This is a genomic window from Stenotrophomonas sp. DR822, from assembly GCF_019793815.1.
In the GTDB taxonomy this organism is placed as follows: Bacteria; Pseudomonadota; Gammaproteobacteria; order Xanthomonadales; family Xanthomonadaceae; genus Stenotrophomonas; species Stenotrophomonas indicatrix.
In genome coordinates, this window is sequence record NZ_CP081826.1 from 1,821,964 (window position 1) to 1,878,377 (window position 56,414).

Consider the following 56,414-nt stretch of genomic DNA (forward strand, 5'->3'; position numbering starts at 1 on the left):
AGGCCGACCAGCTTGCCGTTGGCATCGAGCACCGGCGAACCGGAGTTGCCGCCGGTGATGTCCAGGTTGGACAGGAAGTTCACCGGTACCGAACCGATCCGCTTGTCTTCCAGTCCGCCGTAACGCTTGGCCTTGACCGCATCGAGCAGGGCCTTCGGCGAGTCGAACGGATCCTCACCGGTTTCCTTCGCCACCACACCTTCCAGGGTGGTGAACGGGGTGTACTTCACGCCGTCCTTGCCATAGCCCATCACGTTGCCGAAGGTGATGCGCAGCGACAGGTTGGCATCGGGATAGACGAACTCGCCCTGGCTCTTCTTGTAGTCGGCCACGGCCTGCAGGTAGAGCGGACGAGCGGTCAGCGATTCGCCCTCGCGGATCTTCTTCTGCTCTTCCTGCTTCAGCAGCGCCGGCATGACGGCCACCGCGTACTGGATGGCCGGATCATTGCTGGCTTCAAACGCAGCGCGATCGGCCTTGAACCACTTCAGGCGGGTGTCCAGGCTGCCCAGTCCGGTGCCGCCCAGCTTGGTCACCAGCGACTTCACCGCAGTGGCATCGCTGCCGGCCAACCACGTGTTCAGCACTTCGTTGTCGCGCTGCGCGGCCGGCAGGGCCACGTACTGGTCCAGCCAGTAGGTCTGCAGCTGCTGGTCCATCTTCGCCACGTAGCGGCGATCCATCTGCTTCAGGCTGCCCTCGATGGTGGTCAGGTCGCGATCCTGGTAACCCGCTTCGCGCTCGGCGTCGGGCTTGCTGCGCTCGATCGACAGGCGGTACAGGGTGATGGCCGCGCCCACCGCGGAGGTGTTGTTGAACTGGCCGACGAACAGGTCGCGCTCGCGCGTGGATTTGCTGGTATCCAGGTGCTGCAGCAGCTGCGCGTGTGCAGCCAGCGCCGGCTTGCCGGCAGCGCCCTGCTTCTTCAGCCAGGCCAGCACCGCCGCTTCTTCGGCCTGCTTCTGGCCGGCGGCATCGATGCGCTTGAAGCCTTCCAGCTGACCCAGGTAGTTCTTGGCCACGTTGTTCATGCTGGCCGCGGTGGCGGCGTACTTCACCTTGACGTCGGCGTCGGCCTTGCCGGCGTCGGCGATCATCTTCAGCACCGCGTTGTAGTGGCGGGCGATGGTCGGGTAGGTGAAGCTGGCGGTCTCGTTGAACTCACCGGCCAGCGCGTAGCGGTTGGTGCGGCCCGGGTAGCCGGCCACCATCACGAAGTCGTCGGCGCCCAGCGGCGTATCGGCGAACTTCAGGAAGTGCTTGGGCTGGTAGGGCACGTTGTCGGCCGAGAACGCCGCCGGCTTGCCGTCCTTGCCGACGTAGGCACGGTAGAACGAGAAGTCACCGGTGTGGCGCGGCCACATCCAGTTGTCGACGTCACCGCCGAACTTGCCGACGCTGCCCGGAGGTGCATAGACCAGGCGCACGTCCTTGATTTCCAGGTTGCGGAACAGACGGTAGGTGTTGCCGCCGGAGAAGGAATACAGGCGGCAGCGGAAGCCGGCATCGGCTTCACACGCGGCGACCTGGGCCTTGTCGAAAGCGTCCAGCGCACGGCTGCGGGCCAGCGGGTCCTTGCCGGCGCCGGCGATGGCCGCCTTGGCCTGGGCGGTGACGTCGGTGATCTGGTCGAGCACGAACACGCGGGCGTTCGGGCCGGCACTCAGTTCATCGCTGAGCTTGGGCGCGTTGAAGCCGTCCTTGATCAGGTTCTTCTGTGCGGTCGAGTTCAGCTGGATCGCACCGTAGGCACAGTGGTGGTTGGTGACCACCAGGCCCTGCGGGGAGACGAAGCTGGCGGTGCAGCCGCCCAGCGCGACCACCGCGCCCATCGGGTCACCTGTCAGGTTGGCCAGCTGTTCCGGGGACAGCTTGAGGCCGGCCTTCTGCAGCGGGCCGGCGATTTCCGGCAGCTGCTGCGGCACCCACATGCCTTCAGCGGCATGGGCGACCTGGACCAGCCCAAGGCTGGCGACGACGGAGAATGCAAGCAGGTTCGAGCGCATGGAGCGGCCCCTGGTAGTGGAACCCTCGATTGTAGCCCGCCGCCCTGCCCCGGCCCGAACCCCGGAAGTCATGGGCCCCGGCCCGCCGGGCATGGCCCGGCGCTACCCGCGCGATCTGCCGGTAGCGCCGGGCCATGCCCGGCGAGCGCAGCGGCGCTGTTCGAAACGCCCGCCTGCGCACAGCATTCGTTGCACCGCTGCGCCCGCAGCGCAGCATGGGAAATCCGCGTGGCGCCCTATAATCCGCGCTTTCCCCCTGATGAGTTCCACCCGATGGCGCAGCAAACGATGAAGGCCCTGGTCAAGCGCGAAGCGGCCAAGGGCATCTGGATGGAAGAGGTTCCGGTGCCGACCCCGGGCCCCAACCAGGTCCTGATCAAGCTGGAAAAGACCGCGATCTGCGGCACCGACCTGCACATCTACCTGTGGGACGAATGGAGCCAGCGCACGATCAAGCCGGGCCTGACCATCGGCCATGAGTTCGTCGGCCGCATCGCGCAGATCGGCCCGGGCGTGACCGGCTACGAGATCGGCCAGCGCGTGTCGGCCGAAGGCCACATCGTCTGCGGCCACTGCCGCAACTGCCGCGGCGGTCGTCCGCACCTGTGCCCGAACACCGTCGGTATCGGCGTCAACGTCAACGGCGCGTTCGCCGAATACATGGTGATGCCGGCCAGCAACCTGTGGCCGATCCCCGACCAGATCCCTTCCGAGCTGGCCGCCTTCTTCGACCCGTACGGCAATGCCGCGCACTGCGCGCTGGAATTCAACGTCATCGGCGAAGACGTGCTGATCACTGGCGCCGGCCCGATCGGCATCATCGCGGCGGGCATCTGCAAACACATCGGTGCACGCAACGTGGTGGTGACCGACGTCAACGACTTCCGCCTGAAGCTGGCCGCCGACATGGGCGCCACCCGCGTGGTCAACGTCGCCAACACGTCGCTGAAGGACGTGATGAAGGAACTGCACATGGAGGGCTTCGACGTGGGCCTGGAAATGAGCGGCAACCCGCGCGCGTTCAACGACATGCTCGACTGCATGTACCACGGCGGCAAGATCGCCATGCTCGGCATCATGCCCAAGGGCGCCGGCTGCGACTGGGACAAGATCATCTTCAAGGGCCTGACCGTGCAGGGCATCTACGGCCGCAAGATGTACGAGACCTGGTACAAGATGACCCAGCTGGTGCTGTCCGGCTTCCCGCTCGGCAAGGTGATGACCCACCAGCTGCCGATCGACGACTTCCAGAAGGGCTTCGACCTGATGGAAGAAGGCAAGGCCGGCAAGGTGGTTCTCAGCTGGAATTGACCCTTCGGGTCAATTCCCCCGCAGGCTTCCTTATCCCCGCGCCGTCGGCGCGCCCCCTTGAACAACAAGGGGGCTCTCCCCCAGTTGGGATCAAGAACGCTGCGGAATCGAAAAAGGCGCCCATTGGGCGCCTTTTTCGTGAAGCGTGCCAGGCAAGCCAGACACCTACCGTAACGCCTGCGGCGTTACTTGCCTACGGCCACGCTCAGCATCACCCGGCTGTGGGCCAGCTTGCCGGAGTTGTCGCGGCCATTGCCATCGGTGCCGTAGTAGCCCAGGCCGACATTGAACAGGCCGAACTGGCGGGCGACGCCGACGTTCCAGTCGGTGTAGTCCTTGGCGATACCGTCCTCGAAGGTGCTGCGGCCGACGTTGGCGTTGAGCGTGAAGTCCTTCGGCAGGCCCCAGCTGCCACCCAGGCCGAAGTACCAGCCGTCGGTGCTGCTGTTCCACACATCGTTGCTGTAGGCCACCGTCAGCTTGTAGGTGTCGTCCAGCGTGGTGGTGGTGATCAGCTCGTTGTAGTTCTGGTGGCTGGCCTTGAGGTAGGTGTAGCGATTCAACAGCACGTCGAAGTTGACGCGCTCGGTCACGTCCACGCCGTAGCCGATCAGGTAGTCGACCTCGGTCTTCGGATCGCCCGGACCGAAGTCCACGCCCGAGCCCCAGACGCCGGCATACAGGCCCACCGGGCTGGTGTAGGTGAAGCCGGCCTGCAGGGTCGGATCCTCATCGGTCTGCGACACACCACGGAACAGGTAGTCCGAGACGGCGGTGACGTTCCAGCTGTACGGAGATTCGTTGTCCTGGGCGCTGGCGGCGAACGGCGCGAGGGTCAGGGCGGCGGCAATGGCGAGGCAGGCACGGGCGTGCTTCATGAGCGTCTCCGGTGGGGGCGGTGGCGTGGAAGGCGGGATCTGCAGCGGGCGCAGCAACCGGAGCCAGACGGGCCCGGTTCACGAATTTTTAACCCGTTTGCTATTGCGATGCAACATGTGCCGGCCATGGCGGCGCCCCATCCGGGCCGGTCCGCTGCGGTCGATGCCCGGTAGAATCAGCGGTTTCCCGTGCTGAGCCGTGCCCACGCCATGACCGACTCCTCCGCCCTGACCCGCCACTATGCTGAGGAACTGGACGCCATCCGCGCCCAGGGCCTGTTCAAGTCCGAGCGGATCATCACCAGCCCCCAGTCCGCCGAGATCACTCTGGAAGACGGCCGCAAGGTGCTGAACTTCTGTGCCAACAACTACCTCGGCCTGGCCGACCATCCCGACCTGATCCAGGCCGCGAAGGACGCGCTGGACAGCCACGGTTTCGGCATGGCATCGGTGCGCTTCATCTGCGGCACCCAGGACCTGCACAAGCAGCTGGAGAAGCAGATCGCCGACTTCTTCGGCAAGCAGGACACCATCCTGTACGCGGCCTGCTTCGACGCCAACGGCGGCCTGTTCGAACCGCTGCTGGGCGAGAACGACGCGATCATTTCCGACGCACTGAACCATGCCTCGATCATCGACGGCGTGCGCCTGTGCAAGGCCAAGCGCTTCCGCTACGCCAACTGCGACATGGCCGATCTGGAAGCGCAGCTGCAGGCCGCCGATGCGGCCGGCTGCAAGACCAAGCTGATCACCACCGACGGCGTGTTCTCGATGGACGGCTTCATCGCCCCGCTGGACGAGATCACCGCGCTGGCAAAGAAGTACAACGCGCTGGTGCACATCGACGAATGCCATGCCACCGGCTTCCTCGGCGCGACGGGCCGCGGCTCGGCCGAGGTCAAGGGCGTGCTGGAGAAGATCGACATCATCACCGGCACCCTGGGCAAGGCCATGGGCGGTGCACTGGGTGGCTTCACCTGCGCCAGCGCCGAAGTGATCGAGCTGCTGCGCCAGCGCTCGCGCCCGTACCTGTTCTCCAATTCGCTGCCGCCGCACGTGGTCGCCGCCGGCATCAAGGCGTTCGAGATGCTGGCCGCGGCCGATGACCTGCGCAGCATCCTGGCCGCCAACACCACCTACTTCCGCGAGAAGATGACCGCTGCCGGCTTCGACGTGAAGCCCGGCGTGCACCCGATCAGCCCGGTGATGCTGTACGACGCACCGCTGGCGCAGAAGTTCGCCGAGCGCCTGCTGGAAGAAGGCATCTATGCGATCGGTTTCTTCTTCCCGGTGGTGCCCAAGGGCCAGGCGCGCATCCGCACCCAGATCAGCGCCGCGCACACTCGCGAACACCTGGACCGGGCGATCGATGCGTTCACCCGCATCGGCGTCGAGCTGGGCGTGATCAAGGGCTGATCACCCACGGGTAGCGCCGGGCCATGCCCGGCGGTTTCCCGATAGCCGCGCCACGCGCCCGCCGGGCACGGCCCGGCGCTACCCATCAGGACGTGCCGACCAAGGTCGGCACCTGCCAGGCCTTATTTTTTCTTTTTCTTCTTGTCCTTGGGTTCGTCCTTGCTGGCGACCACCACCGGCTTGGCGGCAGCGTCCTGGCCGTTGCCCTTGGCAACGCGGATGCCATTGGCTTTCATCCAGGCATCGAACTGGTCGGCGGTCATCTTCTGGTCGCCGTTGCTCATCATGAAGCGATAGCTGCCGCGGCCATCCAGCTCCGGGGTCTTTACTTCAACCACCGGGGTTTCGGCCGGGCGATCGGCCTTGGCCGTCTTCTTGTGGCCGCCGCAGGCCGTCAACAGCACGATCGGCAACAACAGGCTGGCGCAGCGCAGGGTTTGCTTGAGGGTCGGGTGATACATGGCAGGCTCCGTTCTGGACATTCGACAACCAGGCGCCCCCTACGCCTGGAACGGTGGCCGGCAAGCGCCGGCGGTGGGCATCACTCAGCCCGGTGCAGCGGCCCCCAGCCGCTGCTGGTCGCTGACCTCCAGCGCCCGCCACTGGCCCTTGCCGAGATCGCCGAGCGTGAGCTCGCCGATCGCAACGCGGACCAGGCGCAGCACCTGCAGGTCGAAGGCCGCCAGCAGGCGACGGATATGGCGGTTGCGGCCCTCGTCAAGGACCACCTCCAACCAGGCGGTCTTGTCGCCGCTGCGCAGCACGCGCACGGCCAGGGCAAGCAGGAACTCGCCCTCGTCTTCGACACCGGCGCGCAGCGCGGCCAGGGTGTCCTCGTCGGGCAGGCGATCGACCTGCACGTGGTAGGTCTTGTGCGGGCCGGTCTGCGGATCAGTCAGGCGCGCAGCCCACTGCGGATCATTGCTGAACAGCAACAGGCCTTCACTGGCCTTGTCCAGGCGACCGACCGGCGCGATCCACGGCAGGCCGGCGCCATCGAAGCAGCGGTATACGGTGTCGCGGCCACGCTCGTCCTGCACGGTGGTGACCACCCCGCGCGGCTTGTTGAGCATCAGGTACAGACGTTGCGGTGCGCCCATCGGCTGGCCGTCGACCTCGATCGGCGGCGCCGGGCTGGCAATCGGGAATTCAGGATCACGGACGATGCGCCCGGCGACACGAACACGGCCATCGGCGATCCAGCGCGCGGCCTCGCTGCGCGAACACACGCCGGCCTTGGACAGCACGCGCGCCAGGCCATGGCGCACGCCAGCGGAAACCGCAGGGGGATTCGCACGCCCACGCGCAGCGTGGGAGCGGGCAGCGGGGGCAGCAGGTGGGCGGCGCGTACGCAAGCCTCTGCTCCCCGCCGCGCTTACTTCTTGTCGACCGGCTTGGTCTCAGCCGGTACTTCGGCTGCGGCCGGGGTAGCTGCCGGAACCGGACGTGCCTTGACCACGCGTACACCGCGGGCCTTCATCCAGGCGTCGAACTCTTCGGCGGTCATGCGCTTGCCGTTCTGGCTCATGTCGAAGCGCCACGGCGTGTTGTCGAACTCGGTCTGCGGCTTGTACGCGGCCGGATCATTGGGCTTCACCGCCGGCGCGCTCGGAATCGCCTTGGCGATGTTCTGGCAGCCGTCGATGCGCAACCGCTGCAGCACCTGGTCCAGCGACTGCGACGGATCGTAGCTGCTGCCCAGCACGCCGCTGGCCATGCCCAGCTGGCTGCTGCGGATGTACAGCTCATCGGCCACCGGGGCGACGGCCGTGGCCGGCAACGGCAGCGGCGAGGCGCTGGTGTTGACCGAGCAATCAACCGCAGCGTGAGCAGCAGGAACCAGGGCCAGCGCCAGAACGGCAGCCGATGCAGAGCGCAGCATGAGGGCATCCACGAAAGGAAGTGACGCGGCGAGTTTAGCAATGCCGCGTCATCTTTCAAGCGCCACTTTCAATGAATACGGCAACTCATTGGTTTCATAAGCAAATTGCCGACGAACGGTCGCATTTCCAGCGCTGATTCATCCATGCCACACGCACAAACAACAAGACCCGGCCGAAGCCGGGTCCTGCTCTGTCTTACTGGCAGAGCGTCAGAACTTAGTTCTGGACGTTCAGCTCGGTACGACGGTTCTTGGCGCGACCTTCCGGATTGTCCGAACCATCCGGGTTGGTGTTCGGCGCAATCGGACGGCTCTCGCCGTAGCCGATCGGACCGGCCAGACGGCCAGCGTCGACGCCGTTCTTGGTCAGGTAGTTGTACACCGCGGTAGCACGACGCTCCGACAGCTTCTGGTTGTAAGCGTCGGTACCCTTCGAGTCGGTGTGACCGGCAACTTCAACGCGCAGATCCGGGTAACGCTTCAGGATCTCGGTGGCTTCGCTCAGGATGGCCACAGCGTCCGGACGCAGGTTCGACTTGTCGAAGTCGAAGTTCACGCCCTTCAGGTCGATCGAGACCGGCACCGGGCAACCGTCCGGACCGATGGTCTGACCCGGCTGCGAGTTCGGGCACTTGTCGTCGCAGTTGTTGACGCCGTCACCGTCGTCATCCAGGTCGGCGCAGCTCGGGGCAACCGGAGCCGGAGCCGGAGCAGCAGCCACCGGGGCCGGGCCCAGCGGGATCACGACGCCGACCGAAGCCAGCACGTCGCCGAACCAGCTTTCGTCGCGCGCGGCGATGCTCTGGTCGTCGAAGTCAGCGCGGTAGGCCACTTCGGCGCGGACAGCAACGCGCTTGTCGAAGGTGGTCTGCAGGCCGACGCCGAGCTTGGCAGCCAGGTTGCCGTCCTTGCGATCACGCGGACCGTTGGTGTCCAGAGCCGGGTACTCTTCTTCCGACTTCTGGTAGCCCAGGCCGCCCACGATGTAGGGGTTCCAGCCGCGGCCTTCCTTGATGAAGTGGCGACGCAGATCGAACGACACGCCGTACTGCGACCAGTTCTGATCCTGGTTGGCGTCGAAGTTCGGGTTCTGGTAGTTCAGCTCACCATCCAGCGACCAGTTCGGGCTGATGAACTTGCCCAGACCCAGGGTCACGAACGGAGCGTCGTTGGTCAGGCGGTCGTTGTCCTGGAAGTTGAAGCCGGCCGAACCGGTCAGGTACCAGCGGTCATCGAACTCCTGCGCCGACGCAGCCTGGGCGAATGCCAGACCGCCCAGCAGCGCGGCAGTAAGGATCTTCTTGTTCATTGAGTACAGCTCCTATTTCGGGGGTATGAAACCGGTAGAGGCATGGGCCAGCACTACTGCGTCGATGTTCAGACAGCCGATTCAGCACGCCACCGCCGCGAACATTATGCTCAGGCGGGTGAAGGTCATGTTAACAGTCCCGTAACATGTGAAGCGCCGCGCACGACCGGCCACCGGTCCGACGTTGAAACCCTATACAGGATGATGAAAATCCGCAAGACCCACGCACCACAAGGGTTTGGAAGGGTTTAACGGCCAGATGCGTCAGATTTGGCGCGGGTTATCCCAAAGCGGTTCAGCGCGCGCCCATCGAGGTGAGGAACCTTATGATGCAGACAGGAACCGAGCTGGAGCTGCAATGAAAGCCGTCGCCCTGTGCCGTGACTCCGCCCCTGCTCTGCGCGATCTGGTGTTGCCACCGCCGCAGCCGCCGCGTGGTCGTGATCTGCTGATCCGTGTCGAAGCACTTTCCGTCAATCCCGTCGACGGGAAACTGCGTGCAGCCACGCCGGCCGCGTCGCTGGATACCCCGCGCATTCTCGGCTGGGACGCGGCAGGGGTGGTCGAAGCGATGGGCGAGGAAGCCAGCCTGTTCGCCTCCGGTGACGAGGTCTACTACGCAGGAGATGTCACCCGCCCTGGCTGCAATGCGCAGTATCAGCTGGTGGATGAGCGGCTGGTGGCACGCAAACCGACCACCCTCGATTTCGCCGAAGCGGCCGCGCTGCCGCTGACCACCCTCACTGCCTGGGAACTGCTGTTCCAGCGCATGCCCCTGCAGCTTGATGATCGCCGCCACGCCGGCCAGCGCCTGCTGGTGATCGGTGGTGCCGGCGGCGTCGGCTCGATGGCGATCCAGCTGGCCCACCATGCGGGGTTTGAGGTCATTGCCACCGCCTCGCGGGAAACCTCGATCGACTGGTGCCGGCGGATGGGCGCCCAGCATGTCATCGACCATCGCCAGCCCCTGTTGCCGCAGCTGCAGGCGCTTGGCGTCGACGAAGTGCAGGTGGCACTCAACCTGGCCGACACCGATCACTACTGGGACGAACTGGGCCAGCTGCTGGCGCCACAGGGACATGTAGGCCTGATCGTGGAACCCCGCGGCCCGCTGCGCATCGGCGATCCCTACAAGGCCAAGTGCATCGGCATCCATTGGGAATTCATGTTCGCCCGCGCGCGCTTTGCCACCGCCGACCGCATTGAGCAGCACCGCATCCTCAACCGCGCCGCCAGCATGATCGACGCGGGCCAGTTGCGCGGCACGCTGAGCGAAGTGCTGGGCCCGATCAATGCGGCCAACCTGGATGCCGCGCATCAGCGTCTGGCCGGCGGCCGCACCATCGGCAAGCTGGCGCTTGCCGGCTGGGACGACTGATTCACCATCCACAGCCTGTCGCAGTGGATTGGCCGACATCTGTATCTATTGAGCGGGCTATTTCGGGGATAGGGTGGCAACAGATTTCCCTCTCCCCGAGCCTGTCATGCCCACCGCCCTGCCCTTGCGCCTGCTGCAACTGATCATCGGCCTGTTCCTCTACGGCTTCGGCGCCTCGCTGATGATCCGCGCCGCCATCGGTGTCGCGCCGTGGGACGTGCTGTCGCAGGGCATCGCTGCGCAGACGCCGTTGTCGTTCGGCCTGGCCACCAACGTGATCGGCGCGCTGGTGCTGCTGCTGTGGTGGCCGCTGCGGCAGAAGCCCGGCGTCGGCACTGTGCTCAATGTGATGCTGATCGGCCCCTCGGCCCAGTTCGGGTTGTGGCTGCTGCCGCCGGCGGTCGGCCTGGGCTGGCAGGTGGCGATGTTCTGCGCCGGCATGCTGCTGGTGGCGCTGGCCACCGGCCTGTACATCGGCGCCAGGCTGGGCCCTGGCCCGCGCGATGGCCTGATGACCGGACTGCACGCGCGCACCGGCTGGCCGATCTGGAAGGTGCGCAGCCTGATTGAAGGCAGCGTGCTGCTGCTGGGGTGGTGGCTGGGCGGCAATGTCGGCGTCGGCACGCTCGCCTTCGCGTTGCTGATCGGGCCGTTGTGCGGGGTCACGCTTGGCTGGTTCGGGATCGGCCGAAGCCCGGCGGGTAGCGCCGGGCCACGCCCGGCGAGCGCGCAGCGCGGCCAGGGGTGATCGCGTCGCCGGGCATGGCACGGCGCTACCGAGCGAGGCAGCCCTTGCCCCGGGCGCCGTTTCGCGGCACCCTTCGCGCTTCCGTACGCAAGCGTATCGACATGTCGCCAGCCAACGAAAGCGCCTTCCCCCACCTGTTCGCCCCGCTGGACCTGGGCTTCACCCAGCTGCGCAACCGCGTGCTGATGGGCTCGATGCACACCGGCCTGGAGGACCGCGCGCGCGACTTCCCCCGCCTGGCCGCCTACTTCGCCGAGCGCGCCGAAGGTGGCGTTGGCCTGATCGTCACCGGCGGCTTCGCACCCAACGTGGTCGGCTGGCTCAAGCCGTTCGGCGGCAAGCTGTCCTGGCCTTGGGAAGTGCGCCCGCATCGGCAGTTGACCGCCGCCGCGCACCAGCACGGCGCGAAGATCTGCCTGCAGCTGCTGCATGCCGGGCGCTACGCCTATCACCCGCTGTCGGTGGCGCCGTCGAAGCTGAAGGCGCCGATCAATCCGTTCACCCCGCGCGCCTTGTCGGCCAGCGGCGTCGAGCGGCACATCGCCGACTATGCACGCAGCGCGAAGCTGGCCCGCGACGCCGGCTACGACGGCGTGGAAGTGATGGGCTCGGAGGGTTACCTCATCAACGAGTTCATCGCCCCGCGCACCAACAAGCGCAACGATCGCTGGGGCGGTGATGCCGCACACCGCATGCGCTTCGCGGTGGAGATCGTGCGCCGCATCCGCGAGGCCTGCGGCCCGGATTTCATCATCATCTACCGCCTGTCGCTGGTGGATCTGGTCGATGACGGCAGCAACTGGGAAGAGATCGTGCAGCAGGCGCAGGCGATCGAGGCGGCCGGCGCCACGATCATCAATTCCGGTATCGGCTGGCACGAAGCGCGCATTCCGACCATCGCCACCTCGGTGCCGCGGGCTGCCTTCGCCGGGGTCACCGCCAAGCTCAAGCCGCATGTAAAGGTGCCGCTGGTGGCGACCAACCGCATCAACATGCCCGACGTCGCCGAGCGCATCCTCGCCGATGGCGGCGCCGACATGGTGTCGCTGGCCCGTCCGCTGCTGGCCGACCCGCAGTGGCCGAACAAGGCCCGCACCGGCCGTGCCGAGGCCATCAACACCTGCATCGCCTGCAACCAGGCCTGCCTGGACCATGTGTTCGAAAACAAACTGGCAAGTTGCCTGGTCAACCCGCGTGCCGCCCACGAGACCGAGCTGGTCTACACCCCGACCACCGCACCGAAGCGGGTGGCCGTGGTCGGCGCCGGCCCGGCCGGCCTGGCCTGCGCTACGGTCGCTGCCGAACGCGGCCACCAGGTCACCCTGTTCGACGCCAGCGAGGAGATCGGTGGCCAGTTCAACGTGGCCAAGCGCATTCCCGGCAAGGAAGAGTTCCACGAGACCCTGCGCTACTTCCGCCACAAGCTGGGCGAGACCGGCGTGCAGCTGCGCCTGGGCACCCGTGCCGACGCGGCCAGCTTGGCCGGCTTCGACGAGGTCGTACTGGCCACCGGCATCGTGCCGCGCAAGGTCGACTTCCCCGGTGCCGACCACGCCAAGGTGGTCAACTACCTGGACGTGCTGCTGGGCCGGGTCGAGGTGGGTGCCAGCGCCGCCATCATCGGCGCCGGTGGCATCGGCTTCGATGTCGGCGAGTTCCTTGCCCATGACGGCCCCTCGCCATCGCTGGACCCGCAACGCTGGATGGCCGAATGGGGCGTGGATGCCACCTTCGAGGCCCGCGGTGCACTGGCCCGCCCGGCCGTGGAGGCGTCGCCGCGCAGGCTGTGGCTGCTGCAGCGCAGTGCCGGCAAGCCCGGTGCACGCCTGGGCAAGACCACCGGCTGGATCCACCGCGCCACGCTGAAGGCCAAGGGCGTGCGCATGCTGGGTGGTGTCGAGTACCTGGGCGTGGACGATGCGGGCCTGCGCATCCGCGTGGACGGCAGCGAACAGCTGCTGCCGGTCGACCACGTGGTGATCTGTGCCGGCCAGGAACCGCAGCGCGCGCTGCAGGCCGAACTGCAGGCCGCGGGCGTCACCGCACACCTGATCGGTGGTGCAGACGTGGCCGCCGAACTCGATGCAAAACGTGCGATCGATCAGGGCAGCCGGCTCGCCGCCGCGCTCTGATGAACACCTGAATGGGGGCCGGAATGTGATTTCCGTCACCGGCCCCCAAGCTGAATGTCAAGCCGGACGATTCAGGATGCGTTCGGCAACACCCCCCTACCTTGCGCCGACTTTCTGCTCACCAGCCAGTTTCCGGTGAGCCGGTGCGGACCCCGCCGATCGATCCACGATCGTGTTCTTGGGGCCGCCCACGGGGCAGCCCCGATGGCCGCCTCCCCATGACGCCAAGTCGTACCCCGCCTCCAGCAGCCTGCGCTGCCGGAACCGCCAGGTGCGTCCCACACGGAGCAAGGAGTTATATGAAACTGGCCTGGATTCTCTGGCTGTCGCAGTTGCTGCCGCAGCCGGCCGCTGATTCATTGTGTTTGAGCACCACCGTTTACCTGGAAGCCCGCGACCAGACCCTGCGTGGCCAGCAGGCCGTGGCCGAGGTCGCCCTGCGTCGCCTCGACAGTGGCCTGTGGGGCGACTCGATGTGCCAGGTGGTGACCGCGCGCAAGCAGTTCGCCCCCACCATCGTCTCCCCCGGCACCCAGCTGGGCAACGATGCGGCCTGGAGTGAAGCGATGGACGTGGCCTTCGACGCCGAGCGCAACTGGGCACTGCCGGCCGGCGAGCGCCGCGAGATCGTGCCTGGCGCCAGCCACTTCGCTGCGCTGGCCATTGCCAGCCCGAACTGGCGCAACGCCTACCAGGTGGCCACCATCGGCGATCACACCTTCTACAAGGTGCAGAACCTCAAGCCCCGGCAGTCGTAACGATCCGTTGCCGGTGGCAGCGTTGCCGCGTGCCGCTGGGCTCTGGGATAGTGGCGGTTTCCCGCCACACCCCGCCTGGAGTTCCCCATGAAGCTGTACAGCAAGCCCGGTGCCTGTTCCACCGCCGACCACATCGCCCTGCAGTGGACCGGCCAGCCGTTCGAGGTCGAACTGCTGAACAAGGACACCCTGAAGGGTCCGGAATTCCTCAAGATCAATCCGGCCGGCGCGGTGCCGGCGATCGTCGATGGCGACTTCGTGCTGGTGCAGAACGCGGCGATCATGGGCTACATCGCCGACAGCTACCCGCAGGCCGGTCTCGGCGGCGATGGCAGCCCGCGCCAGCGCGCTGAAGCTGCCCGCTGGCTGGCCTTCGTAAACTCCGACGTGCACCCGGCGTTCTCGCCGCTGTTCGCGCCGGGCAAGTTCATCGCCGATGAAGGCCAGTACGACGCGATCCGCGCTGCCGCGCACAAGCGCCTGCGCGCCCTGTTCGAGACCGCCGACAGGCAGCTGGCCGACAAGCCGTGGCTGGCCGGCTTCCGCAGCTTCGCCGATCCCTACTTCTACATCACCCTGCGCTGGGCGGCCGGCGCCAAGGTCGACCTGTCGGGCCTGGACAACCTGGCCGCCTACAAGGCGCGGATGGACGCCGATCCGGGCGTGCAGGCGGTGCTGAAGGCCGAAGGCCTGGCCTGATGGAACCGGGGTCGGATCCGTCTGCGCAGCAGGCGGCTCCGACCCCATTGGTGCCATCGGCGCGGTCAGCCGATTTCGCGGATCACTTCGCCCTTCGCATCGCGCAGGAACGTCGGCACCACTTCAACCTGCAACGTACGCGACACCGGGTAGGTCCCGCGTTGCGGCCGCACGTCATGCCAGGCCTGCAACGCCGCCTCATCCAGTGTCCAGCGCACGTTGTCGCTCTCGACCGCGGCCGTGCCATCGGTGGCCGGCATGAACTCCCATTGCCGTTCGCGGCTGACCAGCGTCAGCGCCTTGCCGTGGCGCAGGCGCAGTGGCAGCAGCTCGCCCACACTGCCGACCTGCCCGGCCCCCAGCACCAGCGTGGTGATACCCGCCGCCTGCCGCCAGTCCAGCGTCTCGACGAACAACATGCCGGTACTGGACCCCTCACGCTCGCTGCCGGCCTGCACCCGCGCGGCCAGCGCCGGATCATCCAGCAGATTGCCGCGATGCAGGTCGGTGATCCACAGCGGCATCGCTTCCTCAAGCGCCTGTAGTACACCGCGCGTGGACCAGCGCTTGATCGCGTCCATTTCCTCGTCGGCCAGCCCCACCACCTGCAGGAACTGCAAATGTCCATTGGCGGTATCGCGCGGCGGCAACTGCGGATCGGCAACGAACGCCAGATGGCAAAGACGGGTGTCGGTCTCCAGCGCGATCGGGCCATTGGCGTTGAGGTGGTGGCCATCCTCGAACACATTGCCGCTGCTGAACACATAGCGCGCCAGATTCTGCAGCAGGTTCATCGGCCACGCAGGCGGCGTGCTGCCTGCATCCTCCCCCTTGTCCGCAGCCAGGCGGAACGTCAGCTCGAAACCATAGCCACTGGTGGCCGCATCACTGCTCTCTTTCGCATACAGTTCTGACAGGCCGTAGGTGACGTAGTGCCAATGCGGAACCGGTGATTCGGCCCAGTACACGCTGATGCCGTCGAGCGGATCCTGGCCACCCAGCGTGTACGGCAGCGCGGTACCGAAGTGACGCGGCTCCTGGCCGGCGTACAGCGGTGCCAGCGCGGCATTGATCGCATTCCAACCGGGGGTATCGGTGTCGTCCTGCATGCAGGGCTCCTGGGCGGAAAAAGAGCGGACCACTTTACCCCGCGCGTCAGCCTGGCACGACCTCGGCAGCGACCGGCGCCAGCGACACCTGGATCTCCTGCCACCAGCGCTGGGCCAGCGCCGGGCTGCGTGCCTTGCCGATCGCGGCGATCATTTCCGGGCACAGCTTTTCCAGGGTGACCGCGTCGGTACAGCGCTCGATCTTCAACTGCATGAAGTAGCCTTTCAGGCCGAGATGGCGGCGCACGGCATCGCTCATCGCGTCGTACAACTGCTGGTACAGCGCCGGATCCTGCTCGCGGCCGCTGCACAGCCCGCGCTGCGGCACAGGTTCGGCCTTGCCGCCGACCACTTCGATCAGGCCAAGTGCAGCCAGCTGCTGCAGCGCATCCGGCGGCGCGCGCAGTCCTTCGAACAAACCGCGCAGTTCGCTTTCATCGCGCTGTCCGTCAACCATCAACAGGATCGAACGCAGTGCCGCTGGCAGGCGCCGGGCACGATCCTCGATTTCCTGGCGGCCAGCGGCCGTCTTGGCATGCAGCAGTGCCATAGCTCCCCCTCCCTTCGATGCGATACGCATGCGCGCCCTTGCGGGCACGCCCCCCTGTTCGTCATCCCCGGGTGGCACGTGCGTTCCCCGGCGCGTGCCTCGTGTTGCAGGTCGATGACAGGCGGAGCTTAGCGCATGTCCTGGCAGGCTTGGGTAGCGCCAGGCCATGCCTGGCGGCTTTTCCGCGCTTTGCGCTCGCCGGGCATGGCCCGGCGCTACCACCCCGATCAGCGTCCCAGCGCGCGGCGGATCTCTTCCAGCGCCCCCGGGTCGTCCAGCGTCGACAGGTCGCCGGGGTCGCGCTGCTCGGCCAATGCCTGCAGCGAGCGACGCAGCAGCTTGCCCGAACGGGTCTTGGGAAGCGCGTTGACCACGTGGATGTGCGCCGGTCGCGCCACCGCACCCAGCGAGGCGGTCACCGTGGCCATCATCTCGGCCACCACTGCAGCCGGGTCTTCGCCATCGAGCCCCTGCTTGAGGGTGACGAACACCAGCGGCACCTGTCCCTTCAATTCGTCCTTCACCCCGATCACCGCTGCCTCGGCCACGCGCGGGTGACTGGAGATGGCCTCTTCGATCTCACGCGTGCCCAGACGGTGCCCGGCCACGTTGATCACATCGTCGGTGCGGCCGAGGATGAAGGTATAGCCATCGTCATCGCGGATCGCCCAGTCCAGCGAGCTGTACAGCAGTTCCTTGAAGTGGCTGAAGTAGCTCTGCAGGAAGCGGCTGTCGTCATTCCAGACCGTGCTCATGCAGCCCGGCGGCAACGGCGGCGTCATCACCAGCACGCCCTTCTGCCCGGCAGCCACCTCTTCGCCGGTGTTCTCGTCGATCACCTTCATCCGGTAGCCGAGATTGGGGAACCCAGGTGAGCCGAACCGCACCGGCTTCATGTCCAGCCCAGGCAGCAGGGTCAATGCCGGCCAACCGGTTTCGGTCTGCCAGTAATTATCGATGATCGGCTTGCCCAGTGCGTCGCTGATCCAGTGCGCGGTCGGCTCGTCCAGCGGCTCACCGGCCAGGAACAGATACTTCAAGGCATCCAGGTCGTGGCGGTGGATGAAATCGGCATCGTGCTTCTTCAGCACGCGGATCGCCGTCGGCGAAGAGAACATCGTGCGCACGCTGTACTGCTCGCACAGCGCCCACCAGATGCCCGGATCGGGATTGGTCGGCAGCCCTTCGTACAGCAGCGAGGTGCAGCCGCCGATCAACGGGCCATACACGTTGTAGGAATGGCCCACGGCCCAGCCGACATCGGAGGTGGAGAACATCACCTGTCCCGGCTTGCAGTCGAACACGGTCTGCATCGACTGCGCCATCGCCACCGCATAGCCACCGACATCGCGCTGCACGCCCTTCGGCTTGCCGGTGGTGCCGGAGGTATACAGCAGGTAGCTGGGCTCGCTCGATTCCAGCCATTGCACCGGCACATCGGTCTGCCCGATCTGCGCACGCAGGGTGGCGTACTCGACGTCGCGCCCTTCGATGCGTGGCTCGGCCGGGTCCAGCCCGCGCGAAACGATCAGCACGTGCGGCGGCGGACTGCTGGCTTCAGCGCAGGCGGCATCGACCATCGCCTTGTACGGAATGAGCTTGCCGCCACGCATGCCGGCATCGGCAGCGATCAGCAGCTTCGGCTTGGCATCGTCGATGCGCAGCGCGAGGTTGTGCGCAGCGAAGCCACCGAACACCACCGAGTGCACCGCACCGATACGTGCACAGGCAAGCATGGCGAACACGGCCTCGGCCATGTTCGGCATGTAGATCACCACGCGGTCGCCGTGGCCGACGCCAAGGTGCTTCAGCACGGCGGCGAAGTCGTTCACTTCGCGATACAGCTGGCGATAGGTGATTTCGCGGGTGCTGTTGGTTTCGGTGGAGATGGCGACCAGTGCGAGCTGGTCCGGGCGGTCGGCCAGATGCCGGTCGACGGCGTTGTAGCAGAGGTTGGTTTCACCACCCACGAACCAGCGCCGGAACGGCGGGTTGCTGTAGTCGAGCACCTGTTGCGGCGGCTTGTGCCAATGGATGCGCTTGGCTTCCTCGCCCCAGAATGCCTCCGGCTCGTCGATCGAGCGGCGGTAGGTTTCCTCGTAGTTCATGACGCAGCCCTCCCAGACAAAGTCATGGCTTCGAGCATAGTCCGGCGCTGGCGCGTGGGCCGCCCTACCTTGGTAGGGGGTGTGTTGCCGGCAGGGCTGCGCCCTGCACCCGCCGAAGCAACGGCAACGGCAACAGCAAGAGCGTGCATTCCTTGGGATGGCGGGGTGGGTCCGGTTGCGGGGGACGCCGTGAATACGTCCATGTAGGCTCGGTCGCGCCATCCATGGCGCTCACGCCCCCGCAACCGGACCCACCCCGCCTTCGACAACTTCGCGCCGCTGTTGGGCTGCTGTTGGTAGCTGTCGACCTTGGTCCACAGTAGATCCACGCCATGCGTGGATGCTTTTCGATGAATTGTCGAAATATTCGATTCCGATGGAGATTCATCCACGCATGAGGTGGATCCATCAGACGCCGGAAATCTGTCAGAGGTGGGGCGGTGTCGGAGTGCGGGGTGTCAGCCGCATGGGCCCGAGGCATGCCTCGGGCGGGTTGGGCAGGACGCCCAACCCCGGCCTTGCCGTGTGCGCAGGACAGCGCACACGAGCAAGCGGCTGCCAAGCCTACAGGGACGTACTTGCGGCGTCCCCGCAATCCGCCCCCCCCCCCCCGCCATCCCACGGAATGCCAGCTCCTGCTGTTGCTGCTGAGGTTGCCGGCCAGCGGCCGGCACTACCGCGGGTACAGGGTGCAGGGCGCAGCCCTGCCGAACACCCTACCCTTCTAGAACGGAGTCGCAGATTCGAACGCGAGCGCCTCGCCCGTCACCGGATGGGTGAACTGCAGCTTCCGCGCATGCAGGCACACGCGCTGCGCGGCCTCTGCGCCATACAGCACGTCGCCGACGATCGGATGACCCAGGCTGGCCATGTGCAGGCGCAGCTGATGGCTGCGGCCGGTGACCGGTTCCAGTTCAACGCGCGTGCGTTGCGCCTCGGTGTCACGCGACAGTACCCGCCATCGGGTCAGTGCCGGTTTGCCGCGTTCGTGGTCGACCATCTGCCTGGGCCGGTTCGGCCAGTCGACGATCAGCGGCAGGTCCACTTCACCGGCATCATCTTCCAGCAGCCCCTGCACGATGGCTTCATAACCCTTGCCCACCTGGCGCTTCTCGAACTGCATCGACAGCGCCACCTGCATGTCCTTGCCGCGCGCGTGCAGCAGCAGGCCAGAGGTGACCTGGTCCAGGCGATGCACGGTCAGCGCATCGGCATACACCGCCTGCAGCCGTGCGACCACGCAGTCCTGGTTCTCCGCCAAGCGGCCGGGCACGGACAGCAGGCCGGCCGGCTTCTCGGCCACCAGCAGCGCGTCGTCGATGTAATGCAGAAGGATCATGTCGTTGCCAGGTACTCCATACGAAAACGGGGAAGCCGAAGCCTCCCCGTTTCCTGCGTACCGGCCAACGGCCGGTACCTACCCTGATGGAAAGGTGCCGGCAGGGTGCCAGCACCGACCGCATCAACCCAGCAGGTGGGCGACGCCGGCGCGCTCTTCTTCCAGCTCGGCCAGGGTCTTGTCGATGTACTTCTGGCTGAAGTCGTCGACCGGCAGATCCTTGACCAGGGTGTACTCGCCGTTCTCGGTGGTGACCGCAAAGCCGAAGATCACGCCTTCCGGAATCCCGTAGGAACCGTCGGACGGCACGCCCATGGTGACCCACTTGCCGTTGCTGCCCAGCACCCAGTCACGCACGTGGTCGATCGCTGCGTTGGCCGCCGAAGCTGCCGAGGACGAGCCGCGGGCTTCGATGATCGCCGCGCCGCGCTTGCCGACGGTCGGGATGAAGGTGTTGGCATTCCACTCCTGGTCGTTGATCGCATCGGCGATCGACGCACCATCGGCGGTGGCGAAACGGTAGTCCGGGTACATGGTCGGGCTGTGGTTACCCCACACCACCAGCTTCTCCATGCCGGCGACCGGCTTGCCGAGCTTGGTCGACAGCTGGCTCAGCGCACGGTTGTGGTCCAGGCGCAGCATGGCGGTGAAGTTGCGCGGGTTCAGGTCCGGCGCCGACTTCATGGCGATGTAGGCGTTGGTGTTGGCCGGGTTGCCGACCACCAGCACCTTCACGTCACGCTTGGCGACCTTGTTCAGTGCGGCGCCCTGGGCGGTGAAGATCTTGGCGTTTTCCAGCAGCAGATCCTTGCGCTCCATGCCCGGGCCGCGCGGACGCGCGCCGACCAGCAGGGCGATGTCGGCGTCCTTGAAGGCGACTTCAGCGTCGTCGGTACCGACCATGCCGGCCAGCAGCGGGAACGCGCAGTCTTCCAGTTCCATCATCACGCCCTTCAGGGCGGCCTGGGCCTTGTCGACCGGCAGCTCCAGCAGCTGCAGGATGACCGGCTGGTCCTTGCCCAGCATTTCACCGGAGGCGATACGGAACAGCAGGGCGTAGCCGATCTGGCCGGCGGCGCCGGTCACGGCAACACGAACAGGTGCTTTCATGGGGATTTCCTCTGCTAAGAAGCTAAGTAGCGTTGTGGGAGATGGCCGCGCGGGCGGGGACAGGCCTGGCGGGGCGGCCGCAACATGGAAACGGCCCCCTCTGCAGGGGGCCGTCCGGGTATTGGATCAGGCGGCGAGGATCTTGTTCCACTCACCCACGCGCTCTGCCTGGGCGGCGAGCACGGCGTCGGTGTCGCCTTCCAGGGTGATCGAATGGATCACGTCGCCCTGCTTGACCGAATCAACGATCGCCTGGCCTTCCAGCACCTGGCCGAACACGGTGTGCTTGCCGTCCAGCCAATCGGTCTTGATGTGGGTGATGAAGAACTGGCTGCCGTTGGTGTTCGGGCCGGCGTTGGCCATCGACAGCGAGCCGACCTGGTGCTTCACACCATTCTTCTCGTCTTCGAACTTGTAGCCCGGGCCGCCGGTGCCACGCCCCTGCGGGCAGCCGCCCTGGATCATGAAATCGGGAATCACGCGGTGGAAGATCAGGCCGTCATAGAAGCCGCGCTTGACCAGGTTCACGAAGTTGGCGACCGTCAGCGGCGCCTTGTCGGCGAACAGCTCGACCTTGATCGGGCCCTGGGTGGTGTCGAAAGTGGCGATGAGGGACATGCAGATCCTTGGGATGCGGGGTGTGTAATCAGCCCCATAAGGATACACCTCCCCCGTGGCATGGGCGGCTTCGACCATGCGCGCAGGCAGGGTCTTCAGCCTGCGGACGGGCAGCGCCGGGGGGCAGGCTGAATGGGGGCCTCAGCAGTCCTGAAATCCAGGTTTTCGCCAATCGTCAAGTTCGACGTATAATGTTGGACTTCTTTTTCCAAATCCGGCGCCGACTGGCCCCCTTTCGTATGTCCATCGAAAACCTTCGCAACATCGCCATCGTCGCTCACGTCGACCATGGCAAGACCACCCTGGTCGACCAGCTGCTGAAGCAGTCCGGCACCCTGTCCGAGCGTACCGTCCTCGCCGAGCGCGTGATGGACAGCAACGACCAGGAAAAGGAACGCGGCATCACCATCCTGGCCAAGAACACCGCCATCACCTGGGAAGACAAGAAGACCGGTATCAAGAACCGGATCAACATCGTCGACACCCCCGGACACGCCGACTTCGGCGGCGAGGTCGAGCGCGTGCTGTCGATGGTCGACACCGTGCTGATCCTGGTCGACGCGATGGACGGCCCGATGCCGCAGACCCGCTTCGTCACCCAGAAGGCCTTCGCGATGGGCTTCAAGCCGATCGTCGTGGTCAACAAGGTCGACCGTCCGGGCTCGCGTCCGGAGTGGGTGATCGACCAGGTCTTCGACCTGTTCGACAAGCTCGGCGCCACCAATGAGCAGCTGGACTTCCCGATCGTCTACGCCTCGGCCCTGAACGGCTACGCCGGCCTGGAAGACACCGTGCGCGACGGCGACATGACCCCGCTGTACGAAGCGATCATGCAGCACGCGCCGAAGCCGGAAGTGGACCCGGAAGGTCCGTTCCAGATGCGCATCAGCCAGCTGGACTACAACAACTTCGTGGGCGTGATCGGCATCGGCCGCATCCAGCGCGGCACCCTGAAGAAGAACATGCAGGTCGCGGTGATCGACCGTGAAGGCAAGAAGCGCAACGGCAAGGTCGCCCAGGTGCTGGGCTTCCTGGGCCTGGAGCGCATCGAGCAGGACACCGCCGAAGCCGGTGACATCGTCGCCATCTCCGGTATTCCGGAGCTGACCATCTCCGACACCCTGTGCCACCCGGAAACCCCGGAAGCCCTGCCGGCACTGACCGTCGACGAGCCGACCATCTCGATGACCTTCCAGGTCAACAACTCGCCGTTCGCCGGCAACAAGGACCTGTCCGGCGGCAAGTTCCTGACCAGCCGCCAGATCAAGGACCGCCTGGACCGCGAGCAGGTCCACAACGTGGCCCTGAAGGTCGAACAGCTGGAAGACGCCGACAAGTTCCTGGTCTCCGGCCGTGGCGAACTGCACCTGTCGGTGCTGATCGAGAACATGCGCCGTGAAGGCTACGAGCTGGCCGTGTCGCGCCCGGAAGTGATCATCAAGCAGATCGACGGCCAGGCCATGGAGCCGATCGAGCAGCTGGTGGTGGACATCGAAGAAGTCCACCAGGGCGGCGTGATGGAAAAGCTGGGCACCCGCAAGGGCCAGCTGAAGAACATGGAATCGGACGGCAAGGGCCGTGTGCGCCTGGAATACCAGATCCCGGCCCGTGGCCTGATCGGCTTCCAGAACGAGTTCAAGACCCTCACTCAGGGCTCGGGCCTGCTGTTCCACGTGTTCGACCATTACGGCCCGAAGGAACAGGGCGCCATCGCCAAGCGCATCAACGGTGTGATGATCGCCAATGCGCCGGGCACCACCCCCGCGTACTCGCTGGGCCCGCTGCAGGAACGCGGCAAGCTGTTCGCTGCTGAAGGCGACAACGTGTATGAAGGTCAGCTGGTCGGCATCCACTCCAAGGACAACGACCTGACCGTCAACGCGATCAAGACCAAGCCGCTGACCAACATGCGCGCTTCGGGCAAGGACGATGCGATCCAGCTGACCCCGGCGATCAAGTACTCGCTGGAACAGGCCCTGGACTTCATCGAAGACGACGAGCTGGTCGAGATCACCCCCAAGGAGATCCGTCTGCGCAAGAAGTTCCTGACCGAAAGCGACCGCAAGAAGAACTCGCGCGGCGGCTGATCCAGCGAACCGTGAGCCAGAACGGCTACAACCCGGATCCGCATCGGCATCCGGGCCTCCATGTCATCGCCTTGCTCGAAGCGAGCAAGGCGATGCTGGCGTTGTTGGCGGCCACCGGGCTGGAAATCCTCGGCCCGCAGCCGCTTCGCGACGGCGTCAATGCCCTGATCCGGCGTTTCAGCCTGGACCCGGATCACGGCACCCTGCCCTCGCTGTTGAACATGATCAGCCCCGACGCGGTGCACCTGGCCGCGGCGGCGATGATCGGCTACGGCCTGCTGCACCTGGTCGAGGCCTGGGGGTTGTGGAAAGCCAGGGCATGGGCCTCCTGGCTGGGCTGCCTGACCGCCTCCATCTACCTGCCCTTCGATATCTACGCGATCGTCCGCCATCCCGGCTGGGCCTCGTGGACGGTGCTGGCGATCAACCTGGTCGTCGTCTACGTACTGGCGCGCGACCTGCGCAAGCGCCGCCGCTGAGCAGCCGCTACACTGGGGATCGGAGCCGTCGAAGCTGCCCCATGCGCCTGTCCTTGCCGCCCCTCCTGTCCTTCCTCATCGCCGCCTTGCCTGCGGGGCTGGCTGCTGGCTGCAGCCCGGCCGCGTCCACCGCGCATGCCGGTGAACCCGGCAACAGCTCTATGCCTTTCCCCTACGCCGAGACCGAAGTCTCCGACCTGCAGGCGCGGATGGTCGCCGGTGAACTCGACAGCGTCACCCTGACCGGCGCCTATCTCAAGCGCATCGCCGCCCTGGACCGCACCGGGCCACGCCTGCGCGCGGTGATCGAACTCAACCCCGATGCCCTGAAGGAAGCCGCACAGCGCGACCAGGAGCGCCGTGCCGGCCGCCTGCGCGGACCACTGCATGGCATCCCGATCCTGCTGAAGGACAACATCAACGCCGCACCGATGGCCACCAGCGCCGGCTCGCTGGCCCTGCAGGGCTTCCGCCCCGGCGATGCCTACCTGGTCCGCCGCCTGCGTGAAGCGGGCGCAGTGGTGCTGGGCAAGACCAACCTCAGCGAGTGGGCCAACTTCCGAGGCAACGACTCGATCTCCGGCTGGAGCGCGCGCGGCGGCCAGACCCGCAATCCCTACCGCCTCAGCCATTCGCCCTGTGGCTCCAGCAGCGGCAGCGCGGTGGCGGTGGCCGCCAACCTGGCCAGCGTGGCGATCGGCACTGAGACCGACGGCAGCATCGTCTGCCCCGCCGCGATCAACGGCGTAGTCGGCCTGAAACCGACCGTCGGCCTGGTCAGCCGTGAAGGCATCATCCCGATCTCCTTCAGCCAGGACACTGCGGGCCCGATGACCCGCAGCGTCGCCGACGCCGCCGCCGTGCTGACGGCCATCGCTGGCCGCGATGATGCCGACCCTGCCACCGCGACCATGCCCGGCCGTGCGGTCTACGACTACACCGCACGACTGGATCCGCAGGGCCTGCGCGGCAAGCGCATCGGCCTGCTGCAGACCCCGCTTCTGAAGTACCGCGGGATGCCGCCACTGGTTGAGCAGGCGGTCGCTGAGCTGCGCCGCGCCGGCGCCGTGGTGGTGCCGGTGGAACTGCCCCACCCGGATGCCTGGGCCGATGCCGAGCGCATCGTCCTGCTGTATGAATTCAAGGCGGGGCTGGAGCGCTACCTCAACACGTACCAGGCGCCACTGCGCAGCCTGGCCGGACTGATCGCCTTCAACGAGGCACACAAGGGCCAGGAACTGGGCCTGTTCGGCCAGGAGCTGCTGCAGGAAGCCCAAGCGACCCCTGGCCTGGCCGATCCCGCCTACATCCGCGCGCGCAGCGATGCGCGGCGACTGGCGGGCCCGGAAGGCATCGACGCTGTGCTGGCATCGCAGAAACTGGATGCACTGGTCGCACCGACAACCGGTGTGGCCTGGCCCCTGCGCACCACCGGCGATGACTTCCCCGGTGAGAGCTACAGTGTTGCCGCCGTCGCCGGCTACCCCAGTCTGAGCGTGCCGATGGGCCAGATCGATGGCCTGCCGGCGGGGCTTCTGTTCATGGGCACGGCCTGGAGCGAACCGAAGTTGATCGAGATGGCCTACGCGTATGAGCAGCGCACCCGCGCCAGGCGTCCGCCGCGCTTCGATACCGACGCATTGATCGAATCAGGCGATCCCTGATCCAATGGATGGTAGCGCCGGGCCGTGCCCGGCGAGCGCAGCGGCACTCTGCAATCCACCGGGCATGGCCTGGCGCTACCATTCCGGGCGCGGCTCGGTCGGCGCGATTGCGGCTTCGCCATCCTCGGCACCGGGTGAACGCACGTCGGCACTGCCAGCGCGCGGCATCCGCGGCATGTCCAGTTCGTCGTCCCGCTGCAGGCGAGCACGCACCTGCGGCAGCGACTGCGGATGCTCGCGTGCGAGGAAATCCAGCATGCGTTCGCGCACCAGACAGCGCAGGTCGAACGCATCACCGGAACTGCGCGCGCTGACCAGCAGCCGCACCTGGATCGCACGCTCGCTGGTCTCGGTCACCTGGGTCACGCAGACCCGCCCATCCCACAGCGGCTGGCCCTGGCAGATGCGTTCCAGCTCGGCACGTATCGCCGCGATCGGCGCACGGTAGTCCAGCCACAGGAAGGCCGTACCCAGCAGGTCGGCACTGCGTCGTGTCCAGTTCTGGAACGGGTGCTCGATGAACCAGGTCAGCGGTACCACCATCCGCCGCTCATCCCAGATGCGCACCACCACGTAGCTGCTGCCGATCTCTTCGATGCGCCCCCATTCGCCCTCGACGATCACCACATCATCGAGCCGGATCGGCTGCGTCACCGCGATCTGCAGGCCGGCGATCAGATTGCCGAACACCGGTTTGGCGGCGATACCCGCCACCAGGCCGATCAGGCCCGCCGACGCCAACAGTGCGGTGCCGATCTTCTGCACCATCGGGAAGGTCAGCAGCACCAGCGAGGCGCCGAGCACGATGATGCCGCCCATCAGCACGCGGCTGAGCACCCGGGTCTGGGTCTGGATGCGGCGCGCTTCGAGGTTGTCCGAGACATCGATCGGGTGGCTGCGCAGGATCGCCCGCTCACCCGCCGCAACGCCGCGCACCAGCAACCAGATGAAGCAGGCGGTCAGGGCGATGTGCAGCACGCGCAGCAGTTGATCGAGCGTGTGTTCCGGCAATGGCGTGGCCTGCAGCGCCGGCACCAGCAACAGCACGGGCAGTGCAAGGGCCAGCGGCGGTCCGATCACCCGGCCGATGCGCGCACGGCGCCGGTCACGCCCGCGCAGGCGACGGTACATGGCCAGTACGGCCCAAGCGCCCAGGCCACCGATCACCAAAGCGGTTCCGATCGGCCACAGATACTGCTGCAGGTGTTGCCATATCACTGCGCATTCTCGCTGTCTGCATCAAGGAGCCAGCGTGGCGCATGCACCATGAGCGCGATGTCAGCCGTTCGTAAGAAGAATGTAGGCGGGGGTGTTCGGCAGGGCTGCGCCCTGCACCCACAGAGGCAGGATCAACCTCAACAGCAAGAGCAAAAGCCTGCATTCCTTGGGATGGCGGGGAGGGGACAGATGGCGGGGGACGCTGCAAGTACGTCCATGTAAGCTCGGTCGCGCCTTGCTCGTGTGCGCTGTCCTGCGCACACGGCAAGACCAGGGTTGGGCGTCCTGCCCAACCCGCCCGAGGCATGCCTCGGGCCCATGGCGCTCACGCCCCCGCCATCTGTCCCCTCCCCGCCTCCGACAATTTTCCGCGATCTGTCGGAATGTCATGGCCCGCTATTGGTGGGTGTCGACCTTGGTCGACACGTAGATCCACGCCATGCGTGGATGCTCTTCAAATTCAATTCGAAATATTCGATTCCGATGGAGATTCATCCACGCATGGCGTGAATCCTTCGGACACCGGACAACTGTCGAAGGTGGGGCGGTGTCGGATTGCGGGGTGTCCGCGGCATGGATGCCGCGGCCAAGCCTACAAGGACGTACTTGCGGCGTCCCCGCAATCCGACACCGCCCCGCCAGCCCACGGATAGCCCGCTTTTGACGTTGACGTTGACGTTGACCTTGATTCGGCAGGTGCAGGGCGCAGCCCTGCCGAAACACACTTACCGCACTTGTTCCTGCTTGCGCACGATCGCCATCGCGATCTCCAGCGACTGCTCGTAGTTCAGACGCGGGTCGACGGTCGAACGATAGGCGCGCTCGAGGTCACGTTCGGTCAGTTCGCGCGCACCGCCGGTGCATTCGGTCACATCCTCACCGGTCAGCTCCAGATGCACGCCGCCCAGACGGGTGCCTGCGGCCGCGTGCAGGTCGAAGGACATCTCGACCTCGCCGCGCACGTTGTCGAAGCGCCGCGTCTTGAAGCCATTGGCGGTGCTTTCGGTATTGCCGTGCATCGCATCGCATACCCACAGCACGCGACGACCATCGCGCTTGACCGCATCCAGCAACGGCGGCAGCTTCTGCGCGATCTGCGCCGCGCCCATGCGGTGGATGAAGCTCAGGCGGCCCGGCTCGTCGTCCGGGTTGAGCACATCGATCAGGCGCAGCAACTGGTCCGGCGTCACCGACGGGCCCACCTTGATCGCGATCGGATTGCGCACGCCGCGCAGGTACTCCACGTGCGCGCCATCCAGCGCGGCGGTACGCATGCCGATCCACGGGTAGTGCGTGCTCAGGTTCAACCAGCCCTGCTGGCGCGGCACCTGCCGGGTCAGCGCCTGTTCGTAAGGCAACAGCAGCGCTTCATGCGAGGTGTAGAAATCGATGCGGTTGAGGTTGTGCACGCGGGCCCCGGCCAGGGTCTCCATGAAGTGCACGGCATCACCGATCGAGGCCACCATCTTCTGGTACTCGGCAGCCAACGGCGAATGGCTTACCCATTCCAGGTTCCAGTATTCGGGATGGTGCAGGTCGGCGAAGCCACCATCGATCAGCGCCCGCACGAAGTTCATCGTCATCGCCGAATGCGCGTGGGCCTGCAGCATCCGCTTCGGGTCGGGCAGACGCGCCGCCTCGGTGAAGGCCGGCGCATTGATCACATCGCCGCGGTAGCTGGGCAGGGTCACGCCGTCGCGGGTTTCGGTGTCGGCCGAACGCGGCTTGGCGTACTGGCCGGCGAAACGGCCGACGCGGATCACCGGCTGGCGCAGGCCGTGCACCAGTACCAGGCTCATCTGCAGCAGCACCTTCAACCGGTTGGAGATCGTGCCCGATTCGCAGTCGCTGAAATTCTCCGCGCAGTCGCCACCCTGCAACAGGAAACGCTTGCCTTCCTGGGCGTCGGCCAACTGCTGCTTCAGCGCCAGGATCTCCCACGAGGTCACCAGCGGTGGCAGCCGCTTCAGCTCGTGCAGCGCGGCATCCAGTGCCACCGGATCGGGATAGGTCGGCATCTGCAGCCCGGTCTTGCCCCGCCAGCTCTCCGGTGACCAGGCAGCGCCAGCAGCGATGGCGGCAGGATCGGGCGCAGGCGGAACGGCGGACAGGCTCATTACGGACATCCGGGGTGGGGGGCGGTCATGGTCGCAGAGCCAGCCGCTGGCGCAAAGGGCCGGGCCCGGTCATGACTGCCTGAACGGTGTGGAAAGGGGCCGTGTGATCGGCCAGAAACGGCATGGTCGCCGTCGCGGGACAGGCGCATGATCGGCTCGCAGTTGTTACGGAGTAACACTCCCTCATGGACCGGCCCCCTCCCCTCCCCCTCCCCTCCCCCTCCCCTCCCCCTCCCCTCCCCCTTCCCTGCCCATTTCCCATGAAGCCCTCCCTGCTCACCACTGCCATCACCTTCGCCCTGATCCTCACCAGCCAACCCGCGCTTGCCGCCGACACTGATGCCAGCGCGGCTGCGGTCAAGGACCTCGACGTAGTCACCGTCAGTGCCCAGCTTGACCAGGCCCGCAACGCCCTGTCACCGGACATCGGCAGCAGCCAGTACCAGATCACCGCCGAGGACATCCAGAAGCAGCCTCTGGGCGCCTCCGCCCCGCTCAGCCAGGTGCTGCTGCAGGCCCCGGGCGTGGTCCAGGACTCCTACGGTGGCGTGCATGTGCGCGGCGACCACGCCAACCTGCAGTACCGCATCAACGGCGTACTGCTGCCCGAATCGATCTCCGGCTTCGGCCAGACCCTGGATGCGCGCACCATCAAGAGCATCCGCCTGATGGATGGTGCGCTGCCGGCCCAGTTCGGTGAACGTACCGCCGCCGTGGTCGACATCACCACACGCAGTGGCGCCGAGCTGGGTAACGGCGGCAGCGCCGGCATCACCGCCGGTTCGTTCGGCAAGGTCAACCCGAATGCCTCCTGGTGGGGCAACCAGGGCCGCTGGAGCTGGTTCCTGACCGGCAACTACGACCAGAACGAGGTCGGGCTGGAGAACCCCACCAGCGCACGCAGGCCGCTGCATGACGACACCCACCAGGGGAAGGCCTTTGCCGACCTGACCTACCTGGTCAACGACAGCACCCGCCTGAGCGTGTTCGCCGGCTTTGCCAACAACCGCTTCCAGATCCCGGTCAACCCGGGACAGACCCCGCAGTTCGGCTACCTGGACACCACCACCTTCGATTCCAGCCAGCTGGACGAAACCCAGCGCGAGACCACCCGCTTCGGCATGCTGGTACTGCAGGGCACGCTTGGCCAGACCGCATACCAGCTCTCGGCCGGCCAGCGCTACAGCGATGTGGCCTTCAACCCGGACGTCGTGGGCGACCTGGTGTTCAGCGGCGTCGCCTCGCAGGTCAGGCGCAGCAACCGCGCCGACACCCTGCAGGCCGATTTCTCCACCCCGCTGGGCGACAACCACACCCTGCGTTATGGCCTGTACGGCAACTACGAACACGCCGCCGCCAACAACAGCAGCTGGGTCTTCCCGGTCGACGCCGATGGGCGGCAGACGAGCACCACGCCACGGCTGATCCCGGACCGCAATGCCTTCCACGCCAGCACCGCAGCCTTGTACGTGCAGGACGAGTGGCGGATCGGCGATGACTGGACCGTCAACTATGGCCTGCGCGGCGACCGCTTCAAGGCCTTCGGTCGCACCGAGGGCCAGCTCAGCCCACGCCTGGGCGTGGTCTGGAACGCCAGCGACAGCACCACCGTGCACGCCGGCTATTCGCGCTACTTCACCCCGCCAGCCAGCGAACTGGTTGCCGGCAGCGATCTGGCCCTGTTCGATGGCACCAGCAACCAGCAACCTGCCGATGGCAGCACTACGCCGTTGTCCGAGCGCAGTGACTACTACGATATCGGCGTGTCACAGCAGGTCGGCGACCACCTCACCCTCGGCCTGGATGCCTACGACCGACGCGTGCACCGCCTGCAGGATGAAGGCCAGTTCGGCGCCGCCTACATCTATTCCACCTTCAACTATCGCCGCGGCCACATCCACGGCCTGGAGTTCAGCGCCGACTACAGCAACGGGCCGATCAGCGCGTACTTCAACGCGGCCTACAACAAGGCCATGGGCACCCAGGTCATCACCAGCCAGTACAACCTCGATCCGGATGCACTGGCCTACGTGCAACAGAACTGGATCCATCTGGACCACGACCAGAAGCTGACGTCTTCCGGCGGCGTCAGCTATGCGTTCGCTGGCCACAATCGGGTCGGTGCGAACTACGTGTACGGCAGCGGCCTGCGTTCGGACATCGAGGGCGTGCCCAATGGCGGTGAACTACCGTCGTACCTGCAGATCAATCTCAGCGCCGCGCATGACTTCAACGCCGACAGCGGTCATCCGCTGCATGTGCAGCTGGCCGTGCTCAACACACTGGACCGAAGCTACCAGCTGCGCGATGGCGGCGGCATCGGCGTGTTCGCACCGCAGTGGGGACCACGTCGTGGCGCCTATCTGAGCCTGCAGCAGGACTTCTGAGGTACCACCAACTGCCGGCCAGCGGCCGGCACTACCGGAAAACAGTCGAGCCACGCCATGCGTGGCTCCGGACTCGCTCAGTGCTTGACCTTGCGCAGCGACACCACCAGCGCCCACAGCGCCAGCAGCACGAACCACACGCCCGACCACATCGGCATGGTCAGGCCAAGGAACGTCCAGTCGATGTTGCCGCAGTTGCCGGTACCGGTCAGCACGGTGCGGAACACTTCCAGCGGCCCCATGGTCTCGCGCAGGAAGGCCAGCGGCGGGCCACACGTCGCCCCCATCTCCGGCGGCAGCATCTGCACGTAGACATGGCGTGCGGCGATGCCCACGCCCACGGCCGCAGCGATGAAGGCGAGGATGCCGTAGGTCGCCCGCCCCGGTCGGTTGGACGGCCCATGCAGGGCGCCGATCAGGAACAGCAGGCCCAGGGCCGCGAACGCCAGGCGCTGGAAGATGCACAGCGGACACGGCTCCAGCCCCATCTTCAGCTGCAGGAAGATGGCGTAGCCCAGCAGGCCCGCGCAGATCAGGAAGCCCAGCAGGAACTGGGCGCGGAAAGGCCAGCGCAGAGGATTCATCGGCAACGCTCGTGTAGTACGGACCGCAAGCGTAACCGAGAGTGCGCGCCGTTCGAACCGCCACAACGTCGCGCCCGTCGGAACACGCCGGTGCGCTTGCCACAGCGCAGCGCATCATCCACGCACGGCGTGGATCCATCATCGGCGGCCCGAAAACGGAAAAACCCGGCACAAGGCCGGGTTCTTCACCGAATGACGGGTGTTGCGCGTCGATTACTCTTCGACGGCTTCAGCCACGACCGGACGGTCAACCAGTTCGACGTACGCCATCGGCGCATTGTCGCCGGCGCGGAAGCCGCACTTCAGCAGGCGCAGGTAACCACCCGGACGATTCGCGTAGCGCGGGCCCAGGATGGTGAACAGGTTGCCGACGGCTTCGTTGTCGCGCAGGCGGGCGAAGGCCAGACGACGGTTGGCGACGGAGTCGACCTTGGCCAGGGTGATCAGCGGCTCGGCGACGCGGCGCAGTTCCTTGGCCTTCGGCAGGGTGGTCTTGATCAGCTCGTGCTTGAACAGCGAGGCGGCCATGTTCTTGAACATCGCTTCGCGGTGGGCGCTGGTACGGCTGAACTTACGGCCGGATTTCTGGTGACGCATGGTGATATTCCTTGGTTAATGATGTGGCTTTGCGGATCGTTGTCGCCTTCCTGGCGCTGCTGCTCGGACTGCGGTTGGTCCTGGCCATCCGTCCTGGACGACCTGCCCGCGAACCTTCGTTCGTCGTGGCGGTGTTGCCTTGGTGCAATGGCCCCGTCGTTGCCGACGGGGCCATGCGGTCTTGCAGAAAGGCGTTATCAGCCCAGCATGCCGTGGCTGGCGACGCCGGCCGGCGGCCAGTTCTCCAGCTTCATGCCGAGCGACAGGCCACGCTGGGCCAGCACTTCCTTGATCTCGGTGAGCGACTTCTTACCCAGGTTCGGGGTCTTCAGCAGCTCCACTTCGGTCTTCTGGATCAGATCGCCGATGTAGTAGATGCTCTCGGCCTTCAGGCAGTTGGCCGAACGCACGGTCAGCTCCAGATCGTCGATCGGGCGCAGCAGCACCGGATCCACGCCGTTGTTGGCCGGCTTCGCCGCACCGCGGTCGCGATGGGTGAAGTCACCGAACACCGACAGCTGATCGCTGAGGATGTCGGCAGCGGTACGCACTGCTTCTTCGGCGTCGATGGTGCCGTTGGTCTCGATATCGATGACCAGCTTGTCCAGGTCGGTGCGCTGTTCGACACGAGCCGCTTCCACGGCATAGGCGACACGGCGGACCGGCGAGAACGAGGCATCCAGGACCAGACGGCCGATGGCACGGGTTTCTTCGTCCGGACGACGACGCGCAGCTGCCGGCTGATAGCCGAAACCACGCTCGATCTTCAGACGCATGTTCACTGCCGTGTCCTTGGTCAGGTGGCAGATCACGTGGTCGCCGTTCAGGATCTCCACGTTGTGGTCGACCTTGATGTCGGCAGCGGTGACAACGCCCGGACCCTGCTTGGACAGGGACAGCGTCGCGTTGTCGCCGGAGTGCATACGGATGGCCACGTCCTTCAGGTTCAGCAGGACTTCCAGCACGTCCTCCTGCAGACCTTCGACCGTGGTGTACTCATGCAACACGCCGTCGATTTCGACTTCCGTGATGGCGAAGCCCGGGATGGACGACAGCAGCACGCGACGCAGGGCATTACCCAGCGTATGCCCGTAACCCCGCTCCAAAGGTTCGATAACGACCTTTGCACGGGTGTCGGTAAGGCGTTCGATCTGCGGACCGCGAGGACGCAGAACCTGGTTGGCGGTAACCGTCATGTTGCGGGTTCTCCTAGTGAACCCCCGGCCGTCGCCGGGGGCTCTCCAATGTGAATTACTTCGAATACAGCTCGACGATCAGCGCTTCGTTGATGTCCGCAGGCAGATCCGAACGATCCGGAACCGCCTTGAAGATGCCGGAGAACTTGCCGGAATCCACTTCAACCCACGACGGGCTCAGGTCATGCTGGGCGGCGACGGTCAGGGCTTCCTGGACGCGCAGCTGCTTGGCAGCCTTTTCAGACAGGGCGATGGCGTCGCCAGCCTTGACCTGGTACGAGGCCAGGTTGACCGACTTGCCATTCACGGTGACGCCGCGGTGCGACACCAGCTGACGGGCAGCCGGACGGGTCACGGCGAAGCCCATGCGGTAGACAACGTTGTCCAGGCGGGTTTCCAGCAGCTGCAGGAGGTTCTCGCCGGTGTTGCCCTTCTTGGTCGAGGCCTTCTTGTAGTAGTTGCGGAACTGACGCTCCAGCAGACCGTAGATACGCTTGACCTTCTGCTTTTCACGCAGCTGGGTGGCGTAGTCGGACAGCTTGCCCTTGCGGGCGGTGGCGCCATGCTGGCCGGGCTTCTGCTCCAACTTGCACTTGGAGTCCAGCGCACGCGCCGGGCTCTTCAGGGACAGGTCGGCGCCTTCGCGACGGGCGAGCTTACAGGTAGGACCGATATAACGAGCCATTTCTTATCGCTCCCTTTAGACGCGACGCTTCTTCGGCGGACGGCACCCGTTGTGCGGGATAGGCGTCACGTCGATGATGTTGGTGATCTTGTAGCCGACGTTGTTCAACGAACGCACGGCCGACTCACGGCCCGGACCCGGACCCTTGATGCGGACTTCCAGCGACTTCACGCCGTAGTCCAGCGCAGCACGACCGGCCTTTTCGGCAGCCACCTGGGCTGCGAACGGGGTCGACTTGCGCGAACCGCGGAAGCCAGCGCCACCGGAAGTCGCCCACGACAGAGCGTTGCCCTGGCGGTCGGTGATGGTCACGATGGTGTTGTTGAACGAAGCGTGGACGTGGGCAACGCCGTCGGTGACGACGCGCTTGATCTTCTTCTTGGTCTTAGCAGCAGGCTTAGCCATTTATATGTCCCTTACTTCCTGATCGCCTTGCGCGGGCCCTTGCGGGTGCGGGCGTTGGTACGGGTGCGCTGGCCACGCAGCGGCAGACCGCGACGGTGACGCAGGCCGCGGTAGCAGCCCAGGTCCATCAGGCGCTTGATCGCGATACCGATTTCACGGCGCAGATCGCCTTCCACGATGTACTTGCCGACTTCGGCGCGCAGGCGCTCGATTTCCGGCTCCGACAGATCGCGGATCTTGGTGGTCGAAGTGACGCCTGCGACTTCGCAGACCTTCTTCGAACGGGTACGGCCGATGCCGTAAATGCTTTGCAACCCGACCCAGACATGCTTCTGGGCTGGCAGGTTGACGCCTGCAATACGCGCCATGACGCGGTTCTCCAGCTGAGTGATGGCCGACAGCGCGCTCGAGGCACGCCGATCCGGCAGGATGGATCAAAAAAGTGAACCAGTGATACTAACAAGGTTCCGGTTTACTTGGAAGCCCGTGAAACCAGAGGTTTCATGAACCCGGCCCGGGGAGTGTGCCCAGGCTCCGGCGCCGGATGGGGTTGGTCCTGGAGTTTCCTCCCGGGCCGCCCGCGCTACTCCAGCGCGGGACCACCTCATCACACCCCCACCCGGAACCGCTGCGGGGGCCGCCCTTCGTTTGTGTGGCCGGAGTCCGCGAAGCGGAGGACCATCACGTCAGGAAGACGAAAGTATAACAGGCTAATCAGCCGCGAGCAAAACCACCGCGGTTGCCGCCCTTCAGGTTGGCCTTCTTCAGCAGGCTCTCATACTGGTGGGACATCAGGTGCGCCTGCACCTGGGCGATGAAGTCCATCACCACCACCACCACGATCAGCAGCGAAGTACCGCCGAAGTAGAACGACGCATTCAGCTGCGTGCGCATCAGTTCCGGCAGCAGGCAGACGATCACCAGGTACGCCGAACCGGCAGCGGTCAGTCGGGTCAGCACGCCGTCGATGTAGTCGGCGGTAGCCTTGCCCGGACGGATGCCCGGAATCAGCGCGCCCGACTTCTTCAGGTTGTCGGCGGTTTCCTGCGAGTTGAACACCAGCGCGGTGTAGAAGAACGCGAAACCGGTGATCAGCGCAGCGAACACGATCATGTGCAGCGGCTCGCCCGGGCCCAGGGCATTGGCGACCTTCTGCAGGGTCTGGCCAAAGGTGCTCTGGTTGGCAGCCTGGCCGGACCACATGGCCAGGGTGGCCGGGAACGCCAGCAGGCTCGAGGCGAAGATCGCCGGGATGACGCCGGCCATGTTCAGCTTCAGCGGCAGGAACGAGGTCTGGTTCATGTACGCGTTGCGACCGCCCTGGCGGCGCGCATAGTTCACCGTGATCCGGCGCTGGCCGCGTTCGACGAACACCACGAAGAAGGTGAAGGCGAGCACGACGATGGCGATCAGCAGCAGCTGGATGAACTGGATGTTGCCGTCGCGGTAGGCGTCGAAGGTGTGGATGACCGCACCCGGCAGGCCCGCCACGATACCGGCGAAGATGATCAGCGACACGCCGTTGCCGATGCCGCGCTCGGTCACCTGCTCACCAACCCACATCAGGAACATGGTACCGGCGGTCAGTGCGACCACGGCAGTAAGCACGAAGCCCATGCCTGGCATGTACACGACCGGCGCGCCGGTCGGCGACACCTGGCCCTGCAGCGCCAGCGCGATCGAACCGCCCTGCACCACTGCAAGCAGCACAGCGCCGATGCGCGAATACTGGGTGATCTTGCGGCGGCCGGACTCACCTTCCTTCTGCATCGCCTTCAGGGCGGGGAAGATGTGCACGGCCAGCTGCATCACGATCGATGCCGAGATGTACGGCATCACGTTCAGCGCGAAGATGCTGAAACGGTGCAGGGCGCCGCCCGAGAACATGTTGAACATGTCCACGATGCCGCCGCCCTGTTGTTGCATCATGGCAAGCATGGCATCGGGATTGACGCCCGGCACCGGCACGTAGCAGCCGATGCGATAGACGATCAAAGCCCCGACGACGAACAGCAAACGTTGGCGAAGTTCAGTGAACTTGCCCATTCCGCCCGCGAGGTTACCGATGCCAGCTTGCGCCATGATTCTCTTACTCCGTTACGCTGCCGCCGGCAGCTTCGATCGCAGCCTTGGCACCGGCCGTGGCAGCAACACCCTTCAGGGTGAACGCCTTGGTCACTTCGCCCTTGACGACGACCTTGGCCTTCTTGGCAGTGCTCGGGACCAGCTTGGCCGCACGCAGGGCAGCGAAGTCGATCTCGCCGGCCGGCAGCTTGTCCAGCTGGTACAGCAGCACTTCAGCGGTGTCCTTGGCGATCGGCGAACGGAAGCCGATCTTCGGCAGACGACGCTGCATGGGGGTCTGGCCGCCTTCGAAGCCAGCCTTGATCTTGCCGCCACCCTTACGGGCGAACGAACCCTTGTGGCCGCGGCCACAGGTCTTGCCCAGGCCGGAGCCGATACCGCGACCGACGCGGGTACGTTCCTGACGGGCGCCCGGTGCCGGGCTCAGTTCATTGAGACGCAGAGTCATGATCGATTACTCCTCAACCTTGACGAGGTAGTGAACGGTGTTGATCAGACCGCGAACCTGCGGGCTGTCCTTCAGTTCACGGACATCGTTGAGCTTGTTCAGGCCCAGGGCACGCACCGACAGGCGGTGACGCGACTGAGCACCACGCAGGCCACGCACCAGGCGCACCTTCACAGTCTTGTTGGACTCATTAGCCATGGTTGAGTTCCTCCACCTTCTTGCCGCGCTTGGCCGCGATGCGAGCCGGCGACTGCGCTGCAGTCAGGCCCTTCACGGTGGCACGCACCAGGTTGATCGGGTTGCGCGAACCGGTGGCCTTGGCCAGCACGTTCTTCACGCCAACCGCTTCCAGGACGGCGCGCATGGCACCACCGGCGATGACGCCGGTACCTTCGGAAGCCGGCTGCATGAACACGCGCGCTGCGCCGTGACCATCCTTGATGGTGTGCCACAGGGTGCCGTTGTTCAGGTCAACGGTGACCAGGTTCTTGCGAGCCTGCTCCATCGACTTCTGGATGGCGACCGGCACTTCGCGGGCCTTGCCATAACCGAAACCGACCTTGCCTTCGCCGTCACCGACGACAGTCAGGGCGGTGAAGGTGAACTGACGGCCACCCTTCACGGTCTTGCTGACGCGGTTGACCGCGACCAGCTTTTCGATCATGCCGTCGTCGACTTTCTCTTCGCGGTTACGGTCGCGATCACGACCCCGCTGCTGACGTTCTTCTGCCATGTTTATTCCTTGGTTGTTGGGTTATGTACGGCTCGAAGCCGCTTATGGTTGTGAAGTGGTGCGTTGTTGCGGTGGGCCGCTGCAGAAGAGCGGCGCCGCCCAGCCTCACTCAGGCTGGCGAGCAGGCGGACAGGGGGCATCAAGCCCCCTGCCCTTATCCCTTAGAACTGCAGGCCGGCTTCGCGGGCAGCGTCAGCCAGGGCCTTGATGCGGCCGTGGTAACGGTAACCCGAACGATCGAAGGCAACCTTCTCGACGCCGGCGGCCTTGGCGCGCTCAGCGACGATGCGGCCAACCTTGGCAGCGGCATCAGCGTTCTTGCCGTTCTTCAGGCCGTCCTTGACGTCGGCCTGGGTGGTGTTGGCGGCAGCCAGCACCTTCGAGCCGTCAGCGGTGAAGACCTGCGCGTACAGATGCTGGCCGGTGCGCAGCACCGACAGGCGTGCAACGCCGAGCTCACGGATGTGGGCACGGGTCGACTTGGCGCGACGCAGGCGGGCGATGTTCTTGTTCATGATCTTTTTCCCTGGAAAGCGGAAGGTCCTAATTAGGCCTTCTTGGCTTCCTTGCGAATGATGACTTCGTCGGAGTACTTCACGCCCTTGCCCTTGTACGGTTCCGGCTTGCGGAACGCACGGATCTTGGCGGCAGCTTCGCCGACGGCCTGCTTGTCAGCGCCCTGCACCAGGATTTCGGTCTGGGTCGGGGTGGTGATGGTGATGCCTTCCGGCGCCACGAACACAACCGGGTGCGAGAAGCCCAGCGACAGGCTGAGGTCCTTGCCCTGCATGGCGGCACGGTAACCCACGCCGACCAGCTCCAGCTTGCGCTCGAAGCCTTCGGAAACACCCTTGACCATGTTGGACAGGATGGCGCGGACGGTACCGGTCAGCGGGATCAGATCCACGTTGTCGGTGCTCAGGGTGGCAACGCCGTTCTCGACATTGATGTTGATACCAGCCGGCTTGGCCAGCGACAGGGTGCCCTTCGGGCCCTTGGCGGTGACGTTGTCGTTCTGGACGTTCAGTTCAACCTTACCCAGGTCGATCGGCTTCTTGGCTACGCGGGACATGGTCTACTCCTTTCGCCTTAGGCCACGAAGCACAGGACTTCGCCGCCGACGCCCAGCTGGCGCGCCTGCGCATCAGTCATGATGCCCTTGGAGGTGGAAATGATGGAAATACCCAGGCCGTTCATGACCTTCGGCAGTTCGCTCTTGCCGCGGTACTGGCGCAGGCCCGAACGCGAGAAGCGCTTCAGGGTCGCGATGACCGGCTTGCCTTCGAAATACTTCAGCACGATTTCCAGCTCGGACTTGTTGTTCTCGAGCGCGGTCACGCGCAGGTCGGCGATGTAACCCTCGTCCTTCAGGACCTGGGCGATCGCTACCTTGATCTTGGACGACGGGGCTTTCACCGTCTGCTTGCCCACCGCTGCCGCATTCTTGATGCGGACCAGCAGGTCGGCGATGGGATCAGTCATGCTCATATGAGTACCTTTGAGTGCACCGATATCCGCTTTCGCGAAAATCTGTTGTCTCCTGGAAACGGGCCAGGCCCCCTCCCCTTACGTCTTCGCGCAGGGCAAGACGCGGGAGTATACGCCAAAAGAGCCCGACTTGCGTCGGGCTCTTCGGGTTTTTTGCAGAGGGAAAGCTGAACGCCCCCCTCCCCGGCTGCGAAGGCCCCGGGGGAGCCCTCGCCGGCAGGACCGGCTGGGATTACCAGCTGGCCTTGCGCAGGCCCGGAACGTCACCACGCATGGTGGCTTCGCGCAGCTTGTTGCGGCCCAGGCCGAACTTGCTGTAGACGCCACGCGGACGGCCCGACAGTTCGCAACGGTTGCGCTGGCGGCTCGGCGACGAATCGCGCGGCAGCTTGGCCAGCTTGGTTGCGGCGTCGATCTTCTCTTCGTAGCTCGCGTCCACCGAGGACACGATCTTCTTCAGAGCCGCACGCTTGTCAGCGTACTTCTTGGCCAGCTTTTCCCGCTTGATGTCGCGGTTGACCATGGAGGTCTTTGCCATTTCGGTTTCCTCGACGAATCAGTTACGGAACGGGAACTTGAACGCTGCCAGCAGCGCCTTCGCTTCCGCGTCGGTCTTCGCAGTGGTGGTGATGGCGATATCCATGCCGCGGATCGCGTCGACAGCGTCGAAGTCGATTTCCGGGAAGATGATCTGTTCCTTCACACCCATGTTGAAGTTGCCGCGACCGTCGAAGGAACGACCGGAAACACCACGGAAGTCGCGCACGCGCGGCAGCGAGATGTTGATCAGGCGGTCCAGGAACTCGTACATCTTGTGGCGACGCAGCGTGGTCTTGCAACCAATCGGCCAACCATCACGGATCTTGAACGACGCAACCGAGATACGCGACTTGGTGACAACCGGCTTCTGGCCGGAAATCTTGGTCATGTCGCCGACGGCGTTTTCCAGGATCTTCTTGTTGGTGGCCGCTTCGCCGACACCCATGTTCAGGGTGACCTTGACGAGCTTCGGCACTTCCATCGAATTGGTGTAGCCGAACTGCTTCATCAGCGCCGGCACCACTTCTTCCTTGTAAAACTTTTCGAGACGGGAAGTCATCTTCTCATTCCTCAGGCGTCAAGCGCCTCACCGCTGGAGCGGAACACACGCAGTTTGCGTCCATCCTCCAGCACCTTGAAGCCAACGCGTTCGCCCTTGCCCGAAGCCGGGTTCAGCACATTCACGTTGGAGATATGGATCGACGCTTCACGCTCGACCACGCCGCCGGCAACACCTGCCTGCGGGTTCGGCTTGGTGTGGCGCTTGACGATGTTCACGTTGGCGACGACCACACGGTCGCCGTCGACGCGGACGATTTCGCCCTGCTTACCCTTGTCCTTGCCGGCGTTGACGACAACCTGGTCGCCCTTCTTGATACGGTTAGCCATGATTATCTCCTGTCGCTCACAGCACTTCGGGAGCGAGCGAGACGATCTTCATGAACTTCTCCGAGCGAAGTTCACGAGTCACCGGCCCGAAGATACGGGTACCGATCGGCTCCTGCTTGTTGTTAAGCAGAACGGCAGCGTTGCCGTCGAAGCGGATCAGCGAGCCGTCGGCGCGACGCACACCCTTGCGGGTACGCACCACGACGGCGTCATACACTTCGCCCTTCTTGACCTTGCCGCGCGGGATCGCATCCTTCACGGTGACCTTGATGATGTCGCCGATGCCGGCGTAACGGCGCTTGGAACCACCCAGCACCTTGAAGCACATCACCTGCTTGGCACCAGAGTTGTCCGCGACGTCAAGGTAGCTCTGCATCTGGATCATGATTCAGACTCCTTATTCAGCCGCACGCGTGATGACTTCCACCACGCGCCAGTTCTTGGTCTTGGACATCGGAGCAATCTCGGTCACGCGGACGACATCGCCTTCCTTGCAGGCGTTGTCGGCATCGTGGGCGTGCAGCTTCGTCGAACGCTTGATGTACTTGCCGTACAGCGCGTGCTTGACCTGACGCTCAACCAGGACGGTAACCGTCTTGTCCATCTTGTTGCTGACGACACGGCCTTCGACCGTGCGCAGCGCCTTGTTTTCAGTATTGTCGCTCATAGCGGCCATCCTTACTTCGTGCTGCCGAGCAGAGTCTTGACGCGAGCAATCTCGCGACGGACCCGGCGGATGTCGTGTGTCTTCGGCAGCTGGCCGGTGACCTGCTGCATACGGACAGAGAACTGTTCCTTACGCAGGTCGATCAGGTGGGCCTTGAGGTCGTCAGCCGACTTTTCACGGAGAGTTTTGATATCCATCAGCGCACCGTCCGGGTCACGAAAGTGGTGGTGACCGAGAGCTTGGCCGCGGCCAGGCGGAACGCCTCGCGTGCCACTTCCTCGGTAACACCCTCGATTTCATAGATCATGCGGCCGGGCTGGATCTGGGCCACCCAGTATTCCACGTTGCCCTTACCGGAACCCATTCGAACTTCGATGGGCTTCTTGGTGATGGGCTTGTCGGGGAACACTCGGATCCACATCTTGCCGCCGCGCTTGACGTAGCGGCTGATCGAGCGGCGAGCCGCTTCGATCTGACGCGCGGTCAGCTGACCGTGGGCGGTTGCCTTCAGGCCGTATTCGCCAAAGCTGACAGCGTTTGCGCTCCAGCTGAGGCCTTCGTTACGGCCCTTGTGCACCTTGCGGTACTTGGTTCGCTTGGGTTGCAACATTGTCGTTACCTCGCTTCACGAGCCGGGCGCTGACGGTCACCGCGGTCGCCGCGATCATGACGATCGTTGCGCGACGGGGTGTCGTCCTGCTTTTCCTGGCCAACCTGGGAGAAATCGAAGACCTCGCCCTTGTAGATCCAGACCTTGATGCCGATGATGCCGTAGGTCGTCTTGGCTTCAGCGAAGCCATAGTCGATGTCGGCACGCAGGGTGTGCAGCGGCACGCGGCCTTCGCGGTACCACTCCGAACGGGCGATTTCTGCACCGTTGAGGCGGCCACCGACGTTGACCTTGATGCCCAGGGCACCCAGGCGCATCGCATTGCCGACCGAGCGCTTCATTGCACGGCGGAACATGATGCGACGCTCCAGCTGCTGGGCGATCGACTCGGCAACGAGCTGCGCGTCCAGTTCCGGCTTGCGCACTTCGGTGACGTTGATGTGCGCCGGGACGCCCATCATCTCGCTCACTTCCTTGCGCAGCTTCTCGATGTCCTCACCGCGCTTGCCGATCACCACGCCCGGACGGGCGGTGTGGATCGTCACGCGAGCGGTCTTGGCCGGACGCTCGATCAGGATCTTGCTGATGCCGGCCTGGGCCAGCTTCTTGCGCAGCATTTCGCGCACTTTCAGGTCGGCTGCCAGGTAACCAGCGAACTCGGCCTTGTTGGCGTACCACTTGGAGTTCCAGTCCTTGGAAATGCCGAGGCGGATACCAATCGGATGAACTTTATGACCCATGGTCTTTTCCTTATCCGCTTACTTGGCGGCGCCCACAACCACAGTGATGTGGCTGGTGCGCTTGAGGATGCGGGTACCGCGGCCTTTCGCCCGCGCCATGAAACGCTTCAGGGTCGGACCCTCATCTACCATGATGGTCTGAACCTTCAGCTCGTCGACGTCGGCGCCCTGGTTGTTCTCGGCATTTGCAATAGCCGACTCCACCACCTTCTTGATCAGGTGGGCAGCCTTCTTGTCCGAGAACTTCAGCAGGTTGACGGCACGCTCGGCCGGCAGACCGCGCACCTGGTCAGCGACCAGACGTGCCTTCTGCGGGGAGATGCGCGCGGTGCGCAGGATGGCTTTCGCTTCCATTGTCATCTCTCCTTACTTGCCCGACTTCTTGTCACCACCGTGACCCTTGAAGGTCCGGGTGATGGCAAATTCGCCGAGCTTGTGGCCGACCATGTTCTCGTTGACGAGAACCGGGATGTGGTTCTTGCCGTTATGCACGGCAATGGTGACGCCTACCATGTCAGGCAGGATCATCGAACGACGCGACCAGGTCTTGATCGGACGCTTGCTACCCGCAGCGGCAGCCACCTTAGCAACCAGGTGGTGATCGACAAACGGGCCCTTCTTGAGTGAACGTGCCATGGTCGATTAGCCCCTACGATCGCGGACGATGAACTGCTGAGTGCGCTTGTTATGGCGCGTCTTGTAACCCTTGGTCGGAACACCCCACGGGGTGACCGGATGCGGATTACCCTGGCCGGCCTTCGCCTCACCACCACCGTGCGGGTGGTCAACCGGGTTCATGGCAGCACCACGAACGGTCGGGCGGACACCGCGCCAACGCTTGGCACCGGCCTTGCCCAGCTTTTCCAGGCTGTGCTCGTCGTTGCCGACTTCGCCGATGGTCGCGCAGCACTCGACCGGAACCTTGCGCATTTCACCCGAGCGCAGGCGCAGGGTGGCGTAGATGCCTTCACGAGCAACCAGCTGCACGGCAGCACCTGCAGCGCGGGCGATCTGAGCGCCCTTGCCCGGCTTCAGCTCGATGCAGTGGATGGTGGTACCGACCGGGATGTTGCGCAGCGGCAGGGTGTTGCCCGCCTTGATCGGGGCATCCGAACCGGCGATCACCTGATCACCAGCCTTCAGACCCTTCGGGGCGATGATGTAGCGACGCTCGCCGTCGACATAGCACAGCAGGGCGATGTGGGCGGTGCGGTTCGGATCGTATTCGATGCGTTCCACGCGCGCCGGGATGCCCAGCTTGTTGCGCTTGAAGTCAATCAGGCGGTAGTGCTGCTTGGCGCCACCACCGACGTGACGCACGGTGATGCGACCGTGGTGGTTACGACCACCCGAGCGGCTCTGCGACTCGACCAGCGCGGCGTGCGGAGCACCCTTGTGCAGGTCGGGAGTGACCACGCGCACGGCCGAACGGCGGCCGGGGGAGGTGGGCTTGAATTTCATCAATGGCATGGGATGTACCTCAGGCCTTGGCCGTTACATCGATCGACTGGCCGTCGGCCAGGCGAACGTACGCCTTGCGCCAATCGCCGCGGCGGCCAGCACGGTTACGGAAGGACTTGTTCTTGCCCTTGACGTTGACCACGTTGACAGCTTCGACCTTGACGTCGAACAGCTGCTCAACCGCGGCCTTTACATCGGCTTTGGTGGCTTCGTTCGAAATTTCGAAGACGTACTGGTTGGAGAGTTCCTGCAGGCGCGCGGTCTTTTCGGAGACACGCGGGGCACGCAGCACGCTGAAGATTTTTTCGTTGCTGTTCATGCCAGCCACTCCTCGACCTTCTTGACCGCGTCAGCGGTGATGACGACCGTGTCGGCACCGACCAGCGACACCGGGTCCAGACCCTGCACGTCACGCACCTGCACATACGGCAGATTACGGGCGGACAGGTACAGGTGCTCGGAGGCTTCCTCAGTGACGATCAGCGGGCGCTTGCCCACTTCCAGGCCGGCCAGCTTGGCGATCAGACCCTTCGTGTTGGTCGCTTCGACATCGAAGGACTCCACGATGGTCAGACGGCCCTGACGGTTCAGCTCGGACAGGATCGCGCACATGGCGGCACGGTACTGCTTACGATTGACCTTCTGCTCGAAGCTGCGCGGCTTTGCCGCGAAGGTGACACCGCCGCCGACGAAGATCGGAGCCGTCAGTGCGCCATGACGCGCGCCGCCGCCCTTCTGCTTCTTCGACTTCTTGGTGGTACCTGCCACTTCGGAGCGAGTCTTCTGCGCCTTGGTGCCGGCGCGACCGGCGTTGCGGTAAGCAACGACGACCTGGTGGACCAGATCTTCGCTGAAATCGCGACCGAACACGGCGTCGGAGACCGAGACCTTGTTGTTGCTACCCGTGATAACGAGTTCCATCGTCATCTCTCCTTATGCCTTGCTCGCCGGACGGACGATCACGTCGCCACCCGCCGCGCCCGGAACGGCGCCGCGAACCGCGATCAGACCGCGTTCGACGTCGACCTTGACAACTTCCAGGTTCTGGGTGCTCTGCTGCACCGAGCCCATGTGACCGGACATCTTCTTGCCCGGGAACACGCGACCGGGCGTCTGGCGCTGACCCAGCGAACCCGGCGCGCGATGCGACAGCGAGTTGCCGTGGGTAGCGTCACCCATACGGAAGTTGTAGCGCTTGATGGTGCCCTGGAAGCCCTTACCCTTGGTGACACCCTGGACGTCGACGATCTGGCCGACTTCAAAGATGTCCGCCTTGACTTCGCCACCGACGGCGAAATCGCCGAGCTGGGCGTCTTCAACGCGGAATTCCCACAGGCCACGACCCGCTTCCACCTTCGCCTTGGCGAAGTGGCCGGCTTCCGGCTTGTTGACCAGGGCAGCGCGACGCGCGCCGACGGTCACCTGCACGGCGCTGTAGCCGTCAGTTTCGACGGTCTTGATCTGCGCGATGCGGTTCGGGGTTGCTTCGATCAGGGTCACCGGGATGGAACGGCCATCTTCGGTGAACACGCGGCTCATGCCAGCCTTGCGGCCCACGAAGCCCAACGAATACTTCTTCGTCATGGTCGTAGTCCTCAGGTCAGCTTGATCTGAACGTCGACGCCGGCAGCCAGTTCGAGCTTCATCAGCGCGTCCACGGTCTTGTCATTCGGGTCAACGATATCGAGCACGCGCTTGTGCGTGCGGGTCTCGTACTGGTCACGCGCGTCCTTGTCGACGTGCGGGGAGACGAGGATGGTGTAACGCTCGATCTTGGTCGGCAGCGGGATCGGGCCACGCACTTGCGCGCCGGTCCGCTTGGCCGTCTCAACGATCTCGCTGGCCGAACGGTCGATCAGACGATGATCGAACGCTTTCAGCCGGATCCGGATCTTTTGGTCCGCCATGGCGGTAGGTTCCTTCGTTAAAAGAGCGACAGACAAAGCCTCTGGGTTGCTTTGCCCCATGAAATCCCTGAATACAGACGGCCCGCATTCCCGCAGGCCGACAAGGTCAATCCGTAGACCCCAAAAACGTAGGCAGACCCGTTACCCGGCCTGCCCAGACGGAGAAGCATAATGGCACGCAAGGCAGCTGTCAACAGTCTCCTGTTGACGCCGCCTGAATGGCATTGACCCTTCCTGGTCCGGGGAACACAAGGCACATCCTGTGCCTACTTTCCCGTTTTGATACGCCCCGATGCCCTACCCAGGCAACATCGGGGCGCAGAGTCTAGCAGATTACTCGAGGATGGTGGCAACCACGCCAGCACCGACGGTACGGCCACCTTCGCGGATGGCGAAGCGCAGGCCGGCGTCCATGGCGACCGGGTTGATCAGGGTGACAACCATCTTCACGTTGTCGCCCGGCATCACCATCTCGACGCCTTCCGGCAGCTCGACCGCACCGGTGATGTCGGTGGTGCGGAAGTAGAACTGCGGACGGTAGCCCTTGAAGAACGGGGTGTGACGGCCGCCCTCGTCCTTCGACAGCACGTACACTTCGGCGTCGAACTTGGTGTGCGGCTTGATCGAACCCGGCTTGGCCAGAACCTGGCCACGCTCGACGTCGTCACGCTTGGTGCCGCGCAGCAGCAGACCGGCGTTGTCGCCTGCCTGGCCCTGGTCCAGCAGCTTGCGGAACATTTCCACGCCGGTCACGGTGGTCTTCTGCACCGGACGGATGCCGACGATTTCGATTTCTTCGCCGACCTTGATCACGCCGCGCTCGATACGACCGGTCACCACGGTGCCGCGACCCGAGATCGAGAACACGTCTTCGACCGGCATCAGGAATGCCTTGTCGACGTCACGCTCCGGGGTCGGGATCCAGGTGTCCAGCGCCTCGACCAGCTTGATGACGGCCGGCACGCCGATGTCGCTCTGGTCGCCTTCCAGCGCCAGGCGGGCCGAACCCGAGATGATCGGGGTGTCGTCGCCCGGGAAATCGTACTTGCTCAGCAGCTCGCGGACTTCCATTTCGACCAGTTCCAGCAGCTCGGCATCGTCAACCATGTCGGCCTTGTTCAGGAACACGACGATGTACGGCACGCCGACCTGACGCGACAGCAGGATGTGCTCGCGGGTCTGCGGCATCGGGCCGTCAGCGGCCGAGCACACCAGGATCGCGCCGTCCATCTGGGCAGCACCGGTGATCATGTTCTTGACGTAGTCAGCATGGCCCGGGCAGTCGACGTGGGCGTAGTGACGGGTGGTGGATTCGTATTCGACGTGCGCGGTCGAGATCGTGATGCCACGTGCCTTTTCTTCCGGCGCGGCGTCGATCGCGGAGTAATCCTTGAACTCGCCACCGAAGCGCTCGGCACCGATCTTGGTCAGTGCGGCGGTCAGCGTGGTCTTGCCGTGATCGACGTGACCGATGGTGCCGACGTTGACGTGCGGCTTGGTGCGCTCGAACTTACCCTTTGCCATTGTTCTATACCTTGATTATGTAAGTGGTTTTCAGGAGAGGCTGAGCGAGGCTCAGCCCTTCTTCATGACGGCTTCGGCGATGTTGTTCGGCGCCGGCTCGTAATGGTCGAATTCCATGGTGAAGGTGGCGCGGCCCTGGGTCTGCGAACGCAGCGCAGTGGCGTAGCCGAACATTTCACCCAGCGGGATCATCGCGTTGATGATGCTGGCCGAACCGTCACCGGTGGTGTCGGAACCCTGCAGCACGCCGCGACGACGGCTGACGTCGCCCATCACGTCACCCTGGTAATCCTCCGGGGTCACGATCTCGACCTTCATGATCGGCTCCAGCAGCACCGGCTTGGCCTTGGCGAAGCCCTGCTTGAAGGCCATCGACGAAGCCAGCTTGAACGCCATTTCCGAGGAGTCGACGTCGTGGTACGAACCGAACACCAGCTTGACCTTGACGTCCACGACCGGGAAGCCAGCCAGCGGACCGCTGGTGATGGTTTCGCGCAGGCCCTTTTCGATCGAAGGAATGAATTCCTTCGGGATCACGCCGCCGGTGATGTCGTTGACGAACAGGAAGTCGTCCTTGATCGCCGGGGCCAGCTTGGCATCGGCACGGTCGGCAGCGGTCAGCGGCGACAGTTCGATCACGACGTGACCGTACTGACCCTTACCACCGGACTGCTTGGCGTGCTTGTAGTCCGACTTGACGTCGGCCAGGGTGATGGTTTCGCGGTAAGCCACCTGCGGCGCGCCGACGTTGGCTTCAACGTTGAACTCGCGCTTCAGGCGGTCGACGATGATGTCCAGGTGCAGCTCGCCCATGCCCGAGATGATGGTCTGGCCGGATTCTTCGTCGGTCTTGACGCGGAACGACGGATCTTCCTGGGCCAGGCGACCCAGGGCCAGGCCCATCTTCTCCTGGTCCGACTTGGTCTTCGGCTCGACAGCCATCGAGATCACCGGCTCCGGGAACGTCATGCGCTCCAGGATGATCGGCTGGTCGATGGAGCACAGGGTGTCACCGGTGGTGGTGTCCTTCAGGCCCACGGCAGCAGCGATGTCACCGGCCAGAACTTCCTTGATTTCCTCGCGGTTGTTCGAGTGCATCTGCAGGATGCGGCCGATGCGCTCCTTCTTGCCCTTGACCGAGTTCAGCACGGTGTCGCCACCGTTCAGGGTGCCCGAGTACACGCGGAAGAAGGTCAGTGCGCCGACGAACGGGTCGGTGATGATCTTGAAGGCCAGCGACGAGAACGGAGCCTTGTCGTCGGACTTGCGGCTCATTTCCTTGGTTTCGTCGTCAACATCGGTACCGGTCACGTCCGGCACGTCGACCGGCGACGGCAGCAGCTGCACCACGCCGTCGAGCATGGCCTGCACGCCCTTGTTCTTGAACGCCGAGCCGCAGAACATCGGCACGATCTCGGTGGCCAGCGTACGGATGCGCAGCGCGTTGATGATTTCAGCCTCGGCCAGCTCTTCGCCGCCCAGGTACTTTTCCATCAGCTCTTCGTTGGCTTCGGCCGCGGCTTCGATCATGAAGGTACGGGCTTCTTCAGCCTTTTCCTGCAGGTCGGCCGGGATGTCGCCGTACTCGAACTTCATGCCCTGGGAAGCTTCGTCCCAATGGATGGCCTTCATCTTCAGCAGGTCGACAACGCCCTTGAAGCCTTCTTCAGCGCCGATCGGCAGCTGCATCGGCACGGCGACAGCGCCGAGCTTGGCCTTCAGCTGGTCGCGGACCTTGTAGAAGTTGGCACCGGTGCGGTCCATCTTGTTGACGAACGCGATGCGCGGCACCTTGTAGCGGTTGGCCTGGCGCCACACGGTTTCCGACTGCGGCTGCACACCACCGACGGCGCACAGCACGAACACCGCACCGTCGAGCACGCGCAGCGAGCGCTCCACTTCGATGGTGAAGTCGACGTGCCCGGGGGTGTCGATGATGTTGAAGCGGTGCTCCGGCAGGGACTTGTCCATGCCCTTCCAGAACGCGGTGGTGGCAGCGGACTGGATCGTGATGCCACGCTCCTGCTCCTGCTCCATCCAGTCCATGGTGGCGGCGCCGTCATGCACTTCGCCGATCTTGTGGCTCTTGCCGGTGTAGAACAGGATGCGCTCGGACGTGGTGGTCTTGCCGGCATCGATGTGAGCCATGATGCCGAAGTTGCGGTAACGCTCGATGGGAGTGGAACGGGCCACGGGAGCCTCTCAATTTCTTGGAATTCGGATGGCCGAACGCCGCCTTTCGGCGGCCTTCGGATTGGCGCAGCCCTTCTGGGGCCGCGAGGCAGCACCGAGATGGTGCTGCCCTGCCTGTTTTACAAGGCCGTCAAACTCACCAGCGGTAGTGGGCGAATGCCTTGTTGGCTTCGGCCATGCGGTGGGTTTCTTCGCGCTTCTTGATGGCGCCGCCGCGGTTTTCCGAGGCATCGATCAGTTCAGCGGCCAGCTTCTTCGGCATGGTGTTCTCACCACGCTTGCGCGCGGAGTCGATCAGCCAACGCATGGCCAGCGCCATCTTGCGCGAGGCGCGCACTTCGACCGGCACCTGGTAGGTGGCACCACCGACACGACGCGACTTGACTTCGACCGACGGAGCCACGTTTTCCAGAGCCTTCTGAACCAGCTCGACGGAATTCGGGTTCTTCTCACCGATCACGTCCATGGCGCCATAGACGATCTTCTCAGCGACCGACTTCTTGCCGCTCAGCATCACCATGTTGATGAAACGGGCGATGGTTTCGCTTCCGTGCTTCGGATCCGGCAGGACTGCGCGCTGCGGCGTATTACCTTTACGAGACATGTGTGCTTTCCCTTAGCTCTTCGGACGCTTGGCGCCGTACTTGGAACGGCCCTGGCGACGCTTGGCAACGCCGGAGGCGTCCAGCGAACCACGAACGGTGTGGTAACGCACACCCGGCAGATCCTTGACGCGACCGCCACGGATCAGGACCACGGAGTGCTCCTGCAGGTTGTGACCTTCACCGCCGATGTAGGAAATCACTTCTTCCTGGTTGGTCAGGCGAACCTTGGCAACCTTGCGAAGGGCCGAGTTCGGCTTCTTCGGAGTAGTGGTGTAAACGCGCGTGCAGACGCCACGGCGCTGGGGGCACTTTTCGAGAGCCGGCGAGGCGCTCTTATAAGTGGTTGCCTGCCGCGGCTTGCGGACAAGCTGATTGATCGTCGCCATCAGTATGTTCTTCTGAGAGAGGCCGAAAAAAACCGGCCATGAATGCGGATATGTGCGAGCAGGCGAAAAACCGGCCTGCTGAGACAGACGATTGTAGCAACTTGACGAAAACGCGGTCAAATGCGCACGCGCCAAGCCAGCCCTGATCCAGGGCCGTTACAGGGGAGCCTTCTCCATGCCCCCCGTTCAGGTTGTCGCCCGACCCATCGCTGGGCCGGGGCGGCATCCTACCTCATCGACGGCGAACAGACCAGCGGCCTGCGCCCTCGAGTGCAGATCCCGCCGAAGCGGGTCCTGCGTGATACGTGCCCGGCACGGAGCCGGGACATCCAGCAGGGTCCGGCCGATGGCCGGGCCCCTGCCCGATCGCGGTCCGGCCGAAGCCGGACCCACCGATCAATCCTCGGCCTGCTCTGCGTCGGTCGACTCCACCACCACTTCCGGTGCTGCCACGGCCACGGCGGCTGCAGCTGCCGGGGTGCCGGCCAGGGTCTGCATTTCCGAGTCCGTCAGCCCGCTCGCATTGCGGCGGCGGTTGGCGTGGTAGGTCAGGCCGGTACCGGCCGGGATCAGACGGCCGACAATCACGTTCTCCTTCAGGCCGCGCAGGTTGTCCTTGGTGCCGCGGACGGCAGCCTCGGTCAGCACGCGGGTGGTTTCCTGGAAGGAAGCGGCCGAAATGAACGACTCGGTTGCCAGCGAAGCCTTGGTGATGCCCAGCAGCACCGGGTCGAAACGGGCGATCAGCTCGTTACGGGCGGTGAGGCGAGCATTTTCCTCGATGACGCGCTGGCGCTCGACCTGTTCGCCGTTCAGGAACTTGCTGCTGCCCTGATCGGTGATCTCGACCTTGCGCAGCATCTGGCGGGTGATCACCTCGATGTGCTTGTCGTTGATCTTCACGCCCTGCAGGCGGTACACGTCCTGGATTTCCTTGACCAGGTAGGCGGCCAGCGGCTCGACACCCAGCAGACGCAGGATGTCCTGCGGGCTCGGCTCGCCGTCGACGATGGTTTCGCCCTTGGTCACGTGCTCACCTTCGAACACGATGACCTGACGGTACTTCGGAATCAGCTCTTCGTGCTCCGAACCATCGGTGTCCTTGATGATCAGGCGCTGCTTGCCCTTGGTGTCCTTGCCGAAGCTGATGATGCCCGAACGCTCGGCCAGCACGGCCGGATCCTTTGGCTTGCGCGCTTCGAACAGATCGGCCACGCGCGGCAGACCACCGGTGATGTCGCGGGTCTTGGACGCTTCCTGCGGGATCTTGGCAACCACGTCACCCACGCCGACGGCAGCGCCGTCCTGCAGGTTGACGATCGAGCGCGGCGGCAGCAGGTACTGCGCCGGCAGGTCGGTGCCCGGAATCGACAGGTCGTTGCCCTTGCCATCGACGATGCGGACGATCGGGCGCAGATCCTTGGCCTGGGCGCCGCGGCGCTTCGGGTCGGTGATCTCGCGCGAAGCCAGGCCGGTCAGCTCATCGGTCTTCTCGATGACGGTGATGCCGTCGACGAAGTCAATGAAGCGGATGAAGCCGGCCACTTCCGACACGATCGGGTGGTTATGCGGATCCCAGTTGGCCACGGTCTGGCCAGCCTTGATCGAATCACCATCCTTGGAGGTGATGGTCGCACCGTACGGCAGCTTGTAACGCTCACGCTCACGACCGTGGGCATCGAGCACCGAGATTTCGCCCGAGCGCGACACTGCCACCAGCGAGCCATTGGCGTGCTCGACCGACTTGAGGTTGCTGAACTTGACCGAGCCGGTGGTCTTGACGGTGATGTTGTCGACCGCAGCAGCTCGCGACGCCGCACCACCGATGTGGAACGTACGCATGGTCAGCTGGGTACCCGGCTCACCGATGGACTGGGCGGCGATGACGCCGACCGCTTCACCGATGTTGACCAGGTGGCCACGGGCCAGATCGCGGCCGTAGCAGCGACCGCAGACACCGAAGGCCGATTCGCACGAGATCGTCGAACGCACCTTGATGCTCTGCACGCCGGCGTCTTCCAGCTTGGCGACCCAGGCTTCGTCGAGCAGGGTGTTGCGGGTGACGATCGGATCTTCGTCGTTGCCCGGCAGGAACACGTCCTCGGCAACCACGCGACCCAGCACGCGGTCCTTCAGCGGCTCGACCACATCGCCGCCTTCCACGATCGGGGTCATGATCAGGCCTTCGGTGGTACCGCAATCCACCTCGGTGATCACCACGTCCTGCGCCACGTCGACCAGACGACGGGTCAGGTAACCCGAGTTCGCGGTCTTCAGCGCGGTATCGGCCAGACCCTTACGGGCACCGTGGGTGGAGTTGAAGTACTCCTGCACGTTCAGGCCTTCGCGGAAGTTCGCCTTGATGGGCGTCTCGATGATCGAGCCATCGGGACGGGCCATCAGGCCACGCATGCCGGCCAGCTGACGGATCTGCGCCTGGCTGCCTCGTGCACCGGAGTCGGCCATGATGTACAGGGAGTTCATCGACTTCTGGTCGATGGTCTCGCCCTTGGCATTGATGACCTTCTCGGTACCGATGGTGTCCATCATCGCCTTGGCGATGCGCTCATTGGTGCGCGACCAGATGTCGACCACCTTGTTGTAGCGCTCGCCGGCGGTGACCAGGCCCGACTGGTACTGCTCCTGGATTTCCAGCACTTCAGCTTCGGCCTCGGTGAGGATGCCCTTCTTCTCGTCCGGGATCAGCATGTCGTCGATGCCGATCGAGACGCCGGCGCGGGTCGCGTAGGCGAAGCCGGTGTACATCAGCTTGTCGGCGAACACGACCGTGTCCTTCAGACCCAGCTGGCGGTAGCTGGAGTTGATCAGGCGGCTGATGTTCTTCTTGGTCAGCTCGGTGTTGGCCAGCGCGAACGGCAGGCCTTCCGGCAGGATTTCAGCCAGCAGGGCGCGACCGATCGTGGTGTCCACGATCGAGGTCTTGTTCTGCTTGTTGCCTTCTTCGTCGGTCACCACCTCGGTGATGCGGACCTTGACGCGTGCGTGCAGTTCCACCACGCGGTTGTCGTAGGCGCGCTTGACTTCGGCGATGTTGGCGAAGGCCATGCCCTCGCCCTTCTTGTTTTCCAGCGAGCGGGTCATGTAGTACAGACCCAGCACGACGTCCTGCGACGGCACGATGATCGGCTCGCCGTTGGCCGGCGACAGGATGTTGTTGGTGGACATCATCAGCGCACGCGCTTCCAGCTGGGCTTCCAGCGAGAGCGGCACGTGGACGGCCATCTGGTCACCGTCGAAGTCGGCGTTGAACGCGGTGCAGACCAGCGGGTGCAGCTGGATGGCCTTGCCTTCGATCAGGACCGGCTCGAAGGCCTGGATGCCCAGGCGGTGCAGGGTCGGCGCACGGTTCAGCATCACCGGATGCTCGCGGATGACCTCTTCCAGGATGTCCCAGACTTCGGCTTCTTCGCGCTCGACCAGCTTCTTGGCGGCCTTGATGGTGGTGGCCAGGCCACGACGCTGCAGCTTGGCGAACACGAACGGCTTGAACAGTTCGAGCGCCATCTTCTTCGGCAGGCCGCACTGGTGCAGGCGCAGGTACGGACCGACCACGATGACCGAACGGCCCGAGTAGTCCACGCGCTTGCCGAGCAGGTTCTGGCGGAAGCGACCCTGCTTGCCCTTGATCATGTCGGCCAGCGACTTCAGCGGGCGCTTGTTGGTGCCGGTGATGGCACGGCCGCGACGGCCGTTGTCCAGCAGCGCATCGACCGATTCCTGCAGCATGCGCTTTTCATTGCGCACGATGATGTCCGGCGCGCTCAGTTCGAGCAGGCGGCGCAGGCGGTTGTTGCGGTTGATGACGCGGCGGTACAGGTCGTTCAGATCGGAGGTCGCGAAGCGGCCGCCATCCAGCGGAACCAGCGGACGCAGGTCCGGCGGCAGCACCGGCAGCACGGTCATGACCATCCACTCCGGACGGTTGCCCGATTCCAGGAAGGCTTCGATCAGCTTGATGCGCTTGGTCAGTCGCTTGAGCTTGGTTTCCGAACCGGTGCTGGCGATCTCTTCGCGCAGGCGGGTCATCTCCGACTGCAGGTCGATGGTACGCAGCAGCTCGTACACGGCCTCGGCGCCCATGGCGGCGTCGAAATCGTCGCCATGTTCCTGGCGGGCCTGCAGGTACTGTTCTTCGGTCAGCAGCTGGCGGCGTTCCAGGGCGGTCAGGCCCGGCTCGGTCACCACGTAGGCTTCGAAGTACAGCACGCGCTCGATGTCGCGCAGGGTCATGTCCAGCATCAGGCCGATGCGCGACGGCAGCGACTTCAGGAACCAGATGTGCGCGACCGGCGACGCCAGGTCGATGTGGCCCATGCGCTCACGGCGCACCTTGGCCAGGGTCACTTCGGTGCCGCACTTCTCGCAGACCACGCCGCGGTGCTTCATGCGCTTGTACTTGCCGCACAGGCACTCATAGTCCTTGACCGGCCCGAAGATGGCGGCGCAGAACAGGCCGTCACGTTCCGGCTTGAAGGTACGGTAGTTGATGGTTTCCGGCTTCTTCACTTCGCCGAAGGACCACGAACGGATCAGGTCCGGCGAAGCCAGCGCGATCTTGATCGCGTCGAAGTCCAGCGTCTGGCGCTGCTGGTTGAAGAGGTTGAGCAGGTCTTTCATGGTGTTCTCCAGAAGGAGGAATGCTGTGTCGATGGGCTTTCAGTTCACTGCCAGCGGCGCGGCGGCGGTGGCCGCCGCGCCGGCATGGATCAGTTGTCTTCCAGTTCCATGTTGATGGCCAGCGAGCGGATTTCCTTCACCAGGACGTTGAAGGATTCCGGCATGCCCGCGACCATCTCGTGCTCACCGTCGACGATGTTCTTGTACATCTGGTTGCGGCCCTGCACGTCATCGGACTTCACCGTCAGCATTTCCTGCAGGGTGTAGGCCGCGCCGTAGGCTTCCAGCGCCCAGACTTCCATTTCACCGAAGCGCTGGCCGCCGAACTGCGCCTTGCCGCCCAGCGGCTGCTGGGTGACGAGCGAGTACGGACCGGTCGAACGGGCATGCATCTTGTCGTCGACCAGGTGGTTCAGCTTCAGGTAGTGCATGTAGCCAACGGTGGTGTGGCGATCGAAGGCTTCACCGGTGCGGCCGTCATACAGCTGGGTCTGGCCACTGCTCGGCAGGTCGGCCAGTTCCAGCATGCGCTTGATTTCCGCTTCGGTGGCACCGTCGAACACCGGCGTTGCCATCGGCACGCCGTCGAACAGGTTGCGGGCCAGGCGCAGCAGCTCCTCGTCGCTGAACTGCGACAGGTCGACACGGTTGGCCACGTTGGTGTCATCGTGGTTGTAGATGTCGTCCAGGAACTTGCGCAGGTCGGCGACCGCGGCCTGGGCTTCCAGCAT

Annotated in this window: 59 protein-coding genes (2 of these 59 only partly in view); 11 read left to right on the forward strand and 48 right to left on the reverse strand. The window is 64.7% G+C overall.

Annotation, left to right across the window (positions count from 1 at the left end):
- On the reverse strand, positions 1-2,006 hold the 5' portion of the coding sequence (locus K5K93_RS08495) for a S46 family peptidase (RefSeq protein ID WP_222390575.1). It extends 157 nt beyond the left edge of the window; 2,006 of the gene's 2,163 nt are visible here — the first part of the coding sequence; its start codon is at positions 2,004-2,006; its stop codon lies beyond the left edge, outside the window.
- A gap of 288 nt (positions 2,007-2,294) precedes the next feature.
- Here K5K93_RS08495 and tdh point away from each other — a divergent pair, with 288 nt between their 5' ends.
- A complete protein-coding gene (gene tdh / locus K5K93_RS08500; RefSeq protein WP_117309640.1) occupies positions 2,295-3,317 on the forward strand; it encodes an L-threonine 3-dehydrogenase in 1,023 nt (340 codons plus the stop codon).
- Between the two features lie 185 nt (positions 3,318-3,502).
- On the opposite strand, the gene K5K93_RS08505 is transcribed toward tdh, so the two are convergent.
- Entirely contained in the window at positions 3,503-4,195 is a 693-nt protein-coding gene (locus K5K93_RS08505) for a TorF family putative porin (RefSeq protein WP_032977413.1), read from the reverse strand.
- Positions 4,196-4,405: 210 nt separating this feature from the next.
- Between K5K93_RS08505 and kbl the strand changes: the two genes are divergently transcribed.
- A complete protein-coding gene (kbl, locus tag K5K93_RS08510) occupies positions 4,406-5,611 on the forward strand; it encodes a glycine C-acetyltransferase (RefSeq protein WP_222390577.1) in 1,206 nt (401 codons plus the stop codon).
- 122 nt (positions 5,612-5,733) lie between these two features.
- On the opposite strand, the gene K5K93_RS08515 is transcribed toward kbl, so the two are convergent.
- From K5K93_RS08515 to K5K93_RS08530, 4 genes are all read right to left on the reverse strand, one after another.
- On the reverse strand, positions 5,734-6,072 hold the full coding sequence (locus tag K5K93_RS08515; protein WP_025878095.1) for a hypothetical protein: 339 nt from the start codon (positions 6,070-6,072) through the stop codon (positions 5,734-5,736).
- Positions 6,073-6,156: 84 nt separating this feature from the next.
- Positions 6,157-6,966 carry a pseudouridine synthase gene (locus tag K5K93_RS08520; protein WP_025878094.1) on the reverse strand — a complete coding sequence of 270 codons (810 nt, stop codon included), beginning with the start codon at positions 6,964-6,966 and terminating at the stop codon, positions 6,157-6,159.
- 20 nt (positions 6,967-6,986) lie between these two features.
- Positions 6,987-7,493: a hypothetical protein gene (locus K5K93_RS08525; protein ID WP_049467667.1), complete on the reverse strand. Its 507-nt coding sequence runs from the start codon at positions 7,491-7,493 to the stop codon at positions 6,987-6,989.
- A 217-nt stretch (positions 7,494-7,710) separates the two neighbouring features.
- Entirely contained in the window at positions 7,711-8,802 is a 1,092-nt protein-coding gene (locus tag K5K93_RS08530) for an OmpA family protein (protein ID WP_093817452.1), read from the reverse strand.
- Between the two features lie 358 nt (positions 8,803-9,160).
- Here K5K93_RS08530 and K5K93_RS08535 point away from each other — a divergent pair, with 358 nt between their 5' ends.
- From K5K93_RS08535 to K5K93_RS08555, 5 genes are all read left to right on the forward strand, one after another.
- The gene (locus tag K5K93_RS08535; RefSeq protein ID WP_222390578.1) at positions 9,161-10,180 is read left to right on the forward strand and encodes a zinc-binding alcohol dehydrogenase family protein; all 1,020 of its coding nucleotides are present in this window, start codon (positions 9,161-9,163) and stop codon (positions 10,178-10,180) included.
- A 106-nt stretch (positions 10,181-10,286) separates the two neighbouring features.
- A complete protein-coding gene (locus tag K5K93_RS08540; RefSeq protein WP_093817450.1) occupies positions 10,287-10,928 on the forward strand; it encodes a hypothetical protein in 642 nt (213 codons plus the stop codon).
- Between the two features lie 101 nt (positions 10,929-11,029).
- On the forward strand, positions 11,030-13,060 hold the full coding sequence (locus tag K5K93_RS08545; protein ID WP_222390579.1) for an NADPH-dependent 2,4-dienoyl-CoA reductase: 2,031 nt from the start codon (positions 11,030-11,032) through the stop codon (positions 13,058-13,060).
- Positions 13,061-13,359: 299 nt separating this feature from the next.
- Entirely contained in the window at positions 13,360-13,818 is a 459-nt protein-coding gene (locus K5K93_RS08550) for a cell wall hydrolase (RefSeq protein WP_025878087.1), read from the forward strand.
- A gap of 87 nt (positions 13,819-13,905) precedes the next feature.
- Entirely contained in the window at positions 13,906-14,517 is a 612-nt protein-coding gene (locus tag K5K93_RS08555) for a glutathione S-transferase N-terminal domain-containing protein (RefSeq protein ID WP_093817448.1), read from the forward strand.
- A gap of 65 nt (positions 14,518-14,582) precedes the next feature.
- Here the strand turns inward: K5K93_RS08555 and K5K93_RS08560 are convergent, their stop codons facing one another.
- The 6 genes from K5K93_RS08560 to K5K93_RS08585 form a co-directional block, all read right to left on the reverse strand.
- Entirely contained in the window at positions 14,583-15,626 is a 1,044-nt protein-coding gene (locus tag K5K93_RS08560) for a suppressor of fused domain protein (protein WP_222390580.1), read from the reverse strand.
- A 46-nt stretch (positions 15,627-15,672) separates the two neighbouring features.
- Positions 15,673-16,176: a hypothetical protein gene (locus K5K93_RS08565; protein ID WP_093817446.1), complete on the reverse strand. Its 504-nt coding sequence runs from the start codon at positions 16,174-16,176 to the stop codon at positions 15,673-15,675.
- 227 nt (positions 16,177-16,403) lie between these two features.
- Positions 16,404-18,284: a propionate--CoA ligase gene (gene prpE / locus K5K93_RS08570; RefSeq protein WP_093817445.1), complete on the reverse strand. Its 1,881-nt coding sequence runs from the start codon at positions 18,282-18,284 to the stop codon at positions 16,404-16,406.
- 724 nt (positions 18,285-19,008) lie between these two features.
- The gene (locus K5K93_RS08575) at positions 19,009-19,623 is read right to left on the reverse strand and encodes an RluA family pseudouridine synthase (RefSeq protein WP_222390581.1); all 615 of its coding nucleotides are present in this window, start codon (positions 19,621-19,623) and stop codon (positions 19,009-19,011) included.
- A gap of 123 nt (positions 19,624-19,746) precedes the next feature.
- Complete coding sequence (locus K5K93_RS08580) at positions 19,747-20,733, reverse strand: malate dehydrogenase (RefSeq protein WP_025879435.1); 987 nt, start codon at positions 20,731-20,733, stop codon at positions 19,747-19,749.
- Between the two features lie 126 nt (positions 20,734-20,859).
- Positions 20,860-21,351 carry a peptidylprolyl isomerase gene (locus tag K5K93_RS08585; protein WP_049467937.1) on the reverse strand — a complete coding sequence of 164 codons (492 nt, stop codon included), beginning with the start codon at positions 21,349-21,351 and terminating at the stop codon, positions 20,860-20,862.
- A gap of 239 nt (positions 21,352-21,590) precedes the next feature.
- On the opposite strand from K5K93_RS08585, the gene typA reads away from it, so the two are divergent.
- From typA to K5K93_RS08600, 3 genes are read left to right on the forward strand one after another with little or no spacing between them, the layout of a single operon-like run.
- The gene (gene typA / locus K5K93_RS08590; protein ID WP_025879437.1) at positions 21,591-23,438 is read left to right on the forward strand and encodes a translational GTPase TypA; all 1,848 of its coding nucleotides are present in this window, start codon (positions 21,591-21,593) and stop codon (positions 23,436-23,438) included.
- A gap of 11 nt (positions 23,439-23,449) precedes the next feature.
- Complete coding sequence (locus K5K93_RS08595; RefSeq protein ID WP_093817443.1) at positions 23,450-23,917, forward strand: DUF2127 domain-containing protein; 468 nt, start codon at positions 23,450-23,452, stop codon at positions 23,915-23,917.
- A 41-nt stretch (positions 23,918-23,958) separates the two neighbouring features.
- Positions 23,959-25,581: an amidase gene (locus tag K5K93_RS08600; RefSeq protein ID WP_222390582.1), complete on the forward strand. Its 1,623-nt coding sequence runs from the start codon at positions 23,959-23,961 to the stop codon at positions 25,579-25,581.
- A 75-nt stretch (positions 25,582-25,656) separates the two neighbouring features.
- On the opposite strand, the gene K5K93_RS08605 is transcribed toward K5K93_RS08600, so the two are convergent.
- Together K5K93_RS08605 and K5K93_RS08610 are read right to left on the reverse strand one after the other, a co-directional pair.
- Positions 25,657-26,799, reverse strand: a complete 1,143-nt coding sequence (locus tag K5K93_RS08605) for a mechanosensitive ion channel family protein (RefSeq protein ID WP_222390583.1) — start codon at positions 26,797-26,799, stop codon at positions 25,657-25,659.
- 725 nt (positions 26,800-27,524) lie between these two features.
- Positions 27,525-28,916, reverse strand: a complete 1,392-nt coding sequence (locus K5K93_RS08610; RefSeq protein ID WP_222390585.1) for a 3-deoxy-7-phosphoheptulonate synthase class II — start codon at positions 28,914-28,916, stop codon at positions 27,525-27,527.
- Positions 28,917-29,176: 260 nt separating this feature from the next.
- On the opposite strand from K5K93_RS08610, the gene K5K93_RS08615 reads away from it, so the two are divergent.
- A complete protein-coding gene (locus tag K5K93_RS08615) occupies positions 29,177-31,303 on the forward strand; it encodes a TonB-dependent receptor (RefSeq protein WP_222390587.1) in 2,127 nt (708 codons plus the stop codon).
- A gap of 77 nt (positions 31,304-31,380) precedes the next feature.
- Here the strand turns inward: K5K93_RS08615 and K5K93_RS08620 are convergent, their stop codons facing one another.
- The 34 genes from K5K93_RS08620 to rpoB form a co-directional block, all read right to left on the reverse strand.
- Complete coding sequence (locus K5K93_RS08620; RefSeq protein WP_025879322.1) at positions 31,381-31,887, reverse strand: disulfide bond formation protein B; 507 nt, start codon at positions 31,885-31,887, stop codon at positions 31,381-31,383.
- A 213-nt stretch (positions 31,888-32,100) separates the two neighbouring features.
- A complete protein-coding gene (gene rplQ / locus K5K93_RS08625) occupies positions 32,101-32,484 on the reverse strand; it encodes a 50S ribosomal protein L17 (protein ID WP_025879321.1) in 384 nt (127 codons plus the stop codon).
- A 197-nt stretch (positions 32,485-32,681) separates the two neighbouring features.
- Positions 32,682-33,680, reverse strand: a complete 999-nt coding sequence (gene rpoA / locus K5K93_RS08630) for a DNA-directed RNA polymerase subunit alpha (RefSeq protein WP_049470514.1) — start codon at positions 33,678-33,680, stop codon at positions 32,682-32,684.
- 55 nt (positions 33,681-33,735) lie between these two features.
- Positions 33,736-34,365: a 30S ribosomal protein S4 gene (gene rpsD, locus K5K93_RS08635; protein WP_025879319.1), complete on the reverse strand. Its 630-nt coding sequence runs from the start codon at positions 34,363-34,365 to the stop codon at positions 33,736-33,738.
- A gap of 15 nt (positions 34,366-34,380) precedes the next feature.
- Positions 34,381-34,770: a 30S ribosomal protein S11 gene (gene rpsK / locus K5K93_RS08640; protein WP_004145443.1), complete on the reverse strand. Its 390-nt coding sequence runs from the start codon at positions 34,768-34,770 to the stop codon at positions 34,381-34,383.
- Positions 34,771-34,781: 11 nt separating this feature from the next.
- Positions 34,782-35,138: a 30S ribosomal protein S13 gene (rpsM, locus tag K5K93_RS08645; RefSeq protein WP_025879318.1), complete on the reverse strand. Its 357-nt coding sequence runs from the start codon at positions 35,136-35,138 to the stop codon at positions 34,782-34,784.
- Between the two features lie 346 nt (positions 35,139-35,484).
- Entirely contained in the window at positions 35,485-36,852 is a 1,368-nt protein-coding gene (gene secY, locus K5K93_RS08650) for a preprotein translocase subunit SecY (protein ID WP_025879317.1), read from the reverse strand.
- Positions 36,853-36,859: 7 nt separating this feature from the next.
- Positions 36,860-37,303, reverse strand: coding sequence for a 50S ribosomal protein L15 (rplO, locus tag K5K93_RS08655; RefSeq protein ID WP_049470509.1), 444 nt, complete (start codon positions 37,301-37,303; stop codon positions 36,860-36,862).
- A 6-nt stretch (positions 37,304-37,309) separates the two neighbouring features.
- Complete coding sequence (rpmD, locus tag K5K93_RS08660; RefSeq protein WP_004145412.1) at positions 37,310-37,501, reverse strand: 50S ribosomal protein L30; 192 nt, start codon at positions 37,499-37,501, stop codon at positions 37,310-37,312.
- Positions 37,494-38,036 carry a 30S ribosomal protein S5 gene (gene rpsE, locus K5K93_RS08665; protein WP_049470506.1) on the reverse strand — a complete coding sequence of 181 codons (543 nt, stop codon included), beginning with the start codon at positions 38,034-38,036 and terminating at the stop codon, positions 37,494-37,496. The genes rpmD and rpsE overlap by 8 nt, the downstream gene beginning before the upstream one ends.
- Before the next feature lie 161 nt (positions 38,037-38,197).
- Positions 38,198-38,551 (reverse strand): 50S ribosomal protein L18, encoded by a 354-nt coding sequence (rplR, locus tag K5K93_RS08670; protein ID WP_049470503.1) that lies wholly within the window; start codon positions 38,549-38,551, stop codon positions 38,198-38,200.
- A gap of 32 nt (positions 38,552-38,583) precedes the next feature.
- Entirely contained in the window at positions 38,584-39,108 is a 525-nt protein-coding gene (rplF, locus tag K5K93_RS08675; RefSeq protein WP_049470500.1) for a 50S ribosomal protein L6, read from the reverse strand.
- A gap of 17 nt (positions 39,109-39,125) precedes the next feature.
- Complete coding sequence (gene rpsH / locus K5K93_RS08680; RefSeq protein WP_025879311.1) at positions 39,126-39,524, reverse strand: 30S ribosomal protein S8; 399 nt, start codon at positions 39,522-39,524, stop codon at positions 39,126-39,128.
- A 232-nt stretch (positions 39,525-39,756) separates the two neighbouring features.
- Entirely contained in the window at positions 39,757-40,062 is a 306-nt protein-coding gene (gene rpsN / locus K5K93_RS08685; RefSeq protein WP_049470498.1) for a 30S ribosomal protein S14, read from the reverse strand.
- 18 nt (positions 40,063-40,080) lie between these two features.
- Complete coding sequence (gene rplE, locus K5K93_RS08690) at positions 40,081-40,623, reverse strand: 50S ribosomal protein L5 (RefSeq protein WP_049470496.1); 543 nt, start codon at positions 40,621-40,623, stop codon at positions 40,081-40,083.
- Between the two features lie 11 nt (positions 40,624-40,634).
- Positions 40,635-40,952 (reverse strand): 50S ribosomal protein L24, encoded by a 318-nt coding sequence (rplX, locus tag K5K93_RS08695; protein ID WP_004145359.1) that lies wholly within the window; start codon positions 40,950-40,952, stop codon positions 40,635-40,637.
- A gap of 16 nt (positions 40,953-40,968) precedes the next feature.
- Entirely contained in the window at positions 40,969-41,337 is a 369-nt protein-coding gene (rplN, locus tag K5K93_RS08700; protein ID WP_010483978.1) for a 50S ribosomal protein L14, read from the reverse strand.
- A gap of 12 nt (positions 41,338-41,349) precedes the next feature.
- The gene (rpsQ, locus tag K5K93_RS08705; RefSeq protein ID WP_004145355.1) at positions 41,350-41,619 is read right to left on the reverse strand and encodes a 30S ribosomal protein S17; all 270 of its coding nucleotides are present in this window, start codon (positions 41,617-41,619) and stop codon (positions 41,350-41,352) included.
- An 11-nt stretch (positions 41,620-41,630) separates the two neighbouring features.
- Complete coding sequence (gene rpmC / locus K5K93_RS08710; RefSeq protein WP_025879306.1) at positions 41,631-41,816, reverse strand: 50S ribosomal protein L29; 186 nt, start codon at positions 41,814-41,816, stop codon at positions 41,631-41,633.
- On the reverse strand, positions 41,816-42,229 hold the full coding sequence (gene rplP / locus K5K93_RS08715) for a 50S ribosomal protein L16 (RefSeq protein ID WP_025879305.1): 414 nt from the start codon (positions 42,227-42,229) through the stop codon (positions 41,816-41,818). Before rplP ends, rpmC begins: the two co-directional genes overlap by 1 nt.
- A gap of 5 nt (positions 42,230-42,234) precedes the next feature.
- Entirely contained in the window at positions 42,235-42,969 is a 735-nt protein-coding gene (rpsC, locus tag K5K93_RS08720) for a 30S ribosomal protein S3 (RefSeq protein WP_004145350.1), read from the reverse strand.
- A gap of 18 nt (positions 42,970-42,987) precedes the next feature.
- A complete protein-coding gene (gene rplV, locus K5K93_RS08725) occupies positions 42,988-43,323 on the reverse strand; it encodes a 50S ribosomal protein L22 (RefSeq protein ID WP_004145348.1) in 336 nt (111 codons plus the stop codon).
- A gap of 12 nt (positions 43,324-43,335) precedes the next feature.
- Positions 43,336-43,605: a 30S ribosomal protein S19 gene (gene rpsS, locus K5K93_RS08730; RefSeq protein WP_004145340.1), complete on the reverse strand. Its 270-nt coding sequence runs from the start codon at positions 43,603-43,605 to the stop codon at positions 43,336-43,338.
- Between the two features lie 6 nt (positions 43,606-43,611).
- Positions 43,612-44,439: a 50S ribosomal protein L2 gene (gene rplB, locus K5K93_RS08735; RefSeq protein ID WP_049470491.1), complete on the reverse strand. Its 828-nt coding sequence runs from the start codon at positions 44,437-44,439 to the stop codon at positions 43,612-43,614.
- 10 nt (positions 44,440-44,449) lie between these two features.
- Positions 44,450-44,749 carry a 50S ribosomal protein L23 gene (gene rplW, locus K5K93_RS08740; protein ID WP_049470489.1) on the reverse strand — a complete coding sequence of 100 codons (300 nt, stop codon included), beginning with the start codon at positions 44,747-44,749 and terminating at the stop codon, positions 44,450-44,452.
- Positions 44,746-45,351, reverse strand: a complete 606-nt coding sequence (rplD, locus tag K5K93_RS08745) for a 50S ribosomal protein L4 (RefSeq protein ID WP_049470486.1) — start codon at positions 45,349-45,351, stop codon at positions 44,746-44,748. Before rplD ends, rplW begins: the two co-directional genes overlap by 4 nt.
- Positions 45,352-45,363: 12 nt before the next feature.
- Positions 45,364-46,014, reverse strand: a complete 651-nt coding sequence (gene rplC / locus K5K93_RS08750; protein WP_059066096.1) for a 50S ribosomal protein L3 — start codon at positions 46,012-46,014, stop codon at positions 45,364-45,366.
- Between the two features lie 11 nt (positions 46,015-46,025).
- A complete protein-coding gene (gene rpsJ, locus K5K93_RS08755; RefSeq protein ID WP_010341589.1) occupies positions 46,026-46,337 on the reverse strand; it encodes a 30S ribosomal protein S10 in 312 nt (103 codons plus the stop codon).
- A 333-nt stretch (positions 46,338-46,670) separates the two neighbouring features.
- Positions 46,671-47,861, reverse strand: a complete 1,191-nt coding sequence (gene tuf, locus K5K93_RS08760; RefSeq protein WP_117309620.1) for an elongation factor Tu — start codon at positions 47,859-47,861, stop codon at positions 46,671-46,673.
- Between the two features lie 51 nt (positions 47,862-47,912).
- A complete protein-coding gene (gene fusA / locus K5K93_RS08765; RefSeq protein ID WP_093821427.1) occupies positions 47,913-50,054 on the reverse strand; it encodes an elongation factor G in 2,142 nt (713 codons plus the stop codon).
- 136 nt (positions 50,055-50,190) lie between these two features.
- Complete coding sequence (gene rpsG / locus K5K93_RS08770) at positions 50,191-50,658, reverse strand: 30S ribosomal protein S7 (RefSeq protein WP_025879343.1); 468 nt, start codon at positions 50,656-50,658, stop codon at positions 50,191-50,193.
- A gap of 12 nt (positions 50,659-50,670) precedes the next feature.
- A complete protein-coding gene (gene rpsL, locus K5K93_RS08775) occupies positions 50,671-51,045 on the reverse strand; it encodes a 30S ribosomal protein S12 (protein WP_025879344.1) in 375 nt (124 codons plus the stop codon).
- Positions 51,046-51,441: 396 nt separating this feature from the next.
- The gene (gene rpoC, locus K5K93_RS08780; protein ID WP_093821425.1) at positions 51,442-55,683 is read right to left on the reverse strand and encodes a DNA-directed RNA polymerase subunit beta'; all 4,242 of its coding nucleotides are present in this window, start codon (positions 55,681-55,683) and stop codon (positions 51,442-51,444) included.
- Positions 55,684-55,772: 89 nt separating this feature from the next.
- Positions 55,773-56,414 carry the 3' portion of a DNA-directed RNA polymerase subunit beta gene (gene rpoB, locus K5K93_RS08785; RefSeq protein WP_025879346.1) on the reverse strand. Its footprint extends 3,513 nt past the window's final position, so the window shows 642 of its 4,155 coding nt (coding positions 3,514-4,155); its start codon lies off the right edge, out of view — the gene reads right to left on this strand; the stop codon is at positions 55,773-55,775.

Coding starts and splice junctions, on each gene's coding strand:
- rpsN (WP_049470498.1), bottom strand. CDS start 40,062: ATGGCAAAGACCTCCATGGTCAACCGCGACATCAAGCGGGAAAAGCTG.
- rpmD (WP_004145412.1), bottom strand. CDS start 37,501: ATGGCTAATGAGTCCAACAAGACTGTGAAGGTGCGCCTGGTGCGTGGC.
- rplE (WP_049470496.1), bottom strand. CDS start 40,623: ATGACTTCCCGTCTCGAAAAGTTTTACAAGGAAGAAGTGGTGCCGGCG.
- K5K93_RS08585 (WP_049467937.1), bottom strand. CDS start 21,351: ATGTCCCTCATCGCCACTTTCGACACCACCCAGGGCCCGATCAAGGTC.
- tdh (WP_117309640.1), top strand. CDS start 2,295: ATGAAGGCCCTGGTCAAGCGCGAAGCGGCCAAGGGCATCTGGATGGAA.
- K5K93_RS08525 (WP_049467667.1), bottom strand. CDS start 7,493: ATGCTGCGCTCTGCATCGGCTGCCGTTCTGGCGCTGGCCCTGGTTCCT.
- K5K93_RS08615 (WP_222390587.1), top strand. CDS start 29,177: ATGAAGCCCTCCCTGCTCACCACTGCCATCACCTTCGCCCTGATCCTC.
- K5K93_RS08560 (WP_222390580.1), bottom strand. CDS start 15,626: ATGCAGGACGACACCGATACCCCCGGTTGGAATGCGATCAATGCCGCG.
- K5K93_RS08545 (WP_222390579.1), top strand. CDS start 11,030: ATGTCGCCAGCCAACGAAAGCGCCTTCCCCCACCTGTTCGCCCCGCTG.
- typA (WP_025879437.1), top strand. CDS start 21,591: ATGTCCATCGAAAACCTTCGCAACATCGCCATCGTCGCTCACGTCGAC.
- K5K93_RS08555 (WP_093817448.1), top strand. CDS start 13,906: ATGAAGCTGTACAGCAAGCCCGGTGCCTGTTCCACCGCCGACCACATC.
- rpsM (WP_025879318.1), bottom strand. CDS start 35,138: ATGGCGCGTATTGCAGGCGTCAACCTGCCAGCCCAGAAGCATGTCTGG.
- K5K93_RS08515 (WP_025878095.1), bottom strand. CDS start 6,072: ATGTATCACCCGACCCTCAAGCAAACCCTGCGCTGCGCCAGCCTGTTG.
- rpmC (WP_025879306.1), bottom strand. CDS start 41,816: ATGGATATCAAAACTCTCCGTGAAAAGTCGGCTGACGACCTCAAGGCC.
- K5K93_RS08505 (WP_032977413.1), bottom strand. CDS start 4,195: ATGAAGCACGCCCGTGCCTGCCTCGCCATTGCCGCCGCCCTGACCCTC.
- rplB (WP_049470491.1), bottom strand. CDS start 44,439: ATGCCATTGATGAAATTCAAGCCCACCTCCCCCGGCCGCCGTTCGGCC.
- rplP (WP_025879305.1), bottom strand. CDS start 42,229: ATGTTGCAACCCAAGCGAACCAAGTACCGCAAGGTGCACAAGGGCCGT.
- K5K93_RS08550 (WP_025878087.1), top strand. CDS start 13,360: ATGAAACTGGCCTGGATTCTCTGGCTGTCGCAGTTGCTGCCGCAGCCG.
- rpsK (WP_004145443.1), bottom strand. CDS start 34,770: ATGGCTAAGCCTGCTGCTAAGACCAAGAAGAAGATCAAGCGCGTCGTC.
- rpsL (WP_025879344.1), bottom strand. CDS start 51,045: ATGGCGACGATCAATCAGCTTGTCCGCAAGCCGCGGCAGGCAACCACT.
- K5K93_RS08600 (WP_222390582.1), top strand. CDS start 23,959: ATGCGCCTGTCCTTGCCGCCCCTCCTGTCCTTCCTCATCGCCGCCTTG.
- rplX (WP_004145359.1), bottom strand. CDS start 40,952: ATGGCTAACCGTATCAAGAAGGGCGACCAGGTTGTCGTCAACGCCGGC.
- rplF (WP_049470500.1), bottom strand. CDS start 39,108: ATGTCCCGCGTAGCCAAGAAGCCGATCGACCTGGGTAAGGTTGAACTG.
- rplQ (WP_025879321.1), bottom strand. CDS start 32,484: ATGCGTCACCAGAAATCCGGCCGTAAGTTCAGCCGTACCAGCGCCCAC.
- rplC (WP_059066096.1), bottom strand. CDS start 46,014: ATGACGAAGAAGTATTCGTTGGGCTTCGTGGGCCGCAAGGCTGGCATG.
- rplR (WP_049470503.1), bottom strand. CDS start 38,551: ATGAACAAGAACATCGCCCGCCTGCGTCGCGCCAAGTCGACCCGTGCC.
- rpsH (WP_025879311.1), bottom strand. CDS start 39,524: ATGAGCATGACTGATCCCATCGCCGACCTGCTGGTCCGCATCAAGAAT.
- rpoC (WP_093821425.1), bottom strand. CDS start 55,683: ATGAAAGACCTGCTCAACCTCTTCAACCAGCAGCGCCAGACGCTGGAC.
- K5K93_RS08575 (WP_222390581.1), bottom strand. CDS start 19,623: ATGATCCTTCTGCATTACATCGACGACGCGCTGCTGGTGGCCGAGAAG.
- rpsD (WP_025879319.1), bottom strand. CDS start 34,365: ATGGCTCGTTATATCGGTCCTACCTGTAAGCTCGCCCGTCGCGAAGGC.
- rplO (WP_049470509.1), bottom strand. CDS start 37,303: ATGACTCTGCGTCTCAATGAACTGAGCCCGGCACCGGGCGCCCGTCAG.
- K5K93_RS08620 (WP_025879322.1), bottom strand. CDS start 31,887: ATGAATCCTCTGCGCTGGCCTTTCCGCGCCCAGTTCCTGCTGGGCTTC.
- rplV (WP_004145348.1), bottom strand. CDS start 43,323: ATGGAAGCGAAAGCCATCCTGCGCACCGCGCGCATCTCCCCGCAGAAG.
- rpsG (WP_025879343.1), bottom strand. CDS start 50,658: ATGTCTCGTAAAGGTAATACGCCGCAGCGCGCAGTCCTGCCGGATCCG.
- prpE (WP_093817445.1), bottom strand. CDS start 18,284: ATGAACTACGAGGAAACCTACCGCCGCTCGATCGACGAGCCGGAGGCA.
- rpsE (WP_049470506.1), bottom strand. CDS start 38,036: ATGGCAGAAGAACGTCAGCAGCGGGGTCGTGATCGCGACCGTAACCGC.
- K5K93_RS08530 (WP_093817452.1), bottom strand. CDS start 8,802: ATGAACAAGAAGATCCTTACTGCCGCGCTGCTGGGCGGTCTGGCATTC.
- rpsC (WP_004145350.1), bottom strand. CDS start 42,969: ATGGGTCATAAAGTTCATCCGATTGGTATCCGCCTCGGCATTTCCAAG.
- rpsQ (WP_004145355.1), bottom strand. CDS start 41,619: ATGAGCGACAATACTGAAAACAAGGCGCTGCGCACGGTCGAAGGCCGT.
- rpoA (WP_049470514.1), bottom strand. CDS start 33,680: ATGACGGTTACCGCCAACCAGGTTCTGCGTCCTCGCGGTCCGCAGATC.
- K5K93_RS08565 (WP_093817446.1), bottom strand. CDS start 16,176: ATGGCACTGCTGCATGCCAAGACGGCCGCTGGCCGCCAGGAAATCGAG.
- K5K93_RS08535 (WP_222390578.1), top strand. CDS start 9,161: ATGAAAGCCGTCGCCCTGTGCCGTGACTCCGCCCCTGCTCTGCGCGAT.
- rpsJ (WP_010341589.1), bottom strand. CDS start 46,337: ATGGCGGACCAAAAGATCCGGATCCGGCTGAAAGCGTTCGATCATCGT.
- rpsS (WP_004145340.1), bottom strand. CDS start 43,605: ATGGCACGTTCACTCAAGAAGGGCCCGTTTGTCGATCACCACCTGGTT.
- tuf (WP_117309620.1), bottom strand. CDS start 47,861: ATGGCAAAGGGTAAGTTCGAGCGCACCAAGCCGCACGTCAACGTCGGC.
- rplD (WP_049470486.1), bottom strand. CDS start 45,351: ATGGAACTCGTTATCACGGGTAGCAACAACAAGGTCTCGGTCTCCGAC.
- rplW (WP_049470489.1), bottom strand. CDS start 44,749: ATGAACAGCAACGAAAAAATCTTCAGCGTGCTGCGTGCCCCGCGTGTC.
- K5K93_RS08580 (WP_025879435.1), bottom strand. CDS start 20,733: ATGAAAGCACCTGTTCGTGTTGCCGTGACCGGCGCCGCCGGCCAGATC.
- K5K93_RS08610 (WP_222390585.1), bottom strand. CDS start 28,916: ATGAGCCTGTCCGCCGTTCCGCCTGCGCCCGATCCTGCCGCCATCGCT.
- secY (WP_025879317.1), bottom strand. CDS start 36,852: ATGGCGCAAGCTGGCATCGGTAACCTCGCGGGCGGAATGGGCAAGTTC.
- K5K93_RS08540 (WP_093817450.1), top strand. CDS start 10,287: ATGCCCACCGCCCTGCCCTTGCGCCTGCTGCAACTGATCATCGGCCTG.
- kbl (WP_222390577.1), top strand. CDS start 4,406: ATGACCGACTCCTCCGCCCTGACCCGCCACTATGCTGAGGAACTGGAC.
- rplN (WP_010483978.1), bottom strand. CDS start 41,337: ATGATCCAGATGCAGAGCTACCTTGACGTCGCGGACAACTCTGGTGCC.